Annotated in this window: 50 protein-coding genes, 1 tRNA gene and 2 pseudogenes (2 of these 53 cut by a window edge); 25 read left to right on the forward strand and 28 right to left on the reverse strand. The window is 55.6% G+C overall.

What is annotated here, in order from left to right; all coding sequences use genetic code 11:
* The 3 genes from AC4IC4_RS02360 to AC4IC4_RS02370 all read left to right on the forward strand — a co-directional run.
* Positions 1-587 carry the 3' portion of a lactonase family protein gene (locus AC4IC4_RS02360; RefSeq protein ID WP_491472077.1) on the forward strand. It extends 550 nt beyond the left edge of the window, so the window shows 587 of its 1,137 coding nt (coding positions 551-1,137); the start codon falls outside the window, past its left edge; its stop codon occupies positions 585-587.
* A gap of 19 nt (positions 588-606) precedes the next feature.
* Positions 607-2,517 carry a BglG family transcription antiterminator gene (locus tag AC4IC4_RS02365; protein ID WP_024907271.1) on the forward strand — a complete coding sequence of 637 codons (1,911 nt, stop codon included), beginning with the start codon at positions 607-609 and terminating at the stop codon, positions 2,515-2,517.
* A gap of 77 nt (positions 2,518-2,594) precedes the next feature.
* Positions 2,595-2,837, forward strand: coding sequence for a type II toxin-antitoxin system RelB/DinJ family antitoxin (locus AC4IC4_RS02370; protein WP_262808866.1), 243 nt, complete (start codon positions 2,595-2,597; stop codon positions 2,835-2,837).
* Between the two features lie 91 nt (positions 2,838-2,928).
* Here the strand turns inward: AC4IC4_RS02370 and nrdG are convergent, their stop codons facing one another.
* From nrdG to treR, 5 genes are all read right to left on the reverse strand, one after another.
* Positions 2,929-3,393 carry an anaerobic ribonucleoside-triphosphate reductase-activating protein gene (gene nrdG / locus AC4IC4_RS02375; protein WP_420289452.1) on the reverse strand — a complete coding sequence of 155 codons (465 nt, stop codon included), beginning with the start codon at positions 3,391-3,393 and terminating at the stop codon, positions 2,929-2,931.
* A 141-nt stretch (positions 3,394-3,534) separates the two neighbouring features.
* Positions 3,535-5,673, reverse strand: coding sequence for an anaerobic ribonucleoside-triphosphate reductase (gene nrdD, locus AC4IC4_RS02380; RefSeq protein WP_023334309.1), 2,139 nt, complete (start codon positions 5,671-5,673; stop codon positions 3,535-3,537).
* A gap of 374 nt (positions 5,674-6,047) precedes the next feature.
* Complete coding sequence (treC, locus tag AC4IC4_RS02385) at positions 6,048-7,691, reverse strand: alpha,alpha-phosphotrehalase (RefSeq protein ID WP_491472078.1); 1,644 nt, start codon at positions 7,689-7,691, stop codon at positions 6,048-6,050.
* A gap of 51 nt (positions 7,692-7,742) precedes the next feature.
* Positions 7,743-9,161 (reverse strand): PTS trehalose transporter subunit IIBC, encoded by a 1,419-nt coding sequence (gene treB / locus AC4IC4_RS02390; protein WP_029739268.1) that lies wholly within the window; start codon positions 9,159-9,161, stop codon positions 7,743-7,745.
* A 129-nt stretch (positions 9,162-9,290) separates the two neighbouring features.
* Entirely contained in the window at positions 9,291-10,238 is a 948-nt protein-coding gene (treR, locus tag AC4IC4_RS02395; RefSeq protein ID WP_024907266.1) for a trehalose operon repressor TreR, read from the reverse strand.
* 391 nt (positions 10,239-10,629) lie between these two features.
* On the opposite strand from treR, the gene mgtA reads away from it, so the two are divergent.
* On the forward strand, positions 10,630-13,338 hold the full coding sequence (mgtA, locus tag AC4IC4_RS02400; protein WP_463726521.1) for a magnesium-translocating P-type ATPase: 2,709 nt from the start codon (positions 10,630-10,632) through the stop codon (positions 13,336-13,338).
* Between the two features lie 199 nt (positions 13,339-13,537).
* On the forward strand, positions 13,538-15,922 hold the full coding sequence (locus AC4IC4_RS02405; RefSeq protein WP_491472079.1) for a beta-N-acetylhexosaminidase: 2,385 nt from the start codon (positions 13,538-13,540) through the stop codon (positions 15,920-15,922).
* A 50-nt stretch (positions 15,923-15,972) separates the two neighbouring features.
* Here the strand turns inward: AC4IC4_RS02405 and ridA are convergent, their stop codons facing one another.
* From ridA to AC4IC4_RS02425, 4 genes are all read right to left on the reverse strand, one after another.
* Complete coding sequence (gene ridA, locus AC4IC4_RS02410; protein WP_024907263.1) at positions 15,973-16,359, reverse strand: 2-iminobutanoate/2-iminopropanoate deaminase; 387 nt, start codon at positions 16,357-16,359, stop codon at positions 15,973-15,975.
* 73 nt (positions 16,360-16,432) lie between these two features.
* Positions 16,433-16,894, reverse strand: a complete 462-nt coding sequence (pyrI, locus tag AC4IC4_RS02415) for an aspartate carbamoyltransferase regulatory subunit (protein ID WP_023310197.1) — start codon at positions 16,892-16,894, stop codon at positions 16,433-16,435.
* 12 nt (positions 16,895-16,906) lie between these two features.
* Entirely contained in the window at positions 16,907-17,839 is a 933-nt protein-coding gene (gene pyrB, locus AC4IC4_RS02420) for an aspartate carbamoyltransferase (RefSeq protein WP_024907262.1), read from the reverse strand.
* A gap of 34 nt (positions 17,840-17,873) precedes the next feature.
* Positions 17,874-17,978: a pyrBI operon leader peptide gene (locus AC4IC4_RS02425; protein WP_022646880.1), complete on the reverse strand. Its 105-nt coding sequence runs from the start codon at positions 17,976-17,978 to the stop codon at positions 17,874-17,876.
* Between AC4IC4_RS02425 and AC4IC4_RS02430 the strand changes: the two are divergent.
* Positions 17,958-18,075: pseudogene (locus AC4IC4_RS02430) on the forward strand (hypothetical protein). The gene AC4IC4_RS02425 and the pseudogene AC4IC4_RS02430 sit on opposite strands and share 21 nt — an antisense overlap.
* Before the next feature lie 3 nt (positions 18,076-18,078).
* Here the strand turns inward: AC4IC4_RS02430 and AC4IC4_RS02435 are convergent.
* The 5 genes from AC4IC4_RS02435 to arcA form a co-directional block, all read right to left on the reverse strand.
* On the reverse strand, positions 18,079-18,558 hold the full coding sequence (locus tag AC4IC4_RS02435; protein WP_024907261.1) for an arginine repressor: 480 nt from the start codon (positions 18,556-18,558) through the stop codon (positions 18,079-18,081).
* A gap of 80 nt (positions 18,559-18,638) precedes the next feature.
* Complete coding sequence (locus AC4IC4_RS02440; protein ID WP_491472080.1) at positions 18,639-20,042, reverse strand: YfcC family protein; 1,404 nt, start codon at positions 20,040-20,042, stop codon at positions 18,639-18,641.
* A gap of 47 nt (positions 20,043-20,089) precedes the next feature.
* Positions 20,090-21,094 (reverse strand): ornithine carbamoyltransferase, encoded by a 1,005-nt coding sequence (gene argF / locus AC4IC4_RS02445; protein WP_119935755.1) that lies wholly within the window; start codon positions 21,092-21,094, stop codon positions 20,090-20,092.
* A 26-nt stretch (positions 21,095-21,120) separates the two neighbouring features.
* Positions 21,121-22,032 (reverse strand): carbamate kinase, encoded by a 912-nt coding sequence (arcC, locus tag AC4IC4_RS02450; RefSeq protein ID WP_148768609.1) that lies wholly within the window; start codon positions 22,030-22,032, stop codon positions 21,121-21,123.
* 10 nt (positions 22,033-22,042) lie between these two features.
* Positions 22,043-23,263 carry an arginine deiminase gene (arcA, locus tag AC4IC4_RS02455; RefSeq protein WP_008501384.1) on the reverse strand — a complete coding sequence of 407 codons (1,221 nt, stop codon included), beginning with the start codon at positions 23,261-23,263 and terminating at the stop codon, positions 22,043-22,045.
* Between the two features lie 675 nt (positions 23,264-23,938).
* On the opposite strand from arcA, the gene AC4IC4_RS02460 reads away from it, so the two are divergent.
* From AC4IC4_RS02460 to AC4IC4_RS02480, 5 genes are all read left to right on the forward strand, one after another.
* The gene (locus tag AC4IC4_RS02460) at positions 23,939-24,391 is read left to right on the forward strand and encodes a YhcH/YjgK/YiaL family protein (protein WP_491472081.1); all 453 of its coding nucleotides are present in this window, start codon (positions 23,939-23,941) and stop codon (positions 24,389-24,391) included.
* A 242-nt stretch (positions 24,392-24,633) separates the two neighbouring features.
* Positions 24,634-25,542, forward strand: coding sequence for a 2-keto-3-deoxygluconate aldolase (gene yagE, locus AC4IC4_RS02465; protein WP_032651481.1), 909 nt, complete (start codon positions 24,634-24,636; stop codon positions 25,540-25,542).
* A 14-nt stretch (positions 25,543-25,556) separates the two neighbouring features.
* A complete protein-coding gene (yagF, locus tag AC4IC4_RS02470; protein ID WP_491472082.1) occupies positions 25,557-27,524 on the forward strand; it encodes a xylonate dehydratase YagF in 1,968 nt (655 codons plus the stop codon).
* Between the two features lie 226 nt (positions 27,525-27,750).
* Positions 27,751-29,133, forward strand: a complete 1,383-nt coding sequence (locus AC4IC4_RS02475) for an MFS transporter (protein WP_491472083.1) — start codon at positions 27,751-27,753, stop codon at positions 29,131-29,133.
* Positions 29,134-29,144: 11 nt separating this feature from the next.
* On the forward strand, positions 29,145-30,755 hold the full coding sequence (locus tag AC4IC4_RS02480; RefSeq protein ID WP_491472084.1) for a glycoside hydrolase family 43 protein: 1,611 nt from the start codon (positions 29,145-29,147) through the stop codon (positions 30,753-30,755).
* 4 nt (positions 30,756-30,759) lie between these two features.
* Here AC4IC4_RS02480 and xynR read toward each other — a convergent pair whose 3' ends face one another.
* From xynR to argL, 5 genes are all read right to left on the reverse strand, one after another.
* Positions 30,760-31,518, reverse strand: coding sequence for a DNA-binding transcriptional repressor XynR (xynR, locus tag AC4IC4_RS02485; RefSeq protein ID WP_491472085.1), 759 nt, complete (start codon positions 31,516-31,518; stop codon positions 30,760-30,762).
* Between the two features lie 222 nt (positions 31,519-31,740).
* The gene (locus AC4IC4_RS02490) at positions 31,741-32,175 is read right to left on the reverse strand and encodes a DUF3828 domain-containing protein (RefSeq protein WP_032651492.1); all 435 of its coding nucleotides are present in this window, start codon (positions 32,173-32,175) and stop codon (positions 31,741-31,743) included.
* Position 32,176: 1 nt separating this feature from the next.
* Positions 32,177-32,539, reverse strand: coding sequence for a hypothetical protein (locus AC4IC4_RS02495; RefSeq protein WP_047742969.1), 363 nt, complete (start codon positions 32,537-32,539; stop codon positions 32,177-32,179).
* Positions 32,540-32,920: 381 nt separating this feature from the next.
* Positions 32,921-33,925 carry an ornithine carbamoyltransferase gene (argF, locus tag AC4IC4_RS02500; protein ID WP_491472086.1) on the reverse strand — a complete coding sequence of 335 codons (1,005 nt, stop codon included), beginning with the start codon at positions 33,923-33,925 and terminating at the stop codon, positions 32,921-32,923.
* Positions 33,895-33,990: a putative translational regulatory protein ArgL gene (argL, locus tag AC4IC4_RS02505; protein WP_213014347.1), complete on the reverse strand. Its 96-nt coding sequence runs from the start codon at positions 33,988-33,990 to the stop codon at positions 33,895-33,897. Before argL ends, argF (AC4IC4_RS02500) begins: the two co-directional genes overlap by 31 nt.
* A gap of 99 nt (positions 33,991-34,089) precedes the next feature.
* Between argL and rraB the strand changes: the two genes are divergently transcribed.
* The 4 genes from rraB (at position 34,090) to AC4IC4_RS02525 (ending at position 36,263) form a co-directional block, all read left to right on the forward strand.
* The gene (gene rraB / locus AC4IC4_RS02510; RefSeq protein WP_008501374.1) at positions 34,090-34,515 is read left to right on the forward strand and encodes a ribonuclease E inhibitor RraB; all 426 of its coding nucleotides are present in this window, start codon (positions 34,090-34,092) and stop codon (positions 34,513-34,515) included.
* 46 nt (positions 34,516-34,561) lie between these two features.
* Positions 34,562-35,320 (forward strand): tRNA isopentenyl-2-thiomethyl-A-37 hydroxylase MiaE, encoded by a 759-nt coding sequence (miaE, locus tag AC4IC4_RS02515; protein ID WP_491472087.1) that lies wholly within the window; start codon positions 34,562-34,564, stop codon positions 35,318-35,320.
* 30 nt (positions 35,321-35,350) lie between these two features.
* Positions 35,351-36,073 (forward strand): topoisomerase II, encoded by a 723-nt coding sequence (locus AC4IC4_RS02520; RefSeq protein WP_491472088.1) that lies wholly within the window; start codon positions 35,351-35,353, stop codon positions 36,071-36,073.
* 105 nt (positions 36,074-36,178) lie between these two features.
* Positions 36,179-36,263: transfer RNA gene (locus AC4IC4_RS02525), tRNA-Leu, on the forward strand.
* Between the two features lie 217 nt (positions 36,264-36,480).
* On the opposite strand, the gene AC4IC4_RS02530 is transcribed toward AC4IC4_RS02525, so the two are convergent.
* Both AC4IC4_RS02530 and AC4IC4_RS02535 read right to left on the reverse strand, forming a co-directional pair.
* A complete protein-coding gene (locus AC4IC4_RS02530) occupies positions 36,481-38,241 on the reverse strand; it encodes an ATP-binding protein (protein WP_491472089.1) in 1,761 nt (586 codons plus the stop codon).
* A 2-nt stretch (positions 38,242-38,243) separates the two neighbouring features.
* Positions 38,244-39,383: a DNA cytosine methyltransferase gene (locus AC4IC4_RS02535; RefSeq protein ID WP_491472090.1), complete on the reverse strand. Its 1,140-nt coding sequence runs from the start codon at positions 39,381-39,383 to the stop codon at positions 38,244-38,246.
* Between the two features lie 449 nt (positions 39,384-39,832).
* Here AC4IC4_RS02535 and AC4IC4_RS02540 point away from each other — a divergent pair.
* From AC4IC4_RS02540 to AC4IC4_RS02550, 3 genes and pseudogenes are all read left to right on the forward strand, one after another.
* Positions 39,833-40,863, forward strand: a pseudogene (locus AC4IC4_RS02540) (IS3 family transposase); the annotation flags it as partial.
* 209 nt (positions 40,864-41,072) lie between these two features.
* Positions 41,073-41,942, forward strand: a complete 870-nt coding sequence (locus tag AC4IC4_RS02545; RefSeq protein WP_491472091.1) for a hypothetical protein — start codon at positions 41,073-41,075, stop codon at positions 41,940-41,942.
* Positions 41,939-44,152, forward strand: coding sequence for a UvrD-helicase domain-containing protein (locus AC4IC4_RS02550; RefSeq protein WP_491472092.1), 2,214 nt, complete (start codon positions 41,939-41,941; stop codon positions 44,150-44,152). The genes AC4IC4_RS02545 and AC4IC4_RS02550 overlap by 4 nt, the downstream gene beginning before the upstream one ends.
* Before the next feature lie 449 nt (positions 44,153-44,601).
* Here the strand turns inward: AC4IC4_RS02550 and AC4IC4_RS02555 are convergent, their stop codons facing one another.
* A complete protein-coding gene (locus AC4IC4_RS02555; protein ID WP_491472093.1) occupies positions 44,602-45,471 on the reverse strand; it encodes a phosphorothioated DNA-binding restriction endonuclease in 870 nt (289 codons plus the stop codon).
* 301 nt (positions 45,472-45,772) lie between these two features.
* On the opposite strand from AC4IC4_RS02555, the gene AC4IC4_RS02560 reads away from it, so the two are divergent.
* Positions 45,773-46,228 (forward strand): SymE family type I addiction module toxin, encoded by a 456-nt coding sequence (locus AC4IC4_RS02560; RefSeq protein WP_491472094.1) that lies wholly within the window; start codon positions 45,773-45,775, stop codon positions 46,226-46,228.
* 42 nt (positions 46,229-46,270) lie between these two features.
* Here the strand turns inward: AC4IC4_RS02560 and AC4IC4_RS02565 are convergent, their stop codons facing one another.
* Positions 46,271-47,035, reverse strand: a complete 765-nt coding sequence (locus AC4IC4_RS02565; protein WP_491472095.1) for a LecA/PA-IL family lectin — start codon at positions 47,033-47,035, stop codon at positions 46,271-46,273.
* Between the two features lie 341 nt (positions 47,036-47,376).
* Positions 47,377-48,756 (reverse strand): guanine deaminase, encoded by a 1,380-nt coding sequence (gene guaD / locus AC4IC4_RS02570; RefSeq protein ID WP_491472096.1) that lies wholly within the window; start codon positions 48,754-48,756, stop codon positions 47,377-47,379.
* 527 nt (positions 48,757-49,283) lie between these two features.
* Here guaD and AC4IC4_RS02575 point away from each other — a divergent pair.
* Genes AC4IC4_RS02575 through AC4IC4_RS02585 form a run of 3 tightly spaced genes read left to right on the forward strand, consistent with a single transcriptional unit; the run spans position 49,284 to position 50,584 of the window.
* On the forward strand, positions 49,284-49,742 hold the full coding sequence (locus AC4IC4_RS02575) for an STM2901 family protein (protein WP_025912045.1): 459 nt from the start codon (positions 49,284-49,286) through the stop codon (positions 49,740-49,742).
* Positions 49,736-50,068 carry a DUF1493 family protein gene (locus tag AC4IC4_RS02580; protein WP_491472097.1) on the forward strand — a complete coding sequence of 111 codons (333 nt, stop codon included), beginning with the start codon at positions 49,736-49,738 and terminating at the stop codon, positions 50,066-50,068. The genes AC4IC4_RS02575 and AC4IC4_RS02580 overlap by 7 nt, the downstream gene beginning before the upstream one ends.
* A gap of 18 nt (positions 50,069-50,086) precedes the next feature.
* Positions 50,087-50,584: an Hcp family type VI secretion system effector gene (locus AC4IC4_RS02585; RefSeq protein ID WP_491472098.1), complete on the forward strand. Its 498-nt coding sequence runs from the start codon at positions 50,087-50,089 to the stop codon at positions 50,582-50,584.
* A gap of 570 nt (positions 50,585-51,154) precedes the next feature.
* On the opposite strand, the gene trpS is transcribed toward AC4IC4_RS02585, so the two are convergent.
* On the reverse strand, positions 51,155-52,159 hold the full coding sequence (trpS, locus tag AC4IC4_RS02590) for a tryptophan--tRNA ligase (protein ID WP_491472099.1): 1,005 nt from the start codon (positions 52,157-52,159) through the stop codon (positions 51,155-51,157).
* Between the two features lie 199 nt (positions 52,160-52,358).
* Between trpS and fosA the strand changes: the two genes are divergently transcribed.
* Positions 52,359-52,784 carry a FosA/FosA2 family fosfomycin resistance glutathione transferase gene (gene fosA, locus AC4IC4_RS02595; RefSeq protein ID WP_491472100.1) on the forward strand — a complete coding sequence of 142 codons (426 nt, stop codon included), beginning with the start codon at positions 52,359-52,361 and terminating at the stop codon, positions 52,782-52,784.
* On the opposite strand, the gene AC4IC4_RS02600 is transcribed toward fosA, so the two are convergent.
* Positions 52,770-53,777 (reverse strand): LacI family DNA-binding transcriptional regulator, encoded by a 1,008-nt coding sequence (locus AC4IC4_RS02600; protein ID WP_491472101.1) that lies wholly within the window; start codon positions 53,775-53,777, stop codon positions 52,770-52,772. The genes fosA and AC4IC4_RS02600 overlap by 15 nt on opposite strands.
* Before the next feature lie 185 nt (positions 53,778-53,962).
* Between AC4IC4_RS02600 and AC4IC4_RS02605 the strand changes: the two genes are divergently transcribed.
* Both AC4IC4_RS02605 and AC4IC4_RS02610 read left to right on the forward strand, forming a co-directional pair.
* Complete coding sequence (locus AC4IC4_RS02605) at positions 53,963-55,051, forward strand: cellulase family glycosylhydrolase (RefSeq protein ID WP_491472102.1); 1,089 nt, start codon at positions 53,963-53,965, stop codon at positions 55,049-55,051.
* 50 nt (positions 55,052-55,101) lie between these two features.
* Positions 55,102-56,496 (forward strand): MFS transporter, encoded by a 1,395-nt coding sequence (locus AC4IC4_RS02610; protein WP_491472103.1) that lies wholly within the window; start codon positions 55,102-55,104, stop codon positions 56,494-56,496.
* A 41-nt stretch (positions 56,497-56,537) separates the two neighbouring features.
* On the opposite strand, the gene AC4IC4_RS02615 is transcribed toward AC4IC4_RS02610, so the two are convergent.
* Complete coding sequence (locus AC4IC4_RS02615) at positions 56,538-57,359, reverse strand: alpha/beta fold hydrolase (RefSeq protein ID WP_368982285.1); 822 nt, start codon at positions 57,357-57,359, stop codon at positions 56,538-56,540.
* 30 nt (positions 57,360-57,389) lie between these two features.
* On the reverse strand, positions 57,390-57,529 hold the 3' end of the coding sequence (locus AC4IC4_RS02620; protein ID WP_491472104.1) for an MFS transporter. It continues 1,480 nt past the right edge of the window; 140 of the gene's 1,620 nt are visible here — the last part of the coding sequence; the start codon falls outside the window, past its right edge — the gene reads right to left on this strand; its stop codon occupies positions 57,390-57,392.

Consider the following 57,529-nt stretch of genomic DNA (forward strand, 5'->3'; position numbering starts at 1 on the left):
CGAGCGGAAAATACGTATTTTCCACCGATCTGGGGCTGGATCGCCTCTACCAGTACCGTTTTGACGATCGAACCGGGAAGCTGACGCCGAACGATCCACCGTTTATCAGCGCTTCCTCGAAAGGCGCCGGGCCGCGCCACTTTGTCTTTACGCCAAAAGGCGATGCCCTGTGGCTGATTAACGAAGAGGCGTCTACGCTCACCCATTATACCGTGAACGCCAACGGCACCTTAAAAGAGGGCAAAACGCTTTCAGCCCTACCGGAAGGCTACAAAGGCACCAGCTTTGCTGCCGGGCTGGCATTAAGCGCTGATGGCAAACAGCTGTATGTGGCTAACCGTTTGCATAACAGCATCGGGCACTTTACCGTAACAGCGGAGGGTACGCTGACGCATCAGGACGATGTGTGGACGCGTGGTGATTATCCCCGCACCCTGACGCTCGATAAACAGGGGCGCTGGCTGTACGTCATGAACCAGCGGAGCGACAACATTACCCGTTTCCGCGTGGGTCAGGACGGCAAGCTAAGCTTTGAGCCAGACTATACCCCGGTCGGCAGCCCATCCCAGATGGTCATTTCACCTTAAGCCGTAAGAGGACAAACCCGTGCGATTTCCGAACCAACGTTTAGCGCAACTTTTCGATCTGTTGCAAAACGAGACGCTGCCGCAGGACGAGCTGGCGCAGCGGCTGTCGGTCTCCACGCGAACCGTCCGTGCGGACATTACAGCCCTTAACGCGCTGCTGGCCAGCCACGGCGCGCAGTTTATCCTGAGCCGGGGCAACGGCTACCAGCTCAAAATTGAGGATGCCGGGCGCTATCAGCAGCTTCAGGCATCCCACCCGCGCGCGCTGCGTATCCCGCGGACCGGGCCGGAGCGTGTACATTATCTGGTGGTGCGTTTTCTCACCTCGGCGTTTTCGCTTAAGCTGGAGGATCTGGCGGACGAGTGGTTCGTCAGCCGCGCCACGCTGCAAAGCGACATGGCGGAGGTGCGCGAGTGGTTTCATCGTTACAACCTGACGCTGGAAACCCGTCCGCGCCACGGCATGAAGCTGTTTGGCAGCGAGATGTCCACCCGCGCCTGCCTGACCGATCTGCTCTGGGAGCTGGCGCAGCAGGACAGCCTGAACCCGCTGGTGACCGACGTGGCGCTGAATGCGGGCGTGGCGGAGCAGATGGTGCCGGTGCTGCACGACGCCCTGACGCGTCACCACATTCGCCTGACCGATGAAGGCGAGCTGTTCCTGCGCCTGTACTGTGCGGTGTCGGTGCGGCGCATCAGCGAGGGCTATCCGCTGCCGGAATTCCACGCCGAAGATGTGGAAGAGAACGTGCGCGAGGCGGCGAAGGATATCGCGGTGACCATCCAGCAACTGGCGGGCAAAACGCTTTCGCCGTCGGAGGAGAGCTGGCTGTGCGTGCACATTGCGGCGCGGCAGATTCAGGAGATTGCCCCGAGCGCAATTAACGCCGACGATGATGAAGCGCTGGTCAACTACATCCTGCGCTACATCAACACCCACTATAACTACAACCTGCTCAGCGACGCGCAGCTGCACGCGGACCTGCTCACGCATATCAAAACCATGATTACCCGCGTGCGGTATCAAATCATGATCCCCAATCCGCTGCTGGATAACATCAAGCAGCACTACCCGATGGCGTGGGACATGACCCTCGCGGCGGTGTCGAGCTGGGGCAAATACACGCCGTATGTGATCAGCGAAAACGAGATTGGTTTCCTGGTGCTGCATATTGGCGTCGGGCTGGAGCGCCACTACAACATTGGCTACCAGCGTCAGCCGCGCGTGCTGCTGGTATGCGACGCCGGTAATGCCATGGTACGCATGATTGAGGCGGTGCTGCAGCGTAAATACCCGCAGATTGAGGTCACGCGCACGCTCACCCTGCGCGAGTACGAGCTGGCGGAAACGATTGGCGAAGACTTTGTGATCGCCACCGCCCGCGTCAGCGAAAAGTCAAAACCGGTGGTGATGATTGCCCCGTTCCCGACCGACTATCAGTTAGAACAGATTGGCAAACTGGTGCTGGTGGACCGCACCCGCCCGTGGATGCTGGATAAATACTTCGACGCGGCCCATTTCCGCATTATCGACAAGCCGATCGATCAGCAGACGCTGTTCCGCGAGCTATGTGAACAGCTTGAAGGCGAGGGTTTTGTCGGCGCGGAGTTCCTGGATTCCGTCGTCGAGCGTGAAGCTATCGTCAGCACCATGCTCGGCGACGGCATTGCGCTCCCGCACTCCCTCGGCCTGCTGGCGCAGAAAACGGTGGTCTACACCGTGCTGGCCCCGCACGGCGTTCAGTGGGGCGACGAAACCGCGCACGTCATCTTCCTGCTCGCCATCAGCAAAAGCGAATACGAAGAGGCGATGGCGATTTACGATATCTTCGTCACCTTCTTGCGCGAGCGGGCGATGTCACGTCTCTGTAGCTGCGAGGATTTTGCCGGGTTTAAGGCGGTGGCGATGGAGAGTTTGAGTCGTTTTTGAGAGGCGTAATCCAGAATTCGATGTAATGCGAATGTAATGCTAAACTGCATTACACATTCGATTTTACTGGAGTCATAATGGCCACGCTAAACGTCCGTCTGGATGACAAACTCAAAAACGAGGCTTATGCCGTGCTGGAAAAACTCAATATTACCCCAACGGAAGCGGTGCGATTGCTGTTTCAGTACATTGCTGAAACGGGGCGCATGCCGGTGAAAACGGTCACCATTAGCGACAGCGAAGATGCGCTGATACAGACAGTTCGGGAGCGACTGGCTAATCCACAAAAGGGAATTAAGGTTAGCCTGGATGACTTATGAGTTTGAGTTTGCCTGAGGGCGTTATAATGAGTGATACAGAAAAAGAGAAAAATCAGCCGCTTATCATGACGCAAACAAACGGCTCTAACGCTCACCGCAAATGATGCACAACCTGGTTGCTGCTGCCGCGCCAGATGAGCGCCGGGTCTTTTAAATCCTGCACGAACTTGCCGTCGACCAGCACGTTAATCAGATCCACGACTTCCATTTGCTGCGCGTTCAGCTCATCGAGCTTGTAGCCTGTCCAGACCCAGATATCTTTTCCCGAGCACTCGCGGCGAATGCGCTTCACCAGCTTCAAAATATCCGGCACGTTTTGCGGATGCAGCGGATCGCCGCCGGAGAGCGAGATTCCCTGGCGGTGAATGCGCGTGTCGTTCAGGTCGCTGATGATTTTATCTTCCATCTCCGCGGTAAACGGCATACCGGAATTCAGGCGCCAGGTGCTTTTGTTGTAGCAGCCAGGGCATTCGTGGACGCAGCCAGAGACGAACAGGGTGCAGCGGGTGCCGGGGCCGTTGACGATGTCGACGGGGTAGTACTGGTGATAGTTCATAGCGTTAACCTGATGCCCTCACCCCGGCCCTCTCCCACAGGGAGAGGGAGAAAACCGGAGTCAGGCTTAGCAATGTGCTCGATCGGTTCCCTCTCCCTTGAGGGAGAGGGGTAGGGTGAGGGGGAGAACCCTGCGCAGAACTTACCCGATCTGCCCATTCCCCAAATGCTTCACGCGACGCTTCACCTCTTCCTGCTTGCCCGCGTTAAACGGACGCGCGTCCGGGCTGCCGAGGTAGCCGCACACGCGACGAGTCACGGAGACGCGGGCCGCGTCGTGGTTGCCGCATTTCGGGCAGGTAAAGCCTTTGCTCGTACACTCGAACTCACCGGTAAAGCCGCACTCGTAGCACTCGTCGATAGGCGTGTTGGTCCCGTAATACGGCACGTGCTGATAGCTGTAATCCCACACGTCTTCCAGCGCCTTCAGGTTGTGCTGAATGTTCGGGTACTCGCCGTAGCAGATGAAGCCGCCGCTGGCGATCGGCGGATAGGCCGCTTCGAAGTCGATCTTGTCGTACGGGTTCACCTTCTTCTCCACGTCGAGGTGGAAGCTGTTGGTGTAGTACCCTTTGTCGGTCACGCCTTCCACAATCCCGAACTCGGCGGTGTCCAGACGGCAGAAGCGGTCGCACAGGTTTTCGCTCGGCGTGCTGTAGAGGCTAAAGCCGTAGCCGGTTTCCTCTTTCCACTGGTCAACCGCGTCGCGCAGGCGCTGAACGATGGCGATGCCTTTTTCGCGCAGGGCCTCACTGTCGTACATGTGCGTGTCGCCAAACAGCGCGTTGATGGTTTCGTGGATGCCGATATAGCCCAGCGAAATGGACGCGCGGCCGTTTTTGAAGATCTCCGAAACGTCATCGTCCGCCTTCAGGCGCACGCCGCAGGCCCCTTCCATATAGAGGATTGGCGCGACGCGGGCTTTCACCCCTTCCAGACGGGCGATACGGGTCATCAGCGCTTTCCGCGCCAGCTGCAGACGTTCATCCAGCAGTGTCCAGAATTCAGCTTCATTGCCTTTCGCCTCCAGCGCGATGCGCGGCAGGTTGAGGCTGATGACGCCCAGGTTGTTACGCCCGTCGTGGATCTGCTCGCCGTTTTCATCTTCGTACACGCCGAGGAAGCTGCGGCAGCCCATAGGCGTTTTAAACGAACCGGTCACTTTGACGACCTGATCGTAGTTCAGGATGTCGGGGTACATGCGCTTGCTCGCGCACTCCAGCGCCAGCTGTTTGATATCGTAGTTTGGATCGCCAAACTTGTGGTTCAGGCCGTCGCGAATCGCGAACACCAGTTTCGGGAACACCGCCGTTTTGCGGTTCTTACCGAGGCCGGAAATGCGGTTGCGCAGGATGGACTGCTGGATCAGGCGCGATTCCCAGCTGGTGCCCAGGCCAAAGCCGAAGGTCACAAACGGCGTCTGGCCGTTGGCGGTGTGCAGCGTGTTCACCTCATACTCCAGCGACTGGAAGGCGTCGTAGCACTCTTTCTCGGTGCGGGAATGGGCGTAGCCGTCAGCGTCCGGGATCTGCCACTCTTCAGCCGTTTTACGATGCTTGTTGAAGCTCGCCGTGACGAACGGAGCCAGCACTTCGTCAATGCGGTTAATGGTGGTCCCGCCATAAATGTGGCTGGCGACCTGGGCGATAATCTGCGCCGTGACCGCGGTGGCCGTGGAGATCGACTTAGGCGGTTCAATCTCGGCGTTACCCATTTTAAAACCGTGGGTCAGCATGCCTTTCAGGTCGATCAGCATGCAGTTGAACATCGGGAAGAACGGCGAATAGTCGAGGTCGTGGTAGTGGATCTCGCCGCGCTCGTGCGCAGACACCACGTCGCGCGGCAGAAGGTGCTGACGGGCATAGTGTTTGGCGACGATACCGGCCAGCAGGTCGCGCTGGGTGGGGATCACTTTACTGTCTTTGTTGGCGTTTTCATTGAGCAGGGCGGAGTTGGTCTGCTCGACCAGGCCACGGATCTCCTGGTTCAGACGACCGCGTTTCTCGCGCTGCACGTCACGATCGTGGCGGTACTCAATGTAGGCGCGCGCCAGCTGCTTGTAGGGCCCCGCCATCAGCTGGTTCTCAACCGCGGTCTGGATCTCATTGATATCGACCTGGCTGCGTTCGTTCATCTGGCTGCTAACGACTTCTGCGACGGTGGCGCAGTAATCTGCGTCATCGACTCCCGCTGCTTTAGCTGCACGCAGAATGGCTTCCTGGATGCGCTCTGATTTAAACGGCACTTTACAGCCATCACGTTTCATCACATGCGGTGTCATGATCACTCCATTTTTGAAAACAGGTTATCCACAGAGGTGGAGAAGTATTCACCGGACGCATTTCCCGCCAGGCCAAAGACTTCCCGCGTTCCCAGCTCGTGTTATCCACAATTCCGGCCAGCGTAAGCGCCGTCTTGTTGTTGGAATAGTAGACGATAAATACAAGATATTGGGTCGGCATGCATTTTAAGTGCTACATATAGTGATTTGCATCAAACATGTTTGCGATTTATTTGATTCAGAACAAAGTAAAAAGGCGAGAGTACAAACGGCGGGCGCTACAGCATTTGTAAAGGCGAGCGAGAAAAATCTGATTAATTATTCAACAAAAACAGTAAAGTAAGCCGGGTGCAGGGCTGCACCCGGCAGGACGGTTACTGTTGCAACCACCAGACCGCTTCAAACGGACGCAGCGTCGTCATTTGCGGTGCCGGGTAGTTACTCATCAGCACCTGCGGCTGACCGCTGAGAGCGTCTGTCTGCCATTCCTGAGGCGTATGGCTCAGGTTTGCCGCCACTATCAGCGTCTGTCCTTGCCACTGGCGGCGATAGCACCAAAGAGAAGGATGTTCCGGCAGGAGATCTTCATAATCTCCCCACGTCAGCACCGGCAGGGTTTTGCGCAGGCTAATCAGCGACTGATAGGTATAGAAGACGGAATCCGCATCGTCCAGCGCCGCGCGGGCGTTCACGGTTTCGTAGTTGTCGCAGACGCCAATCCACGGTTCGCCCTCGCTAAAGCCCGCATTGTGCGACGCGTCCCACTGCATTGGGGTTCGCCCGTTATCCCGGGACTTACTCGCCAGAATCGCCAGTAATTCATCCGGATCGCGGCCGTTGGCGCGCAGTTCGGCGAACATGTTCAGGCTTTCCACGTCGCGGTAATCGGTGATGCGGCTGAAGTGCGGGTTCGTCATCCCCAGCTCTTCACCCTGGTAAATATACGGCGTGCCCTGCATGCCGTGCAGCACCATCCCGAGCATCTTTGCGGCGTAAACCCGGTATTCTCCTTCGTCACCGAAGCGCGACACGATACGCGGCTGGTCGTGGTTACACCAGAACAGCGCGTTCCAGGCTTTGTTATGCATCCCCTGCTGCCAGTGGCGGAAGAGGGTTTTCAGCGCCACGAAGTCCGGCTTCGCCTTCGTCCACTTTTCGCCGCCGGGGTAGTCCACCTTCAGGTGGTGGAAGTTAAAGGTCATCGACAGCTCGCGGCCATCGAGAGAAGCATACTGCTGGCAGTTCTCCAGCGAAGTCGAGGACATCTCGCCTACCGTCATCAGGTTGCGCGGGGTGAAGACGTCGCGACTCATCTCCTGCAGATATTCATGGATGCGCGGCCCGTCAGTGTAGAAGCGGCGACCGTCACCCGTCTCGTCATTCGGGAAATCCTGATCTTTCGAAATCAGGTTAATGACATCGAGGCGCAAGCCGTCGACGCCGCGGTCGGCCCAGAACTCGCACACCTTTTTCAGCTCGGCGCGCACCGCCGGATTTTCCCAGTTGAGGTCCGCCTGCTCCGGCGCGAACAGGTGCAGGTAATACTGCTCGCTCTCCGCGTGCCAGCGCCAGGCGTTGCCACCAAACTTGGAGCGCCAGTTGTTGGGCAACTGCTCAGGCGTGCCGTCGCGCCAGATGTAGAACTGGCGGTACGGGCTCGCTTTGTTCAGCGATTCCCGGAACCAGGGGTGCTGGGTTGAGGTGTGGTTGAACACCATATCCAGCACGATGCGAATGCCGCGCTGGTGCGCCTCGGCGACCAGTTCGTCGAAATCATCCAGCGTGCCGTACGCCGGGTCGATGGCGGTGTAATTCGCCACGTCGTAGCCGTTATCCACCTGCGGGGAGATATAAAACGGCGTCAGCCAGATGGCGTCGATGCCGAGGGTTTTCAGGTAGTCCAGACGCTGCGTCACGCCGCGTAAATCGCCGGTGCCGCTGCCGGTGGTGTCCTGGAAACTCTTGGGGTAAATCTGGTAGATAACGCCGTTTTGCCACCAGTGAGGAAGGGTATTCATAGTGTGTTCCTGCAAATGCGAAGGGGCGCAACTGCGCCCCGAAAGAGAGAGTTAAACAATCTGCAGCGAGCCCTGACGGAACTTACGCTGGTAAACCACGGTAGTCAGCGCCATTGGGACGATAATCGCGATGGCCATTGCCAGGGCGAACACCTGCCAGTAAGCGGGCTGGATGGAGAGGATGCCCGGCAGGCCGCCGACGCCAATCCCGTTTGCCATTACGCCGTTCAGTCCGCACACCAGGCCCGCCAGACCGGAGCCGATCATCGCGCAGAGCATCGGGAAGCGGTATTTCAGGTTGATACCGTACATCGCCGGTTCGGTGACGCCGAGGTAGGCGGAGATGGCCGCCGGAACGGAGATCTCGCGTTCGTTGTGCTTGCGGCTGACGATGATGATGCCGGTCACCGCGGACGCCTGAGCAATGTTAGACAGGGCGATAATCGGCCAGACCGGCGTGCCGCCGAGGCTCTGAATCATCTGCATATCAATGGCCAGCGTGGTCTGGTGCACGCCGGTGATCACCAGCGGAGCGTACAGGAAGCCAAACAGCGCGGCGCCAATCGGGGCGAAGCTGCCGGTCATCAGGTGGCGCACCGCGAAGGCTACGCCGTCGCCAATCATGCGGCCAAACGGACCGATAAAGGCGTGCGCCAGGAAGACCGCCAGAATCAGCGAGCAGACCGGCACCACCACCAGATAGAGGTAATCCGGCACGATGCGCTTCAGTCGGGTTTCAATAAAGCCCAGCGCCAGGCCCGCCAGCAGGGCCGGAATGACCTGCGCCTGATAGCCCACTTTGGCGATGGTAAACAGGCCGAAGTTCCACACCTCAGGCACCTGCTGACCAAGTAAGTAAGCGTTCATTAACTGCGGAGAGACCAGCGTGACGCCCAGTACGATACCGAGGATCGGCGTACCGCCCATCTTGCGCACGGCGGACCAGCAGATCCCGACCGGCAGATAGAAGAAGATCGCCTCGCCAATCAGCCACAGGAAGTCGTACACGGTTTTCAGCGCCGGATACATCTGCGCCAGGGTTTTGCCGTCGCTCATCGGCACGTCGCCGATGACGTTACGGAAGCCTAAGATCAAGCCTCCGCTGATCAGCGCCGGCAGGAGCGGGAAGAAGATCTCCGCAAAGTGGGAAATCAGCTGCTCGTGCCACTTCATGTTCTGGCGCGCGGCCTTCTTCGCCTGCTCTTTATCGGCGGAGGAGTGCCCGGTCGTTGCCAGCAGAGCCTGATAGTAATCGCCCACTTCGGTACCAATCACGACCTGGAACTGACCGGCGTTAGTGAAGCAGCCTTTAACCATGGAGAGTTCTTCAATGGCCTTCGGGTTGGCTTTGGCCGGATCGTTCAGCACGAAGCGCAGGCGGGTAATGCAATGGCTGACGGTAGCGATGTTTTCGCGGCCGCCGACCAGGACGATCAGCCGATCGATATCTGCTTGTTTGACTTTACTCATCATGAAACCTCATGACAGATGGTGAGGGGGTGTAATGACCTGAGCGCAAGCCTACTCCTTCAGCGTGACGGCGAAAATGGGAACGTTCCCGAAATCAGGCGAAGATCACAATAATCTGTTTTAGGAGGGTTACGAAAGGTGAGCGGGAATGACGATCTGACGCGGCTCAGCGCGCCCGTTGATCTGCTCGATCAGCTGCGTGGCGGCCTGTCTGCCGGACTCGGCGTAGCCCGGATCGACGGTGATGATCTCCGGGTGCAGGAACTTCATCAGCGGCGTGCTGCCGACGCTCGCCACCTGCAGGTTATCGATGCGCTGCTCCTGCAGATATTTGCTGGCACCCAGCGCCAGGGTATCCGTGGCGCACACCAGCGCGGTGGTCTGCGGCGTCAGAACGCTGGCGACCTGCTCGTAGCCCTGCTTCATGCCCAGCCCCGGCAGAGAGGCCACGGCGGAGAGGTTGTGCTTTTTGCAAAAGGCCAGATAGGCCTCATGGCGACGCTTGCCTGTGGTGACGTCCGCGTGCGGCACGCCGAGGAAGCTGATATGACGATGGCCTTCGTCAAACAGGCGCTGCATCAGGGTGATAATCGCGCCCTCGTCGTCATAGCAGACGGAGGCAAAACCGTGGGCATCGCGCGCCAGCAGCACCAGCGACGGCTGCCAGGGTTTTAGCATCTCGTCTTTGATGCCGGTAAAGCCGAACAGCACCACGCCGTCAATGTTGCGCCGCTGGAGCATGCCCAGATGCTCTTCCACCAGCTGTGGCGAGAACTGGCTCTCCATCATGATCGGGTCATATCCCTGCTCATAGAAGGCGGGCAGCATGGTCTGCACGGCGAGGTTTTCAGACAGAGAGTCCAGACGCGAAACAATGATGGCGACCACTTTGTCACTCTGCCCGCGCATGGCGCGCGCGGAGCGGGAAGGGGAAAAGCCGTGCTGATTCATGACCGCCTCAACGCGCTCGCGGGTGCGTTCGCTGACGCCGCTTTCGTTGTTCAGCACGCGTGAGACGGTTGATTTCCCCACGCCGCTTAAACGCGCGATGTCTTTAATCGTAAGGCGGTTCTGCATGCTGTATTCCCTGTAACAACGACAAAATGGTCAATTGAGCCTAATGCTATAGCGCGATTTCGCTATGGGCAAAGTCTGGTTTACGTTCGGTTTATTTGCAGGGGGGTATAATACCGCCCGAATCGTCACAAAGGGTACGCTTAAATCCTTATACTGCGCGGCGACACCCTACTTTTTACTTACCGGAGGCTTCATGGATCCCGATCCCACACCTCTCCTGAACGGGAGAATGCGTTCTTTCCGGTAAGCCAGCCTGTTGCTGACTCACCGGTGATGTGAGGCAGCAACGTCCCAAACGTTCCTGCTTGAAAAATTGAGTGCCTCTCAGGTACGGCCTTGCCACGCCTGAAGGAAATGCTGCGTCCGCATTCGCGGATGCGGAGGAATGACTATGTTTAAAAATATCACTCGGCAGCTGCAGGCCCTGCTGAGCCGCCACCTGCCACACCGTCTGGTTCAGCGCGACCCGCTGCCAAACGCCAAAAACATGGCGGGGGCGGCGATCCCCGCGTCCCTGACCGAACGCTGCCTGAACGTGGCGGCGATGGATGAAAACGAAGTCTGGCGCGCCTTTGGCGGACACCCGGAAGGGCTGAACTCGTCAGAAGTGGAAAAAATCCGCGCCGTGCACGGCGATAACCTCATTCCGGCACAAAAGCCGTCTCCGTGGTGGGTGCATCTGTGGCTCTGCTACCGCAACCCGTTCAACCTGCTGCTGACCGTGCTGGGCCTCATCTCCTATGCGACGGAAGATCTGTTTGCCGCAGGGGTGATTGCCCTGATGGTGGGCATCTCCACGCTGCTGAACTTTATTCAGGAGGCCCGCTCCACCAAAGCGGCGGACGCCCTGAAGGCGATGGTCAGCAACACCGCGACCGTCTCGCGCGTGATCAACGATCTCGGCGAAAACGCCTGGGTGGAATTGCCTATCGACCAGCTGGTGCCGGGCGATCTGGTGAAGCTGGCCGCGGGGGACATGATCCCGGCGGATTTGCGCATCATCCAGGCGCGCGATCTCTTCGTCGCGCAGGCCTCCCTGACCGGGGAATCCCTGCCCGTTGAAAAGGTGGCGCGCAGCCGCGACCCGCAGCAGATGAACCCGCTCGAGTGTGACACCCTGTGCTTTATGGGCACCACGGTGGTCAGCGGCACCGCGCAGGCAATTGTCACCGCCACCGGGGGCAACACCTGGTTTGGTCAGCTTGCCGGACGCGTCAGCGAGCAGGAGAGCGAGCCGAACGCCTTCCAGAAGGGGATTGGCCGCGTCAGCATGCTGCTGATCCGCTTTATGATGGTGATGACGCCGATCGTGCTGCTGATCAACGGCTACACCAAGGGAGACTGGTGGGAAGCTGCGCTGTTTGCGCTCTCCGTGGCGGTCGGCTTAACGCCGGAAATGCTGCCGATGATTGTCACCTCCACGCTGGCGCGCGGGGCGGTAAAACTGTCGAAACAGAAGGTGATCGTCAAACACCTCGACGCCATTCAGAACTTTGGCGCGATGGACATCCTCTGCACCGATAAAACCGGCACCCTGACGCAGGACAAAATCGTGCTGGAGAACCACACCGATATCTCCGGCAAAACCAGCGAGCGCGTGCTGCACAGCGCGTGGCTGAACAGCCATTACCAGACCGGGCTGAAAAACCTGCTCGACGTCGCGGTGCTGGAAGGGGTGGATGAAGAGTCCGCCCGCACGCTCTCCGGCCGCTGGCAGAAGGTGGATGAGATCCCGTTCGACTTCGAGCGCCGCCGGATGTCGGTGGTGGTGAGCGAGCAGACGGATGTGCATCAGCTGATCTGCAAAGGCGCGCTGCAGGAGATCCTCAACGTGTCCACGCAGGTACGCTATAACGGCGACATCGTGCCTCTGGACGACACCATGCTGCGCCGCATCAAGCGCGTCACGGACAACCTGAACCGTCAGGGGCTGCGCGTGGTGGCGGTGGCGAGCAAGTTCCTGCCGGCGCGTGAAGGGGACTATCAGCGTATCGACGAATCCGATCTGATCCTCGAGGGTTACATCGCCTTCCTCGATCCGCCGAAAGAGACCACCGCGCCGGCGCTGAAAGCGCTGAAGGCGAGCGGTATTACCGTCAAAATTCTCACCGGCGACAGCGAGCTGGTGGCGGCCAAAGTGTGCCACGAGGTGGGGCTGGACGCGGGTGACGTGGTAGTGGGGAGCGATATTGAACATCTCTCTGATGACGAGCTGGCGAAGCTTGCCCAGCGCACCACGCTGTTTGCCCGCCTGACGCCGATGCATAAAGAGCGCATCGTCACCCTGCTTAAGCGCGAAGGACACGTGGTGGGCTTTATGGGCGACGGCATCAACGACGCGCCCGCTCTGCGTGCGGCGGATATCGGTATCTCCGTAGACGGGGCGGTCGATATTGCCCGCGAAGCGGCGGATATCATTCTGCTGGAAAAGAGCCTGATGGTGCTGGAGGAGGGCGTCATCGAAGGGCGCCGTACCTTTGCCAATATGCTCAAGTACATCAAGATGACCGCCAGCTCCAACTTCGGTAACGTCTTCAGCGTGCTGGTGGCGAGCGCGTTTCTGCCGTTCCTGCCGATGCTGCCGCTGCACCTGCTGATCCAGAACCTGATGTACGATGTCTCTCAGGTGGCGATTCCGTTTGATAACGTCGACGACGAGCAGATCCAGAAGCCGCAGCACTGGAACCCGGCAGATCTTGGGCGCTTTATGCTGTTCTTTGGCCCGATCAGCTCCATCTTCGACATTCTGACCTTCTGCCTGATGTGGTTTGTGTTCCACGCCAACACCCCGGAACACCAGACGCTGTTCCAGTCCGGCTGGTTCGTGGTCGGGCTGCTGTCGCAGACGCTGATTGTGCATATGATCCGCACGCGCCGCATTCCGTTCATCCAGAGCCGCGCCGCGTGGCCGCTGATTGTGATGACGGGGATTGTTATGGCGCTCGGCATCGCGCTGCCATTCTCACCGCTGGCGAGCTACCTGCAGCTGCAGGCGCTGCCGCTGAGCTACTTCCCGTGGCTGGTGGCGATCCTCGCAGGCTATATGGTGCTGACCCAGATGGTGAAAGGGTTCTATGCGCGTCGGTATGGGTGGCAGTAACGGCAAGCCCGGTGGCGCCGCGCTTACCGGGCCTACGATCCGAACGTAGGCCGGGTAAGGCGAAGCCGCCACCCGGCAATAGCTTTCCTCTCAAATTCAACAACCTGTGATCTCCGTCGGCGCATTCGCTTGACGACAAATTGAGCGCATGTTAACAGAATGTTTTGCCTTTATTTGGCCCGTCAGATAAGGAACATTCATGTTACGGTACAGTCTCTTAACCGCCGGGCTGATGCTCGGCGCCTCTGCCTTTGCCGCCCCGGCAGGGGATCTCCCCTTAATGCCCTGGCCTGCGAAGGTCGAACGCCCGACGACCCAGGGCGCTCTGGTGCTCAGCAACAACGTATCCATTAGCGTCAGCGGGGACGATCTCGGTGACGCCGTCAACCGCCTGCGCCAGCGCATCGCCCTGCAAACCGGCTGGACGCTGCAGCCGCAGGCTGAAAAGCCAGACAAACCGACTATCCGCATCGCGATTGCCAAAAAGGTAAAGCCGCAGCCGCTGCCGGACAGCGATGAAACTTATAAGCTCACGGTGGATGCTAACGGCGTGACTATCTCCGCCAATACCCGCTTCGGCGCGCTGCGCGCCATGGAAACCCTGCTCCAGCTGATGCAGAACGGAGCGGAAAACACCTCGCTGCCGTGGGTTACCATTGAAGATTCGCCGCGCTTCCCGTGGCGCGGGCTGCTGCTGGACTCGGCGCGTCACTTTATCCCGCTGCCGGATATTAAACGCCAGATCGACGGCATGGCTGCGGCGAAGCTCAACGTGCTGCACTGGCATTTGACCGACGACCAGGGCTGGCGCTTCAGCTCGAAGCGCTACCCTAAGCTGACGCAGCTTGCCAGCGACGGGCTGTTCTACACGCCTGAACAGATGCGCGAGGTGGTGCGTTACGCTACCGAACGCGGTATCCGCGTGGTGCCGGAGATCGACATGCCGGGCCACGCCTCGGCGATTGCCGTGGCCTATCCGGAGCTGATGAGCGCGCCGGGACCGTACGCAATGGAACGCCACTGGGGCGTGCTGAAGCCGGTGCTGGATCCGACAAAAGACGCAACCTATACCTTTGCCGACGCGATGGTCAGCGAACTGGCGGCGATCTTCCCCGATCCGTATCTGCATATCGGCGGCGACGAAGTGGACGACAGCCAGTGGAAAGCGAACCCGGCTATCCAGCAGTTTATGCGCGACAACAGGCTGGCGGACAGCCACGCGCTGCAGGCTTACTTCAACCGCAAGCTGGAAACGATCCTCGAGAAGCATCACCGCCAGATGGTCGGCTGGGATGAGATCTACCATCCTGACCTGCCGAAAAGCATTCTGATCCAGTCCTGGCAGGGGCAGGACGCGCTGGGGCAGGTGGCGCAGAGCGGCTACAAGGGCATTCTGTCGACCGGCTTTTATCTCGACCAGCCCCAGTCCACCGCCTATCACTACCGCAACGAGATTGTCCCGCAGGGCTTAAACAGCGTGGACGTCATAGCGGACACCGACAGCGCCCAGAGCTGGGCCTTCTCCATGCCGCGCCTGAAAGGTAAGCCGGTGGAGGGGAGCTTCACGCTGGTGAAAGGGGATGCGGGCTGGCGCGGGTTTATTGATTTTGCCGGGAAATCCCGCCGCGCGGTGCAGAACATCGAATGGCGGGATGACAGCCAGGTGACGTTTACCGTCGATACGTGGATGGGCGAAACGCGCCCGGTCGTCACCGTCGATAACGACAAGCTTTCCGGCTATTTCCTGGTGGGGAATACGCGCTACCCAATCAGCGGCACGCGTCTGGAGGACGTGCCGAAAGGCGTTCCGCCGGTCGTGCCGGACGTGGCGAACCAGGCCAACCTGCTCGGCGGTGAAGCGGCGCTGTGGGCGGAAAACGTGGTGGCGCCGGTGCTGGATATCCGCCTGTGGCCGCGCACGTTTGCGGTGGCGGAGCGGCTGTGGTCGGCGCAGGACGTCAACGATGTCGACAACATGTACACCCGCCTGCAGGCGATGGACAGCTGGTCGACGGTGTCGGTCGGGCTACAGCAGCATACCCAGCAGCAGGTGCAGTTCACGCGCCTCGCCGGTAATGCCGACACCCTGCCGCTGCAGATCCTCGCGCAGGCGGTAGAGCCCGCGCAGTATTACACCCGTCAGCACCTGAAGTTCCAGGCCGGAAACTATCATCAGTTCGAGCCCCTCAACCGCTTCGCCGATGCGCTAAACGCCGAAAGCGCCACCGTGCGCCAGATGCACAAATGGGCGGACCGTCTGGTGAGCGATGCGGAAGACACGGAAAGCGCCGACGCCCTGCGCCACGTCTTTAACCGCTGGCAGAGCAACACCAGCGACGCGCTGGCCTTAAGCGAAAACAGCTATCAGCTGAAGGCGATGAAGCCGGTGATCCAGGAGGTGGATAAGCTGGCCTCGATTGGCCTGCGGCTGACGGATCTGGTGGCGCGCCAGGGCACGCTGGATGATAAAGAGATAGCCTCGATTCAGAGCGAGCTGGATAACGCGGCGAAGGTGCAGGACGAAGTGGTGATTGCGGCGGTCTATCCGCTGGAGACGCTGCTTCGCGCCACGCGGAATCAGTAGCGGGCCATAAAAAAAGGCAGCCCAGGCTGCCTTATCATCGACAAAGCGAATTAGCGACGTACGGCAATCGCTTCGATTTCAATTTTCACGTCTTTTGGCAGACGCGCCACTTCCACGCAGGAGCGCGCCGGGAAGGTGGCGTTGTGCTCGGTGAAGAACGCTTCGTAGGTGGCGTTAACGGTCGCGAAGTCGTTCAGATCTTTCACGAAAACGGTGGTTTTGACGATGTCGCCCACTTTCAGGCCCGCTGATTCAACGATAGCCTGCACGTTTTCCAGCGACTGACGCGCCTGTGCTGCCACGTCGGTCGGCACTTCACCGGTTTTTGGGTTTACGGGGATCTGACCTGAAGTGATGATCATGCTGCCCAGATCAACGCCCTGAACGTAAGGGCCGATAGCGGCTGGTGCATTTTCCGTCGCGAGTACTTTGCTCATGTTTTCTCCAGAATTACAGCGTTAAGAATGTTCCCGGCCATTATAACAGCCGGGATTTCATTACCAACCTCAATTAGTTGGCCAGCACCACATAATGAGAAAACTCTTTTTCGCAGTATTTGCATTTGAGCGCGATGTCATCGGCGCGTTTTTTCACTGCGAAGCTGGAGGAAACCGGCTCGGCATGGCTGATGCAGTTGCTGTTCGGGCAGACCAGCACGCTTTCAATGCGATCCGGCAGGCTCGGGCGGGATTTACCGACCACTTCATACTCGTCGATGCGGTTGACGGTGGCGTCCGGCGCGTAAAGCGACAGCTGGTTAACCTGCTCGTCGGTCAGGAAGGTATTCTCGATTTTGATCAGGTCCTTGCGGCCCATTTCACCTGACGGCAGGTTCAGGCCGATGGTGATGCGCTGGTCGGTTTCGGTCAGTTTGAACAGCGTCAGCAGCTTAAAGCCCACCTGCGCAGGGATGTGGTCAATCACGGTGCCACGCTTGATGGCTTCAACCTGGAGTTTGTTATCGTGTGTCATGGTCGTTTCCCCTTACAGTGCCAATTCGCGATTCAGAACCAGTGCCAGTAACGCCTGGCGGGCGAAGATGCCGTTTCCGGCCTGCTGGAAGTACCAGGCGTGCGGCGTTTTATCCACGTCTGTGGTGATCTCATCGATGCGCGGCAGCGGATGCAGCACCTTCATGTTGTCGCGCGCGCCCTCGAGGTCGCTGGCGCGCAGCACGAACTGTGCCTTCACGTTGGCGTATTCGGACGGATCCAGACGCTCTTTCTGCACGCGGGTCATGTACAGAATATCCACGTGGCTCATCACCTCTTCGATGCTGGCATGCAGGCTCCACTGAATGCCTTTCTCGTCCAGCATGTCGAGGATGTACTGCGGCATCGCCAGCGCGTCAGGCGCGATGAAGTAGAAGCGGTTGCCGTTAAATTTCGCCAGCGCCTGCGTCAGGGAGTGGACGGTGCGGCCATATTTCAGGTCGCCGACCATGGCGATATTCAGGTTCTCGAGCTTGCCCTGGGTCTCCTGAATGGTGAACAGATCCAGCAGGGTCTGCGTCGGATGCTGGTTGGCACCGTCACCGGCGTTCAGTACCGGAATGCCGCCGGAGAACTCGGTCGCCAGGCGCGCCGCACCCTCCTGCGGATGACGCATCACAATCGCGTCGACGTAGGTGCTAATCACTGAAATGGTATCCGCCAGGGTCTCGCCTTTTTTACCCAGCGACGTGTTGCTGCTGTCCGAGAAGCCCACCACGCTCGCCCCCAGGCGGTGCATGGAGGTCTCAAAGGAGAGGCGGGTGCGGGTCGAGGCTTCAAAGAAGCAGCTCGCAATCACCTTGTGCTTCAGCAGCTCCGGTTGCGGATTGGCCTTCAGTTTTGCCGCGGTTTCCAGAACCAGTTCCAGCTCTTCGCGGCTGAGGTCGTTTATGGAAATGATGTGTTTTTGATAAAGCGGATTCATGTTTATCTCCTGACGCCGGGCAAAAAAAAGCCCCTCAAATGAGGGGCTCTGGGAATAGGTTTAGCAACGGGAAGAAAAACGGCAGGCCAGCGTCTGATTTCAGACGCGGTAAGACGTTATGTCGTACACGCTTGACCATGCTTCCTCCCGGCAAATTGTCGGGCATTATACGCAGCTCGCTTTTCGGATCAAGCGATTTAATGCACGCTTTACTCAATGCAAACGGTTCTTTATGAATATTAATTCGTTCTGAGTAAATAATTAATTTGCTTATGCACCAGCGCGGTGCGCTTCACGACCCGGGGAGCGACCCAGACGATACTGCTGCCAGCCACCACGCCTAAAATTTCCGGCAGCTGGTGATAATCCAGAATACGCGCCACCGCGCGGCCATATCCGGCGACGGTATGAACAAGGATAAACTCGCTATTATGCTCGACGCTGACCACCATTTCGGACACGGTACGCGCGGCGTCGGGGGCAGGGCGCAGCTGGGGATTCAGCGAATAAATCTTTAGCCCTTTGGCATTTCGAATTTTTATGACACCGAGCAATTTAAGCAGACGTGAAACGGTGGACTGGCTGATGGTCTCAAAACCACGCTCCTGCAAATCCCGGCGGATCTCCTCCTGGGAGAGATAGCTCTTTTCTGCTATCAGACGCTGGCAGACCGTCAGCTGTAGTTGTTCTTTGGGAGAGTACTCTTCGTAATCCATCATAGTTCCCATATCAGTTCCCGAAATAACCGGTGGCACCGCACCGATCCGTAGGCCGGATAAGCGCAGCGCCATCCGGCAAATCACAACAAGGCACCCAGGCTCAACGCCACCATGATCACTACCGTTAATATTCCCAGCAGCGGCGCTACCCATTTCAGATAGCGCACGTAGGGCACGCGGGCGATCGCCAGCCCGCCCATTACGACGGCTGAGGTGGGAGTGACCAGGTTAACGATGCCGGACGCCGACTGGTAGGCCGTGACCACCAGGTCGCGGTTGACGTTTGCGAAATCGGCAAGGGGCGCCATGATCGGCATCGTCAGAACGGCCAGGCCGGACGAAGAAGGCACAAGAAACGACAGCACCACTTCCAGCCAGTACATCACGTTGATGAACGCCACCGTCGATAACCCGGTAACCATCCCCTCGGCGCTGTGCAAAATGGTGTGGGTAATCATGCCTTTATCCATGATCACTACGATACCGCGCGCGATGCCGATAATCAGCGCGACGCCCAGCAAATCTCGCGCGCCGTTGATAAACGTCGAGGTCAGCTCCTCTTCGCTCATGCGGGCGATCAGGCCGACGATAATCGCGCTGGCGAGAAACACCGCCGATATCTCCGCCATCCACCAGCCCAGTACCGCCACGCCGTAAATCATCACCGCGAAGGCGAGGGCGAAAATCACCAGGATGATTTTGCGCACTGGGGTAAATTCCAGCGACTGTTCGCCCTTGTTGCCGAGGAAATGGGCGCGGTTCTCTTCCTGTTTGTCTGCGACGATCGACAGCGACGGATCCTTGCGCACCTTGCGGGCGTAACGCATTACCCACGCCACGCAGATGATCCAGCCGATGACCAGCAGCGCCACGCGCAGGGCGATGCCGTTAGTGAAGGGGATCCCGGCGGCGTTGGCGGCGATGACCGTGGCAAATGGGTTGATGGTGGAACCCAGCGTGCCGATCCCCGCCCCGAGCAGCACGGTGGAGGCGGCGACAACCGGATCGAACCGGGCGGCCAGCATCACCGGCACCAGCAGGGTGTAGAACGGCAGCGACTCTTCGGCCATGCCGTAAATGGTGCCGCCCGCGGCAAACAGCGCCATCAGGATCGGGATCATCCACTCCTCGCGTCCGCGCAGCCGGGTGGTGACGCGCTCGATCCCGGCGTCAATCGCCCCGGTTTTGGTGACGATCCCGAGAAATCCCCCGATGATCAGAATAAACAGCGCCACGTCGATCGCCCCGGCCTGGCCGGAGACCGGATCGTACAGCCCGGCGATGGGCGCCATCAGGACGGAAACCAGCCCCTGCGGATGCGCCGCTACGTGCGCGTAGGTTCCGGCAATCGGCACTTCTTTGCCGAGCGCCTCGTTCATTGCCATATGGTACTGCCCGGCCGGTACAACCCACGTCAGAACGGCTACAACGGCAATCAGAAAAAAGAGAATGGTGTAAGCGGAGGGAAACTTAAACTTGCCCATGATGTTCTCCTTAAACCCGGCGCACCCCGCGGCGCGCCGGGCGGTGATTAGTCGCCGAGTGTCGCCACCATGACCGCTTTAATGGTGTGCATGCGGTTCTCTGCTTCGTCGAAGACGATCGAGTTCGGCGATTCGAAGACCTCTTCCGTCACCTCCAGCCCCTTCAGGCCGTACGCCATCTCGATCTCGCGGCCCACTTTGGTGTGCTCGTTGTGGAACGCCGGCAGGCAGTGCATGAATTTGACGTTCGGGTTGCCGGTGGCCTTCATCACCTGGGCGTTAATCTGATACGGCTTCATCAGGCTGACGCGCTCGGCCCAGGCTTCCTTTGGCTCGCCCATGGAGACCCACACGTCGGTGTAGAGGAAATCGGTCCCCTGCACGCCTTCTTCCACGTCGTCGGTGAGGGTGATGCGCGCGCCCGTCTCTTTCGCGATGGCGCGGCACTGCTCAACCAGCCCCGCTTCCGGCCAGAAGGATTTCGGCGCGACGAGGCGGATATCCATCCCCATCTTGGCCGCGCCCACCATCAGGGAGTTGCCCATGTTGTTGCGCGCGTCGCCGAGATAGGCAAAGCTCAGCTCCGGCAGAGTTTTGCCCGGCGCGTGCTCCAGCATGGTCATCAGGTCGGCGAGGATTTGCGTTGGGTGGAACTCGTCGGTCAGGCCGTTCCACACCGGCACGCCCGCGTACTCGCCCAGCTCTTCGACGATGGCCTGCCCGTAGCCGCGGTATTCGATGCCGTCGTACATGCGGCCCAGCACGCGGGCGGTGTCTTTCATCGACTCTTTGTGACCGATCTGCGATCCGCTTGGGCCGAGATAGGTGACCTGCGCGCCCTGGTCGAACGCGCCCACTTCAAAGGCGCAGCGGGTGCGGGTGGAGGTTTTTTCAAAGATCAGGGCGATGTTTTTCCCGACCAGGGTTTGCTTCTCGCGCCCGGCTTTTTTAGCGGCCTTCAGCTCAATGGCGAGGTCGATCAGGTACTGGATCTCCGCCGGGGTGTAGTCCAGCAGTTTCAGGAAATTGCGGTTTTTCAGGTTGATGGTCATGGGTAAATCCTTTTTAAAATGAGTGTTCAGTTACGAATCAACGTGCCTTTCTCGCCCGCGAGGATCTCCGCGCCGTCGGCCAGCGCGCCGATCCCGGCAATGCCGTTGCAGGCTTCAACAAACTCGCGGCAGGCGGCCACTTTCGGCCCCATCGATCCGGCGTCGAACTGCATGCCTTTGAGCAGCTCCGGCGTCACCTGTGCCAGCGGGCGCTGGGTCGGCTTGCCCCAGTCGAGGTACACCGCGTCGGCGTCGGTGAGGATCAGCAGGGCGTCGGCCTCGATTTGCCTCGCCAGCAGGGCGGCGGAGAGGTCTTTGTCGATCACCGCCTCAATCCCGCGATAGCCGTTGGCGTGTTCCACCACCGGCACGCCGCCGCCACCGTTGCAGATCACCAGGTGGTCGCGCTGGATCAGCGCCGTGATGGCGTCGCTCTCGACGATGCGCTTTGGCTGCGGTGACGGCACCACGCGGCGGACGTAGCTGCCGTCGGCCTTAAACACCCAGCCTTTCTCCGCCGCCAGCGTTTTTGCCTGGGCTTCGCTGTAGACCGGGCCGATGTACTTGGTCGGGTTGCTGAAGGCCGGGTCGGCGGCGTCCACTTCTACCTGGGTGAGCAGAACGCTCACCTCCCGCTGCGGCAGGCTGTTTTTCAGCGCCTGCTGGAGCATGTAGCCGATCATTCCCTGGCTTTCGGCACCGAGAACGTCCAGCGGGTAGGGCGTGACTTTGTCGTAGGCGCTGTTCTGCAGCGCCAGCAGCCCGACCTGTGGCCCGTTGCCGTGTACCAGCACCACGCGCCACTGCGCCGTCAGCCCGGCGATGGTGCGGGCGGCCTGCTCGATGTTCTGGCGCTGGATCTCCGCTTCCAGCGGCTCGCCGCGCTTGAGCAGCGCGTTGCCGCCCAGGGCCACAACCAGAGTGGGTTTTCGTTCCATGATGGCTCCTTTAAATTCCGTCGCGTTCCAGCGGGCAGCTCATGCAGCGCGCGCCGCCGCGGCCGCGTCCGAGTTCGTCGCCCGGGATGGGCAGCACGGTGATACCCGCTTTGTCATACTTCTCGTTGGTCCAGACGTTGCGCTCGTAGCCGATCACCACGCCGGGGCGGATGGTCAGCACGTTGTTGGCGTCGTTCCACTGTTCGCGTTCGGCCTCAAAGGCGTCGCCGCCGGTGGTGATCAGACGTACCTGGTTAATGCCGAGCGCTTTCTCGATAGCGTGCAGCAGGTCGGTTTCCTGGGTGCGCAGCAGGCCGCCGCGTCCGTCCGGGGTGAGCGTCCAGCACTGGGCGTCTTTGCGCACCACTTCCGGGTAGACGGAGAAGGTATCCACGTCGATGTGGGTCATGACGGTGTCGAGGTGCATGCAGGAGCGGTGTTTTGGCAGCTCAACGGCGATCACGCGCTCGGCCTGGCGGTGTTTGAACAGGCTGTTGGCGAGGAACTCCACGCCCTGCGGCGTCGTGCGTTCGGACATGCCGATCAATACCGCGCCGCGGCCAATCACTAATACGTCGCCACCTTCCAGGGTGGCATGGTCGTAATTAATATTCTCGTCGCCGAAATACTTAATAAAATCGCCGTCGGCGAACGCCGGGTGCCAGCGATATATTGCCCGCAGGTTATTGGTTTCACGCTGACGGGCCGGTTTGGCCATCGGGTTAATAGAAACGCCGTTATAGATCCAGCAGGAGGTATCGCGGGTAAATAAATGGTTTGGCAGCGGCTTCATAATAAAATCATTCGCCGTGTGGGTATCCACCACCATATTTTTAATGGCCGCCGGAATTTCGCCGTAGGTTAATCCGCCGCTCAGTCTGCGCGCCAGTTCACGGTGCGGCATATCCGCCAGCCAGCCGCGAACGTCGCCGGCAAAGGTGGGGCCGAGGCGGTAGTCGGAGATTTGCGTCTCCAGCAGCCAGGCTTTCGCCTCTGCAATATCAAGGGTTTGTGTCAGAAGGTCGGTCAACAGCAGGACTTCCACACCCTGCTCGCGCAGCGTGTTTGCGAAAATGTCATGCTCCTCACCCGCCCGCTCTACCGAGAGCACGTCATCGAAAAGCAGCTCCTGGCAATTCGATGGCGTTAAGCGTTTCAGACTTAAATTTGGGCGGTGCAGCATAACGCTACGCAATTGACCAATTTCAGAACCGACGTAATGCTTTTCCATAATTATTCCTTTAACTGTTTTTCAGAATAAAAAGGGCATGCGCCATGTAACGTATTTAATTTCATGGCGGCTAAGCTCAATTGATTTCGTAATTCATACTAGGCAGTTAAATAATCCGTATTGTGATATTGCTCACGCGAAAATGGATATTAAGCGGTTTGTTTTCATTAGCATGATTCGCATCAGATAATGATTAATTTCATATTAGTGAGGGATGAATAGCTAAGCAGGATCCGGTGGCATTATTTGGGTTTGTTATTATTTTGTAGATTTTAATCTTTTGAAATATATTGTTATGTGACTGATTTTAAATGATAAATATTCTGCGTAAGAATGGCTATGCAATTAACGTAATTAACTATTTTCGACTTAAGAAAAATCAATAAATAATTATGGTTTTTTAGAGAAAATTATCAAAACAGTAAAGTGTGAGGCGGCAACAGGTTTTGTTAATTAGATAGCATGATCAAGAGGTTAGAGCAGCCGTGCGATAAGCGCCGATCGAGGTTATGCATAACCCCTGCATAAATGCCCGGGCAGGATTAACAGTGAATTAACACCTTTCCCGATAAACATGCGCTCGCGCAAACCTCGTCCAAAAAAGGGTGGTATGGCAGCCGGGATTCTCGTATAAAAGATAAAAATGAAACGTTGTTTTATATTGAGGGTTGAAACATGATTATCGGCAACATCCACCATCTGCAGTCCTGGCTGCCTGACGATCTGCGCCAGGCGATTGAGCACGTTAAAGCCCACGTCACCGACGCGACGCCGCTCGGCAAGCACGACGTCAACGGCAACAGCCTGTTTTATCTGGTCTCTGAAGATACAACCCAGCCCTTCGCCGAGCGTCGCGCCGAGTACCACGCGCGCTATCTGGATATTCAGATCGTGATGAAGGGCCAGGAGGGGATGACCTTCAGCACCCTGCCGCCCTGCACGCCCGACACCGACTGGCTGGCGGAGAAAGACATTGCGTTCCTGCCGGAAGGCGAGCAGGAGAAAACCGTGGTGCTGAGCGAAGGGGATTTTGTGGTGTTCTGGCCGGGCGAGGTGCACAAGCCGCTGTGCGCGGTGGGGGCACCTGCTAAGGTCAGGAAAGTTGTGGTGAAGATGCTTGTAGAGTAACCCTTACCCCTCACCCTAACCCTCTCCCCACAGGGGAGAGGGGACTGCTCCGAGCCGTCTTTTCCCCCTCGCCCCTTTGGGGAGAGGGCCGGGGTGAGGGGCAATATGTGATCCAGCTTAAATTTCCCGCACTCCCTCTTCCCTTCCCATTTACCTCTCCTTTTTCTGCGTCATAGTATGATCGTTAAATTAATGAACGCTGTTCTATAATGTAGAACAAAATGATTCAGCAAGGAGATCTCATGCCGCAGTCCGCGTTGTTCACGGGAATCATTCCCCCTGTCTCCACCATCTTTACCGCCGACGGCCAGCTCGATAAGCAGGGCACCGCCGCGCTGATCGACGATCTGATCAAAGCAGGCGTTGACGGCCTGTTCTTCCTGGGCAGCGGCGGCGAGTTCTCCCAGCTCGGCGCCGAAGAGCGTAAAACCATTGCCCAGTTTGCGATCGATCATGTCGATCGTCGCGTACCGGTGCTGATCGGCACCGGCGGCACCAACGCCCGGGAAACCATTGCGCTCAGCCAGCACGCGCAGCAGGCGGGGGCGGACGGCATCGTGGTGATCAACCCCTACTACTGGAAAGTGTCGGAAGCGAACCTGATCCGCTATTTCGAGCAGGTGGCCGACAGCGTCACGCTGCCGGTGATGCTCTATAACTTCCCGGCGCTGACCGGGCAGGATCTGACCCCGGCGCTGGTGAAAACCCTGGCCGACTCGCGCAGCAACATCGTCGGCATCAAAGACACCATCGACTCCGTCGCCCACCTGCGTAGCATGATCCATACCGTCAAAGCCGCTCACCCGCACTTCACCGTGCTCTGCGGTTACGACGATCATCTGTTTAATACCCTGCTGCTCGGCGGCGACGGGGCGATTTCGGCGAGCGGCAACTTTGCTCCGCAGGTGTCGGTGAATCTTCTGAAAGCCTGGCGGGATAAAGACGTGGCGAAAGCGGCTGAGTATCATCAGACCCTGCTGCAAATCCCGCAGATGTATCAGCTGGATACGCCGTTTGTGAACGTGATTAAAGAGGCGATTGTGCTCTGCGGCCGCCCGATCTCCACGCACGTGCTGCCGCCCGCTTCACCACTGGACGCGCCGCGCAAGGCGCAGCTGAAAACCCTGCTGCAACAGCTCAAGCTCTGCTGAGCCGGACGATAACCATGACCATCGAGAAGATTTTCACCCCGCAGGACGATGCGTTTTATGCGGTGATCACCCACGCGGCGGGGCCGCAGGGCGCGCTGCCGCTGACCCCGCAGATGCTGATGGAGTCCCCCAGCGGCAACCTGTTCGGCATGACGCAGAACGCCGGGATGGGCTGGGACGCCAACAAGCTGACCGGCAAAGAGGTGCTGATTATCGGCACCCAGGGCGGCATCCGCGCCGGGGACGGACGCCCGGTCGCGCTGGGCTACCACACCGGACACTGGGAGATCGGCATGCAGATGCAGGCAGCGGCGAAGGAGATCACCCGCAACGGTGGGATCCCGTTTGCGGCCTTCGTCAGCGATCCCTGCGACGGCCGTTCTCAGGGCACGCACGGCATGTTCGACTCCCTGCCGTACCGCAACGACGCGGCGATCGTGTTTCGCCGCCTGATTCGTTCCCTCCCGACGCGTCGGGCGGTGATTGGCGTGGCCACCTGTGATAAAGGGCTGCCCGCCACCATGATTGCGCTGGCCGCGATGCACGACCTGCCGACCATTCTGGTGCCGGGCGGGGCGACGCTGCCGCCAACCGTGGGGGAAGACGCGGGCAAGGTGCAGACCATTGGCGCGCGCTTTGCCAACCACGAACTCTCCCTGCAGGAGGCCGCCGAGCTGGGCTGTCGCGCCTGCGCCTCGCCGGGCGGCGGGTGTCAGTTCCTCGGCACGGCGGGCACCTCACAGGTGGTGGCCGAAGCGCTGGGTCTGGCGCTGCCGCACTCCGCGCTGGCCCCGTCCGGGCAGGCGGTGTGGCTGGAGATCGCCCGCCAGTCGGCGCGGGCGGTGAGCGAGCTGGATAATCGCGGCATCACCACGCGCGATATCCTCACCGACAAAGCCATCGAAAACGCGATGGTGATCCACGCGGCGTTCGGCGGCTCCACCAATTTACTGCTGCACATTCCGGCCATCGCCCACGCGGCGGGGTGCACGATCCCGGACGTTGAACACTGGACGCGCATCAACCGTAAGGTGCCGCGCCTGGTCAGCGTGCTGCCCAACGGCCCGGACTATCACCCGACCGTGCGCGCCTTCCTCGCGGGCGGCGTGCCGGAGGTGATGCTTCATCTGCGCGATCTCGGTCTGCTGCATCTGGACGCCATGACCGTCACCGGCCAGACGGTGGGCGAGAACCTCGACTGGTGGCAGGCGTCCGAACGCCGGGCGCGCTTCCGCCAGTGCCTGCGAGAGCAGGATGGCGTGGATCCGGATGACGTGATCCTGCCGCCGGAGAAGGCAAAAGCGAAAGGGCTGACCTCAACGGTTTGCTTCCCGACGGGCAACATCGCGCCGGAAGGTTCGGTGATCAAGGCCACGGCGATCGACCCGTCGGTCGTCGGTGAAGATGGCGTTTACCGCCACACCGGCCGGGCGCGGGTGTTTGTTTCCGAGGCGCAGGCAATCAAGGCCATCAAGCGGGAAGAGATTAAGCAGGGCGATATCATGGTGGTGATCGGCGGCGGTCCGTCCGGCACCGGCATGGAAGAGACCTATCAGCTTACCTCCGCGCTGAAGCATATCTCGTGGGGCAAGACGGTGTCGTTAATCACCGATGCGCGCTTCTCGGGCGTGTCGACGGGCGCCTGCTTCGGCCACGTGTCGCCGGAGGCGCTGGCGGGCGGGCCGATTGGCAAGCTGCGCGACAACGACATCATCGAGATAGCCGTCGACCGGCTGACGTTAACGGGCAGCGTGAACTTTATCGGCACGGTGGACAACCCGCTGACGCCGGAGGAGGGCGCGCGCGAGCTGGCAATGCGGCAGACGCACCCGGACCTGCACGCCCACGACTTCTTGCCGGACGACACCCGCCTGTGGGCGGCACTGCAGTCGGTCAGCGGCGGCACCTGGAAAGGCTGTATTTATGACACCGATAAAATTATCGAGGTAATTAACGCCGGTAAAAAAGCGCTCGGTATTTAATTATTTTCTGCGTTAAAACCGTCTGCGGGAAATATTCCGCTGACGGTTTTTGTGTGTCTGTAATTTTCTTTTTTAAACAATAGGTTGAGATATATCGTTGGCGTCACAAAAGCAAAATAACGTAATTCAGAAATAAGATATGACCATTGCTGGTTAATTGAACAGCTCATTACACTCCATTAACACGATGTTGTAATTCAGCACACTACATAAGGGTGTAATTCTGATGACGCAATTAACCATGAAAGACAAAATTGGCTACGGGCTGGGTGACACCGCCTGCGGCTTCGTCTGGCAGGCCACGATGTTCCTGCTGGCCTACTTCTACACCGACGTCTTCGGCCTGTCGGCGGGCATTATGGGGACGCTGTTTTTAATCTCCCGCGTGCTCGACGCCGTCACCGACCCGCTGATGGGGCTGCTGGTTGACCGCACCCGCACGCGGCACGGCCAGTTCCGCCCGTTCCTGCTGTGGGGCGCCATCCCGTTTGGCATCGTCTGCGTGCTGACCTTCTACACGCCGGACTTCTCCGCGCAGGGCAAAATCATCTACGCCTGCGTGACCTACATTCTCCTGACCCTGGTCTACACCTTCGTTAACGTGCCCTACTGCGCCATGCCCGGCGTCATCACCGCCGACCCGAAAGAGCGTCACGCCCTGCAGTCCTGGCGCTTCTTCCTGGCGGCGGCGGGGTCGCTCGCCATCAGCGGCATTGCCCTGCCGCTGGTGAGCATCATCGGTAAGGGGAACGAGCAGGTGGGCTATTTCGGCGCCATGTGCGTGCTGGGCCTGATCGGCGTGGTGCTGCTCTACGTCTGCTTCTTCACCACCAAAGAGCGCTACACCTTTGAGGTGCAGCCGGGCTCGTCGGTGGCGAAAGATCTCAAGCTGCTGCTCGGCAACGGCCAGTGGCGGATCATGTGCGCGTTCAAGATGATGGCGACCTGTTCCAACGTGGTGCGCGGCGGGGCGACGCTCTACTTCGTCAAATACGTGATGGATCACCCGGAGATGGCGACCCAGTTCTTACTCTACGGCAGCCTCGCCACCATGTTTGGCTCGCTCTGCTCCTCCCGACTGCTGGGGCGCTTCGACCGCGTCACCGCCTTCAAGTGGATCATCGTCGCCTACTCGCTCATCAGCCTGCTGATTTTCGTCACCCCGGCGGAGCACATCGCGCTGATTTTCGCTCTCAACATCCTGTTCCTGTTCGTCTTTAACACCACCACGCCGCTGCAGTGGCTGATGGCCTCTGACGTGGTGGATTACGAGGAGAGCCGCAGCGGTCGCCGCCTCGACGGGCTGGTGTTCTCCACCTACCTGTTCAGCCTGAAGATTGGCCTGGCGATTGGCGGGGCGGTGGTGGGCTGGATCCTGGCGTACGTGAACTACTCCGCCAGCAGCAGCGTGCAGCCGGTGGAAGTGCTGACCACCATCAAAATCCTGTTCTGCGTGGTGCCGGTGGTGCTCTACGCGGGCATGTTCATCATGCTGTCGTTCTACAAGCTCACCGACGCCCGCGTGGAGGCCATCAGCCAGCAGCTGATCAAGCACCGCGCGGCGCAGGGCGAGGCCGTTCCCGACGCCGCGACAGCCGCATCCCATTAACCGGAGGCACTATGCAAATCACTAACCCCATTTTGACCGGCTTCAACCCGGACCCGTCCCTGTGCCGTCAGGGCGAGGACTACTACATCGCCACTTCGACCTTCGAGTGGTTCCCGGGCGTGCGCATCTACCACTCCCGCGACCTGAAAAACTGGTCGCTGGTCAGCACCCCGCTGGACCGCGTGTCGATGCTGGACATGAAGGGCAACCCGGACTCCGGCGGCATCTGGGCGCCGTGCCTGAGCTACGCCGATGGCAGGTTCTGGTTGCTCTACACCGACGTGAAGATTGTCGACTCGCCGTGGAAAAATGGCCGCAACTTCCTCGTCACCGCGCCGTCCATCGAGGGGCCGTGGAGCGAGCCGATCCCGATGGGCAACGGCGGGTTTGACCCGTCCCTGTTCCACGACGACGATGGCCGCAAATATTACCTCTACCGCCCGTGGGGGCCGCGCCACCACAGCAACCCGCATAACACCATCGTGTTGCAGGAGTTTGACCCGCAGACCGGCACGCTCTCGCCGGAGCGCAAAACCCTGTTTACCGGCACGCCGCTCTGCTACACCGAGGGGGCGCACCTGTATCGCCACGCGGGATGGTACTATCTGATGGTGGCCGAAGGCGGCACCAGCTACGAGCACGCGGTTGTGGTGCTGCGTTCAAAAACCATCGACGGGCCGTACGAGCTGCACCCGGACGTGACGATGATGACCAGCTGGCACCTGCCGGAGAACCCGCTGCAGAAGAGCGGCCACGGCTCGCTGCTGCAGACCCACACCGGGGAATGGTTCATGGCCTACCTCACCAGCCGCCCGCTGCGCCTGCCCGGCGTGCCGCTGCTGGCCTCCGGCGGGCGCGGCTACTGCCCGCTGGGCCGCGAGACCGGCATCGCCCGCATTGAATGGCGCGATGGCTGGCCGTACGTGGAAGGCGGCAAGCACGCGCAGCTGACCGTGAAAGGCCCACAGGTGGCCGAGCAGCCTGCAGCCGTTCAGAACGGCTGGCGGGACGATTTCGACGCCAGTTCGCTCGACCCGGAGCTGCAGACCCTGCGCATCCCGTTCGACGACACCCTCGGCTCGCTCACCGCGCGCCCGGGCTACTTACGGCTCTACGGCAACGACTCGCTCAACTCGACCTTTACCCAGTCGACCGTGGCGCGCCGCTGGCAGCACTTTGTCTTCCGGGCGGAGACGCGGATGCAGTTCTCGCCGGTCCACTTCCAGCAGAGCGCGGGGCTGACCTGCTACTACAACAGCAAAAACTGGAGCTACTGCTTTGTGGACTACGAGGAGGGGCAGGGCAGAACGATTAAGGTGATCCAGCTCGACCACAACGTGCCGTCGTGGCCGCTGCACGAGCAGCCGATTCCGGTGCCGGAACATGCGGAGAGCGTCTGGCTGCGCGTGGACGTGGATACGCTGGTCTACCGCTACAGCTACTCGTTTGAAGGCGAGACGTGGCACACCGTGCCGGTGACGTATGAGGCGTGGAAGCTGTCGGACGACTACATCGGCGGGCGCGGTTTCTTTACCGGCGCGTTTGTGGGGCTGCACTGCGAGGACATCAGCGGCGACGGCTGCCACGCGGACTTCGACTACTTCACCTACGAGCCGGTTTAACGGCTCAGGCCGGGTAGCCCAGCGCGCGTGACAGCTCGAGCCCGGCCTGCTGAAGCTGCTCGCGGAAGCGGGCCAGCTCGGCGTCGTCCACGCGGGAGGTGAGCGTCGACAGGCTCAGGGCGGCGATGACGCGGGATTCGTGGTTCCACACCGGCACCGCCACGCAGCGCACGCCCTGCTCGTTCTCTTCGCTATCCAGGGCGTAACCCTGCTCGCGGGTCTGCGCCAGGGCGCTTATTAAGGCTTCACGAGAGGCGAGGGTGGAAGGCGTAAAGGTAGTGTACTGATAGCCCTCCAGCAGGGCGTTCAGCTCGGCCTCGCCCAGCCAGGCAATCAACACCTTGCCGATGGCGGTGGCGTGAACCGGCAGTCGGCGGCCGATGCGCGAATAGGCGATGGCCGCCAGCTTGCCTTCAATCTTCTCGATATAAACCCCTTCACGCCCGTCCAGGATCCCCAGATGGGTGGTCTGCCCGGTACGTTGGGACAGCTCCGTCAGCCAGCCCTTCGCCTTCTGACGAATATCGATGGAGCCCACGACAAAATGGCCGCGCTCGACCAGCTTCATGCCGAGGCGATATTTGCCGTTCTCCGGGTTCTGATCGATATAGCCGTGAAGCTGCAGGGTTTTCAGCAGCGAGTGGAGGGTACTCTTGCTCAGCCCCATCAGTTTGCTGATGTCGGTGATCTTAAGCTCGGTGGCCTGCTCGTTGAACAGGTCGAGGATCTGCAACGCACGTTCAACAGACTGAATAATCGGCATAATGTTGGTATGTCCACGCTGGAATTAAGGCGAAAACGTACCTTTTTCGGGGTGAAAAATCAATTGAGTAGAGCGGGTTGTGGGAGAGGAGGGCATCAAACCGCATCGTCGCCTGATTCGCCCGGCGGCGCTTCGCTTGCACGGGCCTACGGGTTGTGTAGGCCGGGTAAGCGCAGCGCCACCCGGCAACAAAGGCGGCTACATTATTGTTAGCGGGGGACATCAATTATTATCCCGAGCGGCGACAGACTGGATTTTCCAGACCCCATCTTCTTTAACCATGCAATCAATGACTGTGTGCTGGGTCTTTTTGCCAAACGTGATATTCACGTTTACACAGACCGGGTCTGAATCATACGAATCAATAGCCACATTCTCAGCCCAGTCCTCGCCGATATATTGCGATTTCATAAAAAAATCAGCCTCGTAAAATTCAGCGTCGGCATAACGGGGATCGGCTGCATGACGTAATTTTTTCATGGTGCTGGCCGTAACGAACTTATCGATTTCATTTCCCTGTTGGATGGGATAACGATCATTGTTCACTTGTTTAATGTACCAGCGATTGAATTCAAGAGCGCGCTGCATCGGTATCTGAAAATCTTCGGCCCCCAATGCGGCTGTACTGAATAACACAATTAAGATGAGCTTATTCATATTAATAATGCCTGTATAAGGTTACGGCTGGCTGGAGTTGGCGATAGGTTGGCCCCGGGTACAGTGTTCTCTGTTTAAAATCTGAATACCAGGTTCCAGCGCCATCGTAAATACAGACATGCCCGTACTGATTCGGGCCGGGCAAGGCATCAATCACCGCGATATCCCCCTCTATAGGAGTGCCATAGACTTTTGTGAACCCTGCTTTTTCAAGAGAACGCCAGAAATCCTTAGCGTTTGCCCCTTCGATTTTAAGCCCTCCAGCTCGAATGGCGGCGGCGATTGCGCGAGCGCAATAGTGCCCAGTATGGGTTAGTGCGTGGCTACGGGCGTATGACACAGCTTCATGCTTATTCCATGACATAAATAATCCTTATTAACGAAATGCAGCAATAAGGAAATATTACGCCGATAATATACGGTTTTTTGTAATTGATAATGACCTGATATTAACCATTATCTATTCAGTAAATAATGGTTAATAAAAACATAAATTCTTATTATGGTTAATGCCTATCTGAGAAAGCGTCAGTAAAATGAATTTTTCTGCCCGACGATAGCGCTGTTGTCGTTTTTAGGGTTTTCTCCCTCTCCCCATGGGAGAGAGCCGGGGTGAGGGCACCAGGCCGCATCACCGCCTCAATCGCCCGGCGGCGCTTCGCTTGCACGGGCCTACGGGCTGGGTGTTCTCCCTCTCCCCGTGGGAGAGGGCCGGGGTGAGGGCACCAGACCGCAGAGGAGTCAATCACTCCCCAAGCGTCGCCACCATCACCGCCTTAATCGTATGCATCCGGTTTTCCGCCTGGTCGAACACGATGCTCGCCGTCGACTCAAACACCTCGTCTGTCACTTCCATCCCGCCGTGCAGATCGAACTCCTTCGCCATCTGCTTGCCGAGCGTGGTCTGATCGTCATGGAACGCCGGCAGACAGTGCAGGAACTTCACGTCCGGATTTCCGGTCAGCGCCATCATCTGCGCGTTTACCTGATACCCGCGCAGCAGCGCGATACGCTCCGCCCACTTCTCTTTGGCTTCGCCCATCGACACCCACACGTCGGTATAGATAAAGTCCGCGCCCTTCACGCCCGCCGCCACGTCTTCCGTCAGGGTGATCTTCCCGCCGTGTTTCTCCGCCAGCGCGCTGCACTCCGCCACCAGGCTCTCTTCCGGCCAGCAGGCCTTCGGGGCCACCAGGCGCAGATCCAGCCCGGTCAGCGCCGCCGCTTCCAGCATCGAGTTGCCCATGTTATTGCGCGCGTCGCCCGCGTAGACCAGCGTCATCTCGTTAAACGCCTTGCCCGGCAGGTGCTCCTGCATGGTCAGCAGGTCCGCCAGCAGCTGGGTCGGGTGGAACTCGTCGGTCAGCCCGTTCCACACCGGTACGCCCGCGTACTGCGCCAGCGTTTCAACCACTTCCTGGCCGTGGCCGCGATACTGAATGCCGTCGTACATCCGCCCGAGCACGCGCGCGGTGTCTTTAATTGATTCTTTATGCCCAATCTGGCTGCCGCTCGGCCCTAAATAGGTGACGCGTGCGCCCTGGTCAAATGCGGCAACTTCGAAAGAGCAACGGGTACGGGTCGAGTCTTTTTCGAAGATGAGCGCGATGTTTTTACCGGTAAGTTTTTGTACTTCCTTGCCCTTTTTTTTATCGGCTTTGAGCTGTGCGGCAAGGGTCAGCAGAGAAGTGAACTGTGCAGGGGTAAAGTCGAGCAATTTCAGAAAGTGTTTCTTGTACAGATCAGACATTTTATCCTCACATGGCGAACGCCACTTATTGAATTAAAATTCACTTTATATGTGTAATTATTCATTTGCAACCCCGTTTCACAAATCTTTCCAACAAAGGTGGAGGCAAACCCGTCCGTGTGTGAAAATAGAAGTATCTGCCGCACTTTAAAGAGGATTGAGCCATGGCAAACCCGGAATTACTGGAAGAGCAACGCGAAGAGACGCGTCTGATTATTGAAGAGCTGCTGGAAGACGGTAGCGATCCGGACGCGCTGTACACCATCGAGCACCATTTCTCTGCGGATGATTTCGACGCGCTGGAAAAAATGGCCGTGGAAGCCTTCAAGCTGGGTTACGAAGTGACCGAGCCGGAAGAGCTGGAAGTGGAAGAGGGCGACACCGTCATCTGCTGCGACATCCTGAGCGAAGGCGCGCTGAAGGCGGAGCTGATCGACGCGCAGGTAGAACAGCTGATGAACCTGGCCGAGAAGTTTGACGTGGAATACGACGGCTGGGGAACCTACTTCGAAGATCCGAACGGTGAAGACGGCGAAGAAGGCGACGACGAAGATTACGTCGACGAAGACGACGACGGCGTGCGTCACTAAGCGTTTCAGGCGGTGGCGCGCGCCACCGCTTTTTCAAGGCAGAACCATGGATTACCCGCAGATACTCGCCCCCGTACTCAACTTCCTCCAGTGCCCGACCCCGCAAGCATGGATTGATAAAGCCCGCGACCCGGCAAACCTGCCGCTGCTGCTCACCGACCACATGGTGTGCGAGCTCAAGGCCGCCCAGACCGCGCTGCTGCTGGTGCGTAAATACGTCGCCGACGAAAGCGGTGCCGACGCGCTGCTCGACTGGCTCAAACCCTACGAACAGTTCACCTTCCGCGACGGCCCGGAGCCGGACTTCATCGCCCTGCACAGGCAGATTGGCAAAAGCGTAATGCCCAAAACCGACGACCCGTGGGGCCAGGCGCTCATCGACAGCATGGTGCTGCTGATTAAAGAGGAGCTGCACCACTTCTGGCAGGTGCGCGAGGCGATGCTGGCCCGCGACATTCCGTACGTCAAAATCACCGCCAGCCGCTATGCCAAAGGGATGCTGAAGGAAGTGCGCACCCACGAACCGCTGACGCTGATCGACAAGCTCATCTGCGGCGCGTACATCGAAGCCCGCTCCTGCGAACGCTTCGCCGCGCTGGCCCCGTTCCTCGACGACGACCTGCAGAAGTTCTATCTCTCGCTGCTGCGCTCGGAAGCGCGCCATTATCAGGACTACCTGACGCTTGCCCGGCAGGTGAGCGACGACGATATCTCACTGCGCATACAGCTTTTTGGCGAAATTGAAGCCACACTTATCTCGACACCGGACACCGAGTTTCGCTTCCACAGCGGCGTGCCGGTGTAAACCGGCATAACTCAAGGATAAGGATGCGAGATGAATAAAACGTGGACCCGTATTGTGATTGTCGTCATTGCGGCCGCCGCCGTGGCGTTCTGGGTGTTTTTCGACAGGCAGCGTGCCCCCGAACACCAGATTGATACCACCCTCAACGCGATGCCCGCCTGGCAGGTGATTAAGGAGCAGGAACCCGCGCTGCATCAGCGCATCCTCGACCAGATGTCCGCCCTGCAAAAGGCGGGCGAGCCGGAGCAGCAGATTATCGACACCATCCAGCCGCAGATCCTGCATCTGCAGATGTCGCGCCTGCAAAACGCCCCGGACGCCAACGTGGTGAACTACATGACTATCAACATGGAGCAGACCGCCGCCATCCAGAAGGTGAGCGACGACGCCTGCTTCCGCTTCCTCTACCCGATGGTGAAGGGCGGCGTGAACCCGATGCGCATGCTGGATAAAGACCTGATGACGCGGCGCATGCAGGCCGATGCCGACATGATGCGCGCGGCTTACGGCAAAAACCGCCACACCGTGACCCCGGCCGAACGCGAGGCGGCTGTCGAGGATGTGCGACCGATAATGAAGGCACTTGCCGATAAGTACGGCGAGGACATCCAGCTGCTGCAGATGCCGGAGAAGGCGGCGGGCAAAGAGAAGCTCTCCTGCGATATGGTGCAGGAGATGTGGGCCAAGGTGCTGGCGCTGCCGGAGCAGAAGGCGGCGAGGGTGATACGGCTGGCGGTGTCTGAGCTGGAGTGACGGTAGCGCTGGTTTTTTGGGCACTTAGCGCGGGTTTAGCGCGTCGTCGCTTGCATGGCGGCGCGCGACAGGTATAATCCACAACGTTTCCGCATCCCCTTCAGTGCCGAAGTGGCGAAATCGGTAGACGCAGTTGATTCAAAATCAACCGTAGAAATACGTGCCGGTTCGAGTCCGGCCTTCGGCACCAAAAGATGCAAATCAAAGTCGCTTAAGGGCGGCTTTTTTTTGTGTCTAAAATCTGTATCGCACAAGGATTTCAAGTCAATCTAATTCAATCTACATCGATGAAATACATTAGAGTAGGAAGGAAGAACCGCGTATATTTACGCGGTGTGTGTATTTGAAATGACAGTAACAAATCATATTACAGAAATTAAACTGGATGATTAAACAATGTTGTTATTTTATCCTTGAACAGAAGTATTAGCATTTTCCTTTTTAAGATCTTCCTCGCTAATATATTTCCAGCAAGCAGATAAAAAAGGTTCAAGTTCTGACCAATATGTATTCACTAGTGGTTGACTGGGGTAGAATTTAACGGAATGAACTAATGACTGAATGTTATTTATCGAAAGAATACCACCGTCTGTGGTCGCATATTTACCAATCAGGTCTTTAATGATATTTTCCAAATATCCCTCTTCACAAAGTTTTTTTGCGACAGATAAGGTATTTTTGCTCAGGTTTTCCCATTTGATATTGAGAGAGATAGATGTTTGCTTTACGGTTGTTTCCAAAAAAACACGTAACATTGCAGCACATGTTATAGGTACATCTTTTGAGTTTAACTTACATAACTCAAAAAATATTCCATATTCCTTTTCTCTATACTTAGGCACTGAAACAGAACACAAGTTCCAGTCAACCAAAATATCTCTATCACGATGAAGAGGCTCTGAAGGGCGTAACTTTGGTTTCTTAACCTTGGGGGCAGTCGAACCTGGAGTTGGTAGCGCTGTTACTGGGGTAGGGGCGGCAGAAACAGGAGTTTTAGTTTGTCCTTGAGGCGGAGCTCCTACTCCCATAGGTGAAGTACCAGCTTTTGGAGAGGTCTTACTTGGATATCTGCTTTTGATTTCTGCTCTATATCGATCCGCTATAGGTTTTAGGCGATCCCTAACCGTGAGAAATAAGCTACTATCAACACGGAGAGCTGTTTTTGAGGTATTCCATGGTAACTTATTTGGTTCTTTAGATATAAAGCGTACCCAACATACAAATCCATTGTATTCGGAGTGCCATTTTGCATCCCAACCATGTTCTTTTGCCGTGCTGGCAGCCACAATAATACGATCATTGCAAACAAAATAAATGCCAAATTGATCTGTTAGTTTTCGGTTAAGAGATAAAGAATAATTTTTTTCTTTTGGGAAAGTATAATCTCCATGAATTCCCGATTCGATCGAAATTTCTACTCCATGAATGTTGATAATTTCTCGCTGAGGAAGAAGAAGGGCGTTTTGTCTTAATGTAGGAACTGTTCCTTTTATCCTTTCAAAGGAACGAGTTGTTACATTGTGAATTATAATTTCAAATCCTTTTGAGAGATATATGCTGTATCTTAGAGAAAAACCAAGCACTGCATTTTCAAACCATGATGAATTATGAAGGTCGTTTTTTATCTCATCCTTGAGTCTACTGACAGAAAATAATGATTTCAAACGATTGAGAGTAGGATATTCATTAGCATAAATTTTCTTGTTTTTATTGCCACCGATATGTTCGCTACCAAATTGGCATTTAAATATAGATAGTCCATTATCGACTGCAATCGAGTATGTACTACCCATCTTTAATAATGCTCTTTTCAAGCCAAGGCCATAATAACCAATGCCATAAGAATGATTTGAATTGGCCGCTGTATATAAAGCAGTATTAGTTAATGTTTCCTCATCAATGCCTAAACAATTATCAATGATTCTAACGCTATCTTTGTCAATCCTTATATGTACTTTATATCCTGCATAGCTCGCTGGTAATCCTGAGGCATCTTTATTGAAATCACCTTCCATAATATGATTTCTTGCTGCATCAATAGCATTATCGACTAAGTCATACAAGGCCTCTAAGGTCGTAATATCCTGAGTCAATGTTTTTTCTATAAAATCAGGACTAACACCTGAATTGATTTCGACTTTCCGAATACTGCTATTTATATCAACCATAATTATGCCCTTAGCTTAATTAAATCCTGTTGTATCGCAATAAATATCTTTGACAAAATCGCCTTTGAAACGATGGGTGAAACGCTGTTACCTATCATTCTAAAGCTGTGCCATTTTGTAGGATGAAAACAAAACCAGTCAGGAAAACCCTGCAAACGTGCAGCTTCCCGAACTGTAATTACTCGACCAGAATCGGGATGTAGTGGACGAACGGCCTGATGACTCCCTTTATCAGCACCAGTGCCAGCTCTTAATGTTGGGCATAAACCATCCCAACAAAGTTTCTTTGATTTACTAATAGGATCTGCTTTGCCTGGCTCGATAGATGCATACCTGTTTCGAATATTTTCAGAATGAACCGTAATGAAGTTTCCAGAAACTTCATTTTCGCGCAAACGACGTATTGCTTCCGGATTACCAAGTCCTTCCGGAGGTTCTGTTCTCATAAATTTTGCGTATTCTGACAAATGTTCAACAACTTTATATGGTGCCCATCCAAAATCTTCGGGGTTTTTAGACTGTTGAATAGGTTCTGGTATATCGGAAATAGCGTCACGAACAGTAACGACGTTATTCAAGGAAAAGAATATCTCTTTAGTTATTCCACTTATCTTTTTACCATCAAAGCCAATTACGATGACTCGCTTTCTTTTCGTCGGGGCACCATATAATGAGGCATCTATAACTAATGGTTCTAGAACTGTGTACTTTTTATCCACTGACGATATGGCTTTTTGTAATTGTTCAATATTTTTAGCATCCAATAGCCCCTCAACATTCTCCATAACGAAAAACTTAGGGGAAAGAATATTTACATGTCTTACAAAGTCCATGATAAGGAGGCGTCTGTTATCATTGACGTCTCCTGCGCCCATTCGGCTGTAACCTTGACATGGTGGTCCGCCAATGATCCCATCAATGCTGTCAATATTTTTAAGAATCGATTTCCAATCGCTTTCACCTAATTTAGATAGGTCGGCTTTTACGACATTTGCATTAGGAAAGTTTAATTTATAAGCAGATTGTAATGTCTCATCTATGTCTATAGCTGCAAGGGTCCTAAACCCAGCCAGTTCCGCCCCAAGTCCAAAACCACCACATCCACAAAAAAGATCAACTATCGTTGGCTTACCATTCATCATCAAAATCACTCTATAAATTTGCCAGTAAACCAATTATCACAAAATGTCCATTATGGTGATCGCGTTCTATCTTTTTGATAAAAAACATCTTTCTACTGACTTGCTACGCCTTGTGCTCCAAGCATAGCGTAAATATGTCTTTTTTTACCCGATACTCTTGAACTTCTCAACCGATACATACGTTCTGACGGACAATTTCTAAGCAGTTCTTGATTTACAGCTAGAAAATATTGAACGTGAAAAACGGGAACCATATCACTTCATTCACAGGCATCGGGGGGCAATGGCCTTGATCATAATTATTCCATGTTTTTATCTCAGTCCCAAGAGTGGTTGCTATAAATCTCTGACTCTTAACCAGGCTGAGATAAATTGAGCATGTTTTGCATGCTCATCTGAGAACTTACATGAGTACTAGTGAGGCTTATGGTTAGCCTCAAACAACACCCGAACTCTGCTGTAAGCACGTTATTTCATACGCCACTTTTTTCACCTGACGCAAGACGTTTGGCTGCATCACAGTCCCAGAGATGAAGTGGCTTAAGGCGCCTGAAGAAGAGGATGCCCGACTCAAGAAGCTGTTTGCCGAAGTCATGTTGATTAAGGAGGCGCTTCATGTGGCTCCTAGTTGAAAGTATTGACGGCAGACCAGAAGCGGGAAGGCGGAGTGTTGATGTGTGATGTGACCAATCTGTCCCAATGTCGTGCCTGCAGGTTTACAGGTTTGTCCCTGTCGATCTGCCACTATGACTCTCATTGTCCATTTGCTGATGCACCCTTATCAAAGTTTATCACTTAGCTGGTGCTTGAACGCAGACGTTTGGTTACTCGAGCATTTGGCAGTAACTGTTAAGGGAAGGCCTTCCCCTCAATTACAAGTATGTATACCGCATTTACCATATTAATGGATTGAACGTAAAACGCAGAAGACGCCGTAAAGGGCTAGTGACCGAGCGGTTTCCGCTTCTCAGTCCGGATGCACCGAATCAGACCTAGTCGATGAATTTCGTTATGGACGCGCTGGCCATTAGACATTGGATCAAATTCCTGACTTGCGTAGATGATTTCACGAAGTAGTGCCTGAACGTTACCACCACATTCGGGATTTCCGGCGTACAGGTCACGAGTATTCTGAACGGTATCGAGTTGTTTCGTGGTTATCTGGCGACGATCAGAACCGATCAGAGGTTTGAATCCACCTGCAGAACTCTGGAACGATAGACCTTTGAGCAGGGCTTGGAGCTGCGTCTTATCCAGTCGGGCAAGATTTATTAAGAGTTTTAACGGATGATGTCGATAGGAGCCCTGAAAGAGCACCGGGTCAGCGATATTGTTCATACAAGGAAAACGATTAAAAATTGGCGGCAGGATTAAAACGAGTGCCGACTACATTCATCGATGGATTGCCATTCTCTAGCTGAATTTGCAACGGATCGGCTAAAAAAGAGATGAAGAAAAACAAACCGACATTACTAACTGAAGGCTGTATCTCATCTTGGGGGCTGGTCAACCTACTTATAGGATAATGTCACTTGCTGATGCAATGGTTATTTTGAGTGTTTTAAAATGAGTATGTTAAACAATGTAGTATCGATCACAGTGTGCCTAGATTGCTATGGGGCAAACTAGGCGCGCTATGATATTCTGAGGCTACATTGGAATTGAAGTATTTATTCAGAGATTGAATTCATGACGGGTTTTTTTACGCAGATCGAAGAAACAGAAGAGATACGCCAAGGCGATATCATCCGTAAGTTAAATTCAAAGACTGGTGAAGTTGAGAAACTGGGCGTAGTGATCACTGCTGATTGCGATATTGCGCAAAGGAAAGCTAGCGAACGCTATACTTGGCTGGAAATCTTACCAATGGCCGCTTATGTCGAAGGCCCTTGGGCTCGTGAGCAATTACGTAAGCTTTCTGAGAAACGTTCACGAGCTGTCTATGATTATCTTAACGCGCAGATTCGAAAACAGAATCCTGACCTAGTAGCTTTGACGCATGATTCTCTAGTACATTGGTTGCAAAACAAAACTGCTGAAGAAATTTTGGCGAGTGTTGTTGGGCAAGTGCCAGCCCCAGATAATAAGCAATTATGTGAATTAAAGGGGCTAGAGCTGACGGTATGTGTTGACGAAAAACAAAGCGCATTAACTCGATTAAAAGAAGCTTGGACATTCTTCAATATCAATGAGTCCAGACAGCAAGAATTTGTGCTAAATGCGTTCAAGGACAGTGGTGGCTTCCAAGACTATTTTGTACTACCGGAATTACCCCAACAGGCGGGGATTGGTTTTGTAGTGATGCTACGTTCAATGGGAACTATCTTGGCAAATGAACTTTATTTCAGTGAACAGAATGCGCGGATAGATGATCGACCTGATGCTTTCCACCGCTTAGGAAGACTCAACGACAGTATTCGTTTTTCAATCACTCAAAAATTGGCATTCTTGTTCTCCCGCATCGGTATGCCTACAACTTTCGAATCTGCCTGTGAAACAGCCACGGAACTTATGGTTGAAGAATTCTTCAAACAAAAAGAAATGGAGGCACGAGAATGAAAACGACTATCACCGCTCTTGTCATTGATCCTAAGGCTATTAGCATTCTAGATCGAGCATTCATCGAAGATGCTTGGCTGCAGAAATTTGAAGTGCCTCAAAATACTGACGGTCTGCGTCGTGTGGAGTTGGATAACGTAGTCTATCTACTTTCTAAGAATGCAGACATAGATGATAACTATCTGGTAATCAACACTGCTGTGTTCGCCCAAGAAGCTGAGGTTGTTAAATCGTCTATCACCTTTGAGCGGATCATCCGAGTGGCATTACGGCACTTTGACCGCAATATTGCGATTCCTGTCCTGTGGCAGCCTTTTCATGCTGGTTCTCTGCTCTCGATTTATGCACAAGCAACCCGAGATGGTAAGCAACGTATCTACTTTGACCAATCACCTGATGGCTCTGGTAATCTCTTTGCTTTTGCTATCACTCCAACCCCGGAAGAATCACATCGAGTCCCAGAGGACAATACCCTTTATCAACATGCGATGAATGGGCTCTGTGATGCTCTCTTAGCAGAGCCCCCGACCATCCCAAATGTTGGTAACTTTGGTGTTTTGCTGACTGAATCTTTAGGGGTCCGATTGGCAAGTGAAGGGTCGTTACAGGAATGGTATGAGCATCGTCTTAACCGTGAGCAAATTGAATTTGTTGATCGTTTACATGATCGGCCCGCAAGGCTTCGTGGCGCAGCCGGAACAGGAAAAACGCAATCAATGGTGATTAAGTGCTTACGAGACCTGTATAGCAATACTGACGACGATAAAACCTTTGCATTCTTGACTCACAGTTCGGCATTGGCACATACGGTTGTGCGGGGCATGCTTCAGGCCTTGGATCCTACGGAACGCTGGGCTACTCTAAAAACATCTTCTGGGCAGCCGAGGCTATGGATCGGCACTATCTACGAACTGGCGCAAGAAAAACTAGGTTACGAGAAAAAGGGTTTAATGCCTTTGTCACTCGATGGCCGTGATGGGCGCGAATACCAACGAATGCTCATTGAACAGGCCATCGAACAATCCTTAAAGGATCCTCGTATCGTATTAGATCTTTTTCCAAAGTGCCCTGATTTTCAGAAACGCCTCCAGAACCAAGGCGAGGATTCCACACTTATTGACGAACTTATGAATGAGTTTGCTTGTGTGCTAGATTTGGAAGCTATTAAAAAAGACACACATGAGGCTAATCGTTATGCTACGCGTGGCTCTAGAGAGCCTTGGCAAATGGTTCTTCCAACCGAAGCACACCGTCGTGTAGTCTTAGAAATCCACGACATCTATAGGGCGCAGCTGCGGGCTCAGAAGATGCTGAGCATGGATCAAATGGTTGCAGACTTTGACCGTTACCTTGGCACTCACGAGTGGGGGGCGCTACGGGATCGCGATGGCTTTGATTTGGTGTTTGTAGATGAATATCACTATTTTACCCGCGCTGAAGCTATGCTGCTTCACAATTTGTTTAAAAATAGAGCACAGGTCAATGGACGTTGGCCATTACTAATGGCCTATGATATTAAACAGAGCACTAATGATGTCGCTATAAGCGGCGGAATGGAAAAGTTTCGCAATCCAGGGGTTGGCGAATCTGTTCTAACAGAACTCAAACAAGTTTATAGATCGACCCCCCAGATCACTGCTTTCCTGAGCGATCTTGATGCTTCTTTTCCTGCGATGGACCTTGAGGGAGAATACGCAACTTACATAGGTGATTCGCAACAGAACGATGGTGATGTTCCGACTTTAACTGTCCATGAGTCCGACATCAAATTAGTCGATACTGTATTCATGCAGGCTGTCCGTATGGCTCGTGAGATCGATGGTGGTGGTAGTCAAGTAGCTGTACTTTGTTTGAATGAAGCATTGTTCGATAAAATTCGGATTGCTGCACGTGTTCGTGACAAGTGCGTGCCGATTACCACGCGAGATGACCTCAAAGAACTAAGATATGCTAAGGGTAAATGTGTCTTTAGTATGCCTGAATTTGTTGCAGGGCTGCAGTTTCACACAGTGATCCTGATCCATGCTAATAGTGCGGATTATAATGAAGATCAGGGCATGGGCGCACGTAGACGCTATGTTTCTCGAGTTTACCTCGGAGCTAGCCGAGCTGCTCACAGGGTTATGCTTGCCAGCTCAAAAGAACAAGGTGGGCCTTGCCAATTGCTTGATGTGCCATTAGCCAATAAGACTTTGCGAAAAATCATGTGAACTAGGTTTCGGAAAAACAGCCAGTTTACTGATTTTGTCTTTTCAGTAAGATTCGGCGAAGTCATTGCTTGAAATGATTGAATTGCTCGTGATTGTACTGAAAATGGTGAGTTATTGCTCAAATCTCCAGAGATTCTACCACTTGGATGCATTTCCTTATCTAACAATGACGATAATTCCTTCGTGAAACAGTGTGAGATGGGAATGTTAAAAGGTTAGGAACAGCGACACTATGCTACTCAATCTTGCGAGCCTATAGGATGGTACTAATGTAATTTGTTATTGAGAATCTTGTTTTGGCAGTTATTTTAAATGAAATTTTAACTACGGGAGATATAACTGCTTAAGGCCCTAAAGGCCATATCGGTGTTCTACTGGTATGGCTTTATACCCACTTGCAATGTTGATATCAGCTTGTTAGGTGTGCAATTCGAGTCCGGCTTTCGCACTCATCCTCTAAACACCTCCCTCCGATGCCATTCCACAAACCCCTCCCTTGGATAATTTCCTTTGACCATCGGCAACGTAATCTGCTTCCCGGCAAAATCCCAGAACAACCGCCCAACAATCCCATTCCCATTCACCGCCTCAGACACGAGCACCCGCATACTCTCATCCAGTCCAATTGACCCCTTATCAAATGCCTTATGATGAATCGCACATAGTGCCAGTCCGTTCGTGATCTCGCACGGTCCGCCAAACTGCTTCCACTTGATATGCGCGGCTTCAAGTCCAACAGAGGCGTTATCATGTCGCATGTTAAACCCGCAGATTGCACACTCATAGTTATAAGCTCGCAGCACCTGCTGGCGGAACAGCGGATCGCGAACCTTACGAATCTGCTGGATATCAAAACCCATCTCATCCGCGATCTCTTCCTGAATGCTTTCGGGAAAATGCGCTTCAAGGATCTGCTGAGCCAGCGAGCCTATCAGGTTTTTGTTCTTATTCAGCAGCGCAAAGTGTTCTTCATCAAACCCGCCTGCGACGTTATGTTCCACAAGTTCTTTAACGGGCGGCTGCTTACTGCCAGTGGTCGAACAAAACTCAGTATTCTTCAGATCCCAAAAACCGTCCCCTTTGAGCCGCCAGAAGGGCATATTGGGATAATGCGCCTTCCGCTGTGGGCCAAAGCGTTCTAACAGGCTAAGCAACTGCTCGTGGACCTCGGTTCCATAATCAAACAGTCGCGCATGCCCCTGCTGATAGTGCGCCAGCACGTACAGAAGCAATAAGGGCTTATGCGGCGCACGCTGTTCGCCTTTGCGCCAGATGGTGATGTCGGCAATCGCCTGTTCGAGAGTTTTGCTGGAAGCCATCGCGTTACGGAAGAAGGTAAATAATTGCGATGATGCTCGCAAAACCCAGACCAATCAACCCACAATCAACAAAAACATGACCTTACTGCACACAACACTATTTCCTGAATCCCCCTCGCAAATTTCAAATTTACCCCGCACCAAACCGCTGTATTTATATTCAGCCCTGTATAATGAGCACCAGAATTTACGCCAAACGGCTAAAGGAAGTATCAAAGAAATTTAAACGAAGAATTCGCGATATGAAGGTGCTGCAACACCCCCATACCGCTAACCACAAACAACTATGAAGGAGTTGAAAATGGCTGCGACGAATTTTAAGCCAGAGTTTACTGTTTGCAAAACAGAATCAGACGCTTTCACCGGCATGATTGAAAACCGCGAGCTGGTACGCAAAAACAGCGCCCGCCGTCTTCACGGCAACCAGACCAACGCGGCGCCCATCCATCCCCGCGCGGAAACGCCGCAGGACAGCGCCGCCTGCTGCGAACTCTATGCACGTATCGACATGAAATATCTTCTTCTGGGCGGCGACTGGTTAGCCCGTGCAGGCTTTATCAACGGCATGCCGGTAAAAATCCGCGCCATGAAAGACTGCATTGTGATTACGCCACAGCATACAAGAGAATTATGGGGATGCCTGGAAGGGATGAGTGTGGTGAATATAAATAAGCAAAAAGTCGCGCAGTGGTTAAAAACGTTTCCGGGGGCGTTGAATGATACCGGCGATATACCGATCATTAAACGCAATGCCTGAACATAGACAGCAGGGTGAAAATGATTTTCACCCTGCATCACTTTAGCGCGTCACGATCAAATTCACGTCATAACCGCCCGTGTTATTGGCGTATTCCGATGCCTTGTTGGTATCGTTAAAAATAAAGGCGATTTCTCCCTCCGTCTGGGCTTTCAGCGGCTTGCCGCCTGAACCGACGGAATAAATCTGATCGCCAATTTTAATCAACAGCGTGCCTGCAATGGCGCCCGGCAGAACAAACGACGGGTCAGGCGTCTTAGCGGAAGGATGCTGGCTGTCGCCATCCGGTCCGAAGGTGCGTCCGCGGCTGTCATACTGAGCCTGACCCGCGGCAACCAGCAGAATGCTATCGCCCTGGCGGACGGTGATCCCGGTTTTCACCCATTCACTGCTGGTTGCAGGAATGTGGCCTTTCCACTGAACGGGGGCTTGTGTCGCGAGTTCTTCATCACTCCCAAGATAAACATCCGCCTGGAATGAACCGGTATTATCACTGTGGGATGAATCGCTAATGAATAATCTCAGCTCGCCGCTTTCCGGTGCAGCCAGTTGATATACGCCGGTACCGATATCATAGCTTTTGCCAGATTCGTTAAAACGCGCCTTGAGGATGGCAATATCCTTTTTTTGTCCGCCTTTACCGATATTGCCGCCCGGATAAGCCCATGCGTGCTCTTCCTTGCCATATTTGATCAGACCCGTAGCGATAATGGTGATCTTATCGCCTTTGTTGACCTTCAGACCGGTATTGATACCTTGTTCTTTTGTTGAATCAATGGCGCCAGACCATGAGCTTTTTGTAGACATGTTCTATCTCCCTTCGGATGTCAGGTTATGTATTTCAGCAGGGCTTAATTATTCCCGGCGTGATAATAGTTATCTGATATCAACGGTACGAGACCGTGTGACGTAGACAGCGTAGAATTGGTTGTCGGTGGCGGCAAATATAAAAATCACGAAGTGATGGATGTTATTTTGCTAAAAACAGGTCATGCCTGGGTTTGAGTATTTGTCTTTTAAGATAAATCTTAGTTAATTCGCTTTAGCAAAAAACGGTTTTGAATGAAAAGAGAGGGTTATATAAAGTAATTTAATTCCCCTGAGAAAATATAGGCGTTTTCTCAGGGGGGAATTATTGTGCAGGCGTGCTACTGAATATTGACGGCTTTGCCGTCCACCCAGATGCGGCTGATATTATTGCGTCTGGCGTTATAGATAATTTTCTGCAACCGGTCTTCCGGTGAGTCCTCAGCCGTATCGATATAAATGTCGCTTCCGGCGGCCCGGGTATCGATCACAATGGCATCGAACTGGTAGCCGACTGCCAGCTTGCCCACACGCAGGTCAAGCACCTCTCCCGCACCCCCGGTCGCCAGCCAGAACGCTTCCCGGAAGTTGACTGCCGAGCCAGGTCTGCCGCGCTGTTCCGCGGCGATACGGGCATCAACGCCATCATTCAGGGCTTTACTGGCGGTCATGGCATGGCGGCAGGCATCAAATACCGAAGGGCTGTGGCCGCCCGCAATATCGGTGCCTAAGCCGACGTTAAGCCCGCGGTCCAGCATAACGCGCAGGGGGAAGACCGCATTGGCAAAGTAGAAGTTGGACAGAGGGCAGTGCGCGACGCCCGCCCCAGTTTCCTTAATCAGGTCAGCATCATCATCTTCGATATGGTTTGAATGCGCGAGTACGGTCTTTCTGGTCAGCAGGCCAAAATCCCGCAGCGCCGTGGTATCCGTTTTACCTAAACGCTGTTTAACGTAAGCGTGTTCCCAGTCGCTTTCCGAACAGTGGGTCTGCACATGGCAGCCTGTTTCAGTGGCAAGCTTGCCCAGGCCTTCCAGAAGCGCATCCGTACAGGACGGAATAAACCGTGGGGTGATAACCGGGAGCACGCGTTTTGCCGTATTGCCGGGGAGCTGTGCAACCGCGTGAATAAATGCCCGGGTTTCGGCGAGAGCCGTCGCCGCGCTTTCATCCCGATAGTAGTCAGGGCACTGGGAGGGATCGTCCATCGCCACCCGGCCAACTAATGCCCGCTGGCCCTGCGCCAGACAGATACGGGCCAGCTCCACGCTGCTTTCCGTGTGCAGGGTGGCGAAGTAGACGGCGGTGGTGGTGCCGTTCGCCAGCAGTGCATTGACCAGTTCCGTGTAGTTGCGGCGGGCAAAGGCGATGTCGGCGTATTTTGCCTCCAGCGGGAACGTATAGTCATTCAGCCACTCTTCCAGAGGCTTGTCGAGAGCCTTACCCATCTGCGGCCACTGAGGGGCATGAACATGGAGATCGATCAGGCCCGGCAGCAGGTACTGGTCTGAAGAGAGTTCGGTAAGCTTGCCTGCCTTGCGGGCTGCGTCTCGCACGGGCCTGAACGCGCCATCGTCACCCTGTATAATATCGACAATGGTGCCGCTACCATCGATGCAGAACAGCGTGTCGCTAAAATGGGTCACACGGTCTTTTGATTCCGCCGTGTAGCCTTGAGCGCTGACAACCTGCTGCCAGGGAAATGCGTGTAGGGTGTTCATATCGTCGTCCTTATTCATCATCACGCTGAAAGGGAAATTACTCCAAAGTCATGCATTATTATTCGCTCAAAAAGCCTGGCATAAAATCAAAATACATCAACTTATTGATGGGTTAATAAGGCGGCATTTGTTTCTGTATCTGCGGGGATAATAAAGGGACGCTGTAATGATAAGCGGAAGTTGCTGGGGCTTATTTGGCAAAGTAGTTAAATAACCGACGTGTTATCCACTCTTTGAACCTCTTTTTTCTTGCGCTCTTTTTCTTATACTTTTTATTGTGGTGAATCCCCCTGTGCGGTGGGGCATAATTTATGGGTTAACGTCATTATGCGGGCTTTGCTCACCGGGAGGCACCCGGCACCACAGTTCTTTTTTTTGCAGTATTTCATATAATGATTGTGAATAATAACTGCGAATAGTTTTTTTCAGATGAATGTTTGATTTTTTATGAAAAATAAGCCGTGTCTCTCAAAATAAATTTTTATCAGATTTTATTATCTATTCCTGGAGCAATCCTCGGAGGAAGAATGGACACAACTGAAGAACTAAATGGAACGTATTTTTATGCTGGCAGAACAAATCTTACCGCTGGCGGCCTTTTCTTTATGATTTACTGCGAATCAATTGCCGATCATTTTGGTATTGACGACGTCGCTGGAATTGCTGCGTTATACAGCGGAGCCAATAATCAGAAGACCAGAAAGAAACCCGCGGGAGCGAAGGAAGGAACGTCCCGAGCCTCGAAAGCCATGAGGCGCTATTTCAAACAAGCTAAGTTCCCGTATGGCATCAGGCTCCCGACATGGATTGGCGGCTATACGCCATGGACTGTACGCTGTAGGATGGTTTCACAAATCAGTACGTTTATCGGAAGAACGATTCCATTAGTTGGTATGGTGATATTAGTCGCTGATGTATCACTAATCACCTATGCTGCAATACGTGATTATAATCGAATCGCACGGGGCAGCGACAAACTATGGTAGAGGATATTGAGCAGCGCATCTACGCCTTAGCCAGACGCTATAACGGCGTTTATCTGATGAATAACGAAGCGAAGCAAAAATTACTGAATGCTAAAACTGATTTGGATACTGACATGCAGCTTGATGTCACTGAAGCAGAAGATTTAATGGAAGAGTTTTTTAAAGAATTTGATGTTGATAGAGGGAATTTTAACATAAACACCTACTACCCTGATGAGCCTTTTTCATGGAATCCATTCAAAAAATTCCCGGTGGTGATGGTTCCAGATTTCACTATTGGAATGCTTATCGAATCCGCAAAAACGGGCAAATGGTTATACGACTAAAACGCAAGGAGCAATAGAATGGCCGTACCTGTACATCTCTTTTTAACCAATGACGGCGGCACAATGATTTGTGGTTCTTGTGACGTTGCACAAAGGGAAGGAAGTATTGAACTAAGAGGATTACAACATAACCTCAGCCTGCCAACCGACTCGGCAACGGGAAAGGTCACTGGCACTCGCCAACATTCGCCGTTTCAGTTTACCAAGGAATTGGATAGCTCTTCGCCCTATCTGTTCAAAGCGGCAGCAACGGGTCAGACCCTTAAAACGGCAGAATTCAGGTTTTACCATATTAACTATTCCGGGCAAGAGGAGGAGTATTACCGAATCACGCTCGAGAACGTTAAGGTCATTTCTGTGAGTCCAGTAATGTACGACACCCGAGGCTGTCCGGGGACGGGGCATATGGAGGAAGTGGCGTTTAATTATGAGAAGATTACCCATTTGTACAAGGACGGTAACTTGTTAGCGCACGACGCGTGGAACGAACGTCCAGCATCGGGTTCCGCTGCTTGATCTATGTTGAACTTGCCCGCCAGCGTTTCGGTTGTGCGAGCAGGGAATATCATTCTTTATTCCTTTTCGTAAATGATGGCCGAAACATCATAAAAATAACCCACGCGAACATTCCAATAATCTTCATAGGCCAGGGTTCAAACACATCCAGACACACAATTGCGCCAATAACTATTAGCGGACCTTCTATCAGTTCAGCTATCCCCCCTAAAATATGTAACTTATGAGGCAGTGCCCGATTAAATAATGTCGCAATAAGTTGTGCACTTCCTAATATGATTGTTATTGCGATTGTACGGTCCTCCCAGTTATCAAAACTAACCAAAGAAATGAGGCATGTAGCCAGTACATAACCACAGAATAATATATTTAGCATGTAAATAATAAACTTGCCCATAGCATTTGCCGAGACGGTTAAAAAATAAAGAGTCTATGAATATAGCGCTCTTAACAGAATGACAAACAACAATGGCTAATAATGTATTTAAGAGTTTTTGCGCCTCGCTTATTTCCGCAATAATCAAGTTAGCGGCTTCATGCTAATCCCCGCATTCCACCGCTAAATCGACTTTAACTAAACACCGGCACCCCCAGCCCCACCTTCACCTCCCTCAACGTTCCCTGCGTCACCCCCTGCGCCCGTTCAGTCCCGCGCTTCAGCATCGCCATCAGCTCGCCCCTGTCACGCATATACATCGCCCTCCGCTCCCGCATCGGCGCAATCAGCTCCTGCAAACACCCCTCCAGCTCGTTCTTGCACGCCCGGTCCCCAAGCCCGCCCGCCTGATAGTGCGCCTTCATCGCTGCCACTTTCTCCTTGTCCGGATGAAACGCGTCGAGGTACGTAAACACCACATTCCCCTCAATCTGCCCCGGGTCGCTCACCTTCAGGTGGTTCGGGTCGGTGTACATGGCGCTCACCGCACGGTGAATGGTCTCTTCGCTGGCCGAAAGGTGCAGCGTGTTGCCGAGCGATTTCGACATCTTGGCGCTGCCGTCGATGCCGGGCAGGCGGCTGGTGTCGCTCAGCATCGCCTTGCAGTGGCGCAGCACCGGGGCGGGCAGCAGGCTGTTCATCTTGTGCACAATCTCGTTAGTCTGCTCAATCATCGGCAGCTGGTCGTCGCCGACGGGCACGCACTCGGCCTTGAACGCGGTGATGTCCGCCGCCTGGCTGATGGGGTAGGCCATAAACCCGACCGGCAGCGAGCGGGCAAAGCCCTTCTGCGCAATCTCGTTTTTCACCGTCGGGTTACGCTCCACGCGGGCAACGGTGACGATGTTCATGTACAGCATCGTCAGCTCGGCGAGGGCGGGCAGGGCGGACTGCAGGCAGATAGTGGTCAGGTTCGGGTCGATGCCCGCGGCGAGGTAGTCGGCCAGCACTTCGGGGATGTTGTCGCGGATTTTTTGCGGGTTGCTGCCGTTGTCGGTCAGCCCCTGCAGGTCGGCAATCAGCACAAACTGGTTGTGCGTCTGCTGCAGCGCCACGCGCTGGCGCAGCGATCCGACGAAGTGGCCGAGGTGCAGCGGGCCGGTTGGGCGGTCGCCGGTGAGGATGGTTTGCGTGTTCATAAAGACTCCTTAACGTTGTAATGCCGAAAGGGGTCTTAGATGTGAGAAAGCCGCCTTTCGGCGGCTATCTGAAAATGGGGAAAACTACTCCGTGCCGCCTTTAAGAAGGCAGCCACCAGCGGTTTACGGTGAGCACGGCGTGGTTTATGTTCATGCTTTTACCGTACCACGTCCGGCGCGAAAAACAAAAGGGCACGTCATGCTGAAATCTCTCAACCATCTGACCCTCGCGGTCAGCGACCTGCAAAAAAGCGTTACCTTCTGGCACGAGCTGCTGGGGCTTGCGCTGCACGCCCGCTGGAATACCGGGGCCTATCTCACCTGCGGCGATCTATGGGTCTGCCTGTCGTACGACGAGGCGCGCCGGTACGTGCCGCCGCAGGAGAGCGACTACACCCACTACGCGTTTACCGTGGCGGAAGCGGATTTTGAACCGTTCTCGCACAGGCTGGAGCAGGCGGGCGTCACCGTCTGGAAGCAGAACAAAAGCGAGGGGGCGTCGTTCTATTTTCTCGACCCGGACGGGCACAAGCTGGAGCTGCACGTGGGCAGCCTCGCCGCGCGGCTGGCGGCGTGCCGCGAGAAGCCCTATGCGGGCATGGTGTTCACCTCAGACGAGGCTTGAGGCACGCACCTTCAGCCTGCCCGCAAGCGTCACGTGCGTGGCGGCATCTTCCTGATTGCACAGGTACTCCACCGCCAGCCGTCCCAGCTCGCTGTAGGGCAACTGGATACTGGTCAGCGGCGGGGTGAGCTGCTCGGAAATCTTCTGGTCGTCGTAGCCCGCCAGCAGCATGTCCTGCGGGATGCGCACGCCGTTCACCGCCAGCGCCTGATAGCAGCCAATCGCCAGCCAGTCGCTGGCGCAGAAGATGGCGTCCGGGCGCTCGGCCAGTTCCAGCAGGGAGGTGGTGGCGGTAAAGGACTCGCTGAACTGCCAGTTGGTCTGGCGCACCAGGTCGTCGTCGCACGCGAGTCCGGCCTGCTGTAGCGCGGCCTGGTAGCCCGCCAGACGCTGGCGGGAGGCCTCCATCCAGCTCTCGCCGGTAATGTGGGCGATGCGCGTGGCCCCGCAGGCGATGAGGTGTTTCGTCACCTGGAAGGCATTGGCGTAGTCGTCCGGGATAAACGACGGCAGCAGCGGCGAGCCGGGGTCGCGCTGGTTAAGCAGCACCAGTGGGATGCGGGTGCAGTCCTGGAACGCCGTCATGTCCACCAGCGTGGTGACCGGGGAGGCGAGGACAATCCCGATGCAGTTGCGCTTCTCCAGCTGGCGGATGATGTTCAGCGCCAGCTCGATGTCGTCGCCGTAGTCGTAGACGGTGAGCAACGTTTCATTGCGCCACGCCGCTTCCCGCGCCTGGCTGATGGCGTCGATAAACGGGTCGAAGCTCTGCATGGAGCTGACCAGCAGGGCGATCTCCTCCTGGTTGCGCGGGGCGTGAACGGCGGGGAGGCGGTCGTAGCCGAGCTCGGTAGCAACGCCAATCACCCGCTGGCGGGTGTCGTCGCTGAGCTTGATGTTGCGGGACTGGTTAAGCACCAGCGATACCGTCGCCTGCGACACGCCCGCCGCCCGCGCAATATCGTTCATCGTCACTTTCGTTTTTCGCTTCATCCGTCCTCTCCCTTTCGCGAATTCGCATCATACCCTAACCGCACGCTTACGCGCCGTCGATCACGTTTCTCATTCATCGAAGCGCGAACTTTGTGAGGGGCATCGCTTTTCTTCGTGCGGGAAATTGCGCATTTATCCTGCAACTAATATTTATTAGCTAAATATTATCAGTAAGAGGACGCGTAATGAAAGAGCAGTGGAGCAGGGAGCAGGCACAGGCGTGGTATCAGCAAAAAGGCTGGCTGTGCGGGTTTAACTACCTGCCGTCGACGGCGGTGAACTGGACCGATATCTGGCAGGCAGAGACCTTTGATGCCGCTACCATCGAGCGCGAGCTGGGCTGGGCGGCGGAGGCGGGCTACAACACCCTGCGCATCAACCTGCCGTTTATCGTCTGGGAGCACGACCGCGACGGGCTGATGGCGCGCATCGACCAGTTTTTGACGATTGCCGACGGCCGCGGCTTCAGCACCATGCTGACCCTTATGGACGACTGCGGCTTCTCTGGCGACGAGCCGTACCTCGGCCCGCAAAAGCCGCCGGTACCGGGCAAGCACAATAGCCAGGCGGCGGCGAGCCCGGGGCGCGGCAAGGTGTGCGATCCGGACTGCTGGGCAGACATTGAGCGCTATATCCGCGACGTTGTCCGCCAGTTCCGCGAGGATAAGCGCGTGCTGCTGTGGGATCTCTACAACGAGCCGGGCAACCGCGGCATTTTCGCGACCGGCACGCAGGAGGTGCAGTACGACGCGAAGCTGGAGACCTGCGCCCACGCGCTGATGAAGCTCGCGTTCCGGTGGGTGCGTGAGGAGGACCCGACCCAGCCGCTCACCGTCTGCGCGTGGCGCCTGCCGCCGGAAGAGGAGGGCGAGACGTTCTTCCAGCATCCGCTGGACCAGACCGCGCTGGCGCTCTCGGACGTAGTGAGCTTCCACGCCTACACCCACACCGGGAGCATGACGGCGATTATCCAGCAGCTGCAACAGCTTGGTCGCCCGCTGTTCTGCACCGAATGGCTGGCGCGCCACGTGGGCAGCACCATCGAAGAGCAGCTTCCGCTGATGTACGCGGCGAAGGTCGCGCCATACCAGTGGGGGCTGGTGCGTGGCAAAACCCAGACGTGGCTGCCGTGGCCGGTGGTGATGAAGGAGTCCACGGACTACTGCCGTCTCTGGTTCCACGACGTGTTTGAGGAGAACGGCATTCCGTTCTCGCGCCGTGAAATCGCCCTGATGCAGCAGCTGCGCAAGATCGCCCCGAAAGTTCAGGGCTAATAATATCGACCCGGCGGACCACCGCCGGGCAACCAGGCAGGCATATAACAATGGCAACGACAATGAAAATACCGTCTCGCGAGTTGTGGTCTTATTTTGGTTATGGTTTAGGTCAGTGTTTTAGCTTTGGTTTAGTGGGTTCGTTTATTAACTATTTTTACACCGACGTGCTGGGGATCTCGGCACTGGCGGCGAGCACCATCTTCCTGATTGCCCGCGCGTGGGACGCGGTTCACGATCCGCTGTTTGCCAGCATCATGGACACCATTAACAGCCGGTTCGGCAAGTTTCGCCACTTTTTGCTGATCGCCCCGCTGCTGATCACCGGCGTCACGCTGCTGTCGTTCTATAAAATCGAAGCGGACATGACCACCAAAATCCTCTACGCCGGGGTGACGTATATCCTGTGGGGGACGCTGTACGCCATCTCCGATATCCCGTTCTGGTCGATGTCGTCGGTGATGACCAACGACTCCGGGCAGCGCACCCGCGCGGTGACGGCGGCGATGCTCGGGGTGAACGCCGGGATTGCCTGCGCCAACATCTTCTTCCCGAAGCTGGCGGCCTACTTCGCCCAGTACAGCAACGATAAAGGCTACTTTATGGCGGCGCTGGTGATGATGCTGGTGGGCCTGCCGCTGATGCTCAACGGCTTTATGCAGATCAAAGAGCGCGTGCCGCCGAGCCCGGAAAAGGTGACCATCCGCGACACCTTCCACAACCTGCGCCAGAACAAGCCGCTGTTTATCGTCCTGCTGTCGTTCTTTTTCTGCGTGTTCCACAACGTGGCGGGCGGTCTCTATATCTACTTCTTTATCAACAATCTGGGCGATGGCAGCCTGCAGATGGCGATTGGCGTGATGGGGATTGTCGCGGCGGTGCTGTGCCTGGTCGCCCCGATGCTGACGCGCCGGATGCAGAAGCGGAAGCTGTTTATGATCCTCTGCGGGCTGGACGTGGCGGTGCGCGTGGTGATGTGGTTTGTTGGCTATCAGCAGGTGACGGTGCTGTTTATTCTGCTCGGACTGAGCACGCTGTTCGTAATGATGACCAACATCCTCACCTCGTCGATGATTGCCGACACCATCGAGTACGCGGAGTACCACACTCACAAGCGCTGCGCGGCGATCACCTTCTCCGGACAGACCTTCACCGGCAAGATGTCGGTAGCGGTGGGCGGCGGGCTTATCGGCGTGTTTCTGACGATGATCGGCTACGTGCCGCAGGCGCAAATTCAGAGTGAGAGCGTGCTGTCGGGGCTGTTCTTCGGGATTTGCCTGCTGCCGGCGATAGGCTCGCTGATCCGCATGGGCTTTATGTCGCGCTTTACCTTTACCGAGGAGAAGCACGCGGAGATTTGTCGGCTGCTGGCGGAGCGCAACGCGTCTGCGAAAGCGCCGGGTGGTGGCTGCGCCTTACCCGGCCTACAGGACCAGCCCTTGTAGGCCTGATAAGCGAAGCGCCATCAGGCTTCGCTTTTTAAGACTTACAGCGACTTCACAAACGCCAGCAGATCTTCGTTGAGCTGGTCCTGGTGGGTCAGCGCGAAGCCGTGCGGCGCGTTGTCGTACACCTTCAGCGTGGCGTTTTTGATCATCTCTGCCGCCAGCTTGCCGGTGCTTTCAAACGGCACGATCTGGTCGTTGCTGCCGTGGATCACCAGCGTCGGCACGTCGATTTTCGCCATATCCGGGCGGAAGTCGGTTTCGCCGAAGGCGGTCACGCAGTCGATGGTACCCTTCAGGGAGGCCAGCAGGGCGATGTTCAGCGTCTGCGTCAGGGCACCGGCGGAAACGGTCTGTCCGGCGTTGGTGCCGTAGAACGGGGTGGCGAAGTCGCTGATGAACTGGGCGCGATCTTTACGTAGTCCGTCGCGAATGCCGTCGAACACGCTCTGATCCACACCCTGCGGGAAGGTGTCGGATTTACCAAAGATTGGCGTGACCGCGCCCAGCAGCGCCAGACCGGCCACGCGCGCGCTGCCGTAGTTGTTGATGTAGCGGGTCACGTCGCCGCCGCCCATGGAGAAGCCCACCAGCGTCACGTCGCGCAGGTCCAGGGTGGTGATCAGGTCGTTAATGTCGGACGCAAAGGTGTCGTAGTCGTAGCCGTTCCACGGCTGATCCGAGCGGCCAAACCCGCGACGGTCAAAGGCGATAGCGCGGAAGCCGCGCTCGGCCAGATAGTTCAGCTGGCTGTCCCACATGTCGCCGTCCAGCGGCCAGCCGTGGCTGAAGAGAACCGGTTTGCCCGCGCCGCCTTCTTTGTAGTAAATCTGCGTGCCGTCTTTTGCCTTAAACGTTGCCATAGTGTGTTCCTGTGCAGGTGATGGTTAGGGTTATACCGGCGCGACCAGATAACGAATTGCCGGTGATGTTGTGCCCTGATGAAAAGCCAGAACGCGGCTCTGCAGCAGGAGGTCATTCATGGTGTGGCGCTCCTGCTGGCGCAGATGCTCAATCCACGAGCCCATCAGGA

The organism is Enterobacter sp. Taxon_2 (assembly GCF_058355295.1).

Bases quoted from the DNA above. Each gene is read 5' to 3' on its own strand.
- AC4IC4_RS02370 (WP_262808866.1), top strand. From the start codon at position 2,595: ATGGCCACGCTAAACGTCCGTCTGGATGACAAACTCAAAAACGAGGCT.
- nrdG (WP_420289452.1), bottom strand. From the start codon at position 3,393: ATGAACTATCACCAGTACTACCCCGTCGACATCGTCAACGGCCCCGGC.
- nrdD (WP_023334309.1), bottom strand. From the start codon at position 5,673: ATGACACCGCATGTGATGAAACGTGATGGCTGTAAAGTGCCGTTTAAA.
- treC (WP_491472078.1), bottom strand. From the start codon at position 7,691: ATGAATACCCTTCCTCACTGGTGGCAAAACGGCGTTATCTACCAGATT.
- treB (WP_029739268.1), bottom strand. From the start codon at position 9,161: ATGAGTAAAGTCAAACAAGCAGATATCGATCGGCTGATCGTCCTGGTC.
- treR (WP_024907266.1), bottom strand. From the start codon at position 10,238: ATGCAGAACCGCCTTACGATTAAAGACATCGCGCGTTTAAGCGGCGTG.
- mgtA (WP_463726521.1), top strand. From the start codon at position 10,630: ATGTTTAAAAATATCACTCGGCAGCTGCAGGCCCTGCTGAGCCGCCAC.
- AC4IC4_RS02405 (WP_491472079.1), top strand. From the start codon at position 13,538: ATGTTACGGTACAGTCTCTTAACCGCCGGGCTGATGCTCGGCGCCTCT.
- ridA (WP_024907263.1), bottom strand. From the start codon at position 16,359: ATGAGCAAAGTACTCGCGACGGAAAATGCACCAGCCGCTATCGGCCCT.
- pyrI (WP_023310197.1), bottom strand. From the start codon at position 16,894: ATGACACACGATAACAAACTCCAGGTTGAAGCCATCAAGCGTGGCACC.
- pyrB (WP_024907262.1), bottom strand. From the start codon at position 17,839: ATGAATCCGCTTTATCAAAAACACATCATTTCCATAAACGACCTCAGC.
- AC4IC4_RS02425 (WP_022646880.1), bottom strand. From the start codon at position 17,978: ATGGTCAAGCGTGTACGACATAACGTCTTACCGCGTCTGAAATCAGAC.
- AC4IC4_RS02435 (WP_024907261.1), bottom strand. From the start codon at position 18,558: ATGATGGATTACGAAGAGTACTCTCCCAAAGAACAACTACAGCTGACG.
- AC4IC4_RS02440 (WP_491472080.1), bottom strand. From the start codon at position 20,042: ATGGGCAAGTTTAAGTTTCCCTCCGCTTACACCATTCTCTTTTTTCTG.
- argF (WP_119935755.1), bottom strand. From the start codon at position 21,094: ATGACCATCAACCTGAAAAACCGCAATTTCCTGAAACTGCTGGACTAC.
- arcC (WP_148768609.1), bottom strand. From the start codon at position 22,032: ATGGAACGAAAACCCACTCTGGTTGTGGCCCTGGGCGGCAACGCGCTG.
- arcA (WP_008501384.1), bottom strand. From the start codon at position 23,263: ATGGAAAAGCATTACGTCGGTTCTGAAATTGGTCAATTGCGTAGCGTT.
- AC4IC4_RS02460 (WP_491472081.1), top strand. From the start codon at position 23,939: ATGATTATCGGCAACATCCACCATCTGCAGTCCTGGCTGCCTGACGAT.
- yagE (WP_032651481.1), top strand. From the start codon at position 24,634: ATGCCGCAGTCCGCGTTGTTCACGGGAATCATTCCCCCTGTCTCCACC.
- yagF (WP_491472082.1), top strand. From the start codon at position 25,557: ATGACCATCGAGAAGATTTTCACCCCGCAGGACGATGCGTTTTATGCG.
- AC4IC4_RS02475 (WP_491472083.1), top strand. From the start codon at position 27,751: ATGACGCAATTAACCATGAAAGACAAAATTGGCTACGGGCTGGGTGAC.
- AC4IC4_RS02480 (WP_491472084.1), top strand. From the start codon at position 29,145: ATGCAAATCACTAACCCCATTTTGACCGGCTTCAACCCGGACCCGTCC.
- xynR (WP_491472085.1), bottom strand. From the start codon at position 31,518: ATGCCGATTATTCAGTCTGTTGAACGTGCGTTGCAGATCCTCGACCTG.
- AC4IC4_RS02490 (WP_032651492.1), bottom strand. From the start codon at position 32,175: ATGAATAAGCTCATCTTAATTGTGTTATTCAGTACAGCCGCATTGGGG.
- AC4IC4_RS02495 (WP_047742969.1), bottom strand. From the start codon at position 32,539: ATGTCATGGAATAAGCATGAAGCTGTGTCATACGCCCGTAGCCACGCA.
- argF (WP_491472086.1), bottom strand. From the start codon at position 33,925: ATGTCTGATCTGTACAAGAAACACTTTCTGAAATTGCTCGACTTTACC.
- argL (WP_213014347.1), bottom strand. From the start codon at position 33,990: ATGAATAATTACACATATAAAGTGAATTTTAATTCAATAAGTGGCGTT.
- rraB (WP_008501374.1), top strand. From the start codon at position 34,090: ATGGCAAACCCGGAATTACTGGAAGAGCAACGCGAAGAGACGCGTCTG.
- miaE (WP_491472087.1), top strand. From the start codon at position 34,562: ATGGATTACCCGCAGATACTCGCCCCCGTACTCAACTTCCTCCAGTGC.
- AC4IC4_RS02520 (WP_491472088.1), top strand. From the start codon at position 35,351: ATGAATAAAACGTGGACCCGTATTGTGATTGTCGTCATTGCGGCCGCC.
- AC4IC4_RS02530 (WP_491472089.1), bottom strand. From the start codon at position 38,241: ATGGTTGATATAAATAGCAGTATTCGGAAAGTCGAAATCAATTCAGGT.
- AC4IC4_RS02535 (WP_491472090.1), bottom strand. From the start codon at position 39,383: ATGATGAATGGTAAGCCAACGATAGTTGATCTTTTTTGTGGATGTGGT.
- AC4IC4_RS02545 (WP_491472091.1), top strand. From the start codon at position 41,073: ATGACGGGTTTTTTTACGCAGATCGAAGAAACAGAAGAGATACGCCAA.
- AC4IC4_RS02550 (WP_491472092.1), top strand. From the start codon at position 41,939: ATGAAAACGACTATCACCGCTCTTGTCATTGATCCTAAGGCTATTAGC.
- AC4IC4_RS02555 (WP_491472093.1), bottom strand. From the start codon at position 45,471: ATGGCTTCCAGCAAAACTCTCGAACAGGCGATTGCCGACATCACCATC.
- AC4IC4_RS02560 (WP_491472094.1), top strand. From the start codon at position 45,773: ATGGCTGCGACGAATTTTAAGCCAGAGTTTACTGTTTGCAAAACAGAA.
- AC4IC4_RS02565 (WP_491472095.1), bottom strand. From the start codon at position 47,035: ATGTCTACAAAAAGCTCATGGTCTGGCGCCATTGATTCAACAAAAGAA.
- guaD (WP_491472096.1), bottom strand. From the start codon at position 48,756: ATGAACACCCTACACGCATTTCCCTGGCAGCAGGTTGTCAGCGCTCAA.
- AC4IC4_RS02575 (WP_025912045.1), top strand. From the start codon at position 49,284: ATGGACACAACTGAAGAACTAAATGGAACGTATTTTTATGCTGGCAGA.
- AC4IC4_RS02580 (WP_491472097.1), top strand. From the start codon at position 49,736: ATGGTAGAGGATATTGAGCAGCGCATCTACGCCTTAGCCAGACGCTAT.
- AC4IC4_RS02585 (WP_491472098.1), top strand. From the start codon at position 50,087: ATGGCCGTACCTGTACATCTCTTTTTAACCAATGACGGCGGCACAATG.
- trpS (WP_491472099.1), bottom strand. From the start codon at position 52,159: ATGAACACGCAAACCATCCTCACCGGCGACCGCCCAACCGGCCCGCTG.
- fosA (WP_491472100.1), top strand. From the start codon at position 52,359: ATGCTGAAATCTCTCAACCATCTGACCCTCGCGGTCAGCGACCTGCAA.
- AC4IC4_RS02600 (WP_491472101.1), bottom strand. From the start codon at position 53,777: ATGAAGCGAAAAACGAAAGTGACGATGAACGATATTGCGCGGGCGGCG.
- AC4IC4_RS02605 (WP_491472102.1), top strand. From the start codon at position 53,963: ATGAAAGAGCAGTGGAGCAGGGAGCAGGCACAGGCGTGGTATCAGCAA.
- AC4IC4_RS02610 (WP_491472103.1), top strand. From the start codon at position 55,102: ATGGCAACGACAATGAAAATACCGTCTCGCGAGTTGTGGTCTTATTTT.
- AC4IC4_RS02615 (WP_368982285.1), bottom strand. From the start codon at position 57,359: ATGGCAACGTTTAAGGCAAAAGACGGCACGCAGATTTACTACAAAGAA.